Here is a 57,671-nt window from a genome sequence, read left to right as displayed (position 1 = left end):
AAGCTGGTGATCCAGGACGTCGGCGGGGTGAAGAGCGCCACCGACCAGGGTATTGCGCTGATCGAAGGCATGCTGCCCCAGGCCGATCAGGCTCGGCGCCAACCGGTGTCCGCCGAGCACTTGATGATTGGCATGCAGTGCGGCGGTTCTGATGGTTTCTCCGGCCTCTCGGCCAACCCGGCGCTGGGCGCGGCGGTAGACATCCTGGTGCGCCATGGTGGCACCGCGATCCTTTCGGAAACCTCAGAAATCTTCGGCGTCGAGCACACCTTGACCGCCCGCGCCGCCACCCCGGCGGTGGGCCGCAAGCTGATCGAGCGCATCGAGTGGTGGCTTGAGTACAACCGCGGCCGCGATAGTCAGATCAATGGCCGGGTCAGCCCAGGCAACAATACCGGTGGCCTGGCCAATGTCCTGGAAAAATCCCTGGGTGGCGCGAAGAAGGGCGGCAATGCGCCGCTCATGGACGTGTACGAGTATGCCCATCCGGTGAAGACCCACGGCCTGGTGTTCATGGACACCCCCGGCTACGACCCGGTCTCGGCCACCGGCCAGATCGCCGGCGGCGCCAACCTGATCGCCTTCACCACCGGCCGTGGCTCCTGCTTCGGCTCAGTGCCGGCGCCGACCTTCAAGCTGGCCAGCAACTCGCCCATGTACCAGCGCATGAGCGACGACATGGACATCAACTGCGGGCAGATCATTGACGGCGACAAGACCATTGCCCAGATGGGCCAGGCAATCTTCGAGCGCCTGCTCGCCCATGCCTCGGGGGAGGCGACCAAGAGCGAGCTCAACGGCCTGGGCGAGGATGAATTCTGCCCGTGGCAGATAGGCGTACTCGCCTGAACCGGCCCCTTCGCGGCTAAAGCCCCTCCCACAGGGTTGACCTTGATCTCAGGGACTGTGCAGTCCCTGTGGGAGCGGGCTTGCCCGCGAAGCGGCCCGCCCAGACAACACAACGATAGCGGCCTGCACTCCCGCCCGGCCGAATGGACCAGTCATGCACAAAAACAACAACATCCTGCCTGTTGCCTCACTGCTGTGCTTTACCCTCCCGGCCCACGCCGAAGGCTTTCTGCAAGACAGCCAGGCCTCTTTGAAGGCCCTGAACTTCTACCTCAACCGCGACTTCCGTGAAGGCACGGGCATCTCCAAGCGCGAGGAATGGGCCCAAGGCTTCATTCTCGATTTCCGCTCTGGCTACACCCCTGGCACCCTTGGCTTTGGCCTCGATGCCCTCGGCATGCTCGGCCTGAAACTCGACTCAGGCCCAGGCCGCAGTGGCACCGGCCTGCTGCCGGTAGGCGACGATGGCCGTGCCCCGGACCAGTACAGCAAATTCGGCCTCACCGCCAACGCACGCCTGTCGAAGACTGAGTTGAAGATCGGTACCCAGTTGCTCAAGTACCCGACCATCGCCTCCAGCACCGGTCGTATTCTACCGCAGACCTTCCAGGGCGGTGTGCTGACCTCCAAAGAGCTGGACAGCCTGACCTTCACCTACGCCCAGATCGACCGCACCACCAAGCGCGACTACTCGCACAGCGAGGCCATGAGCCTGGTCAACAAGAACGGCCGCTTCAGCGGCACCCCCGAGGCCGACGACTTTCGCATGGGCGGCGTGGACTACGTGGTCAACCCCAACCTGAGCCTTAGCTACCAGTACGGCGAGCTAGCCGAGGTTTACGGCCAGCACTATCTCGGCCTGCTTGGCAGTACCGCGCTTGGCCCCGGTAAGCTGGCTCTGGATGCGCGTTACTTCGTCAGCAACGACAAGGGCCAGGCCATGGCCGGTCGGGTCGACAACCGCACACTCAACGTGCTGCTCAGTTACAGCCAGGCCGGGCATACCTTCGGCGTCGCCTACCAAGGCATGTCCGGCTCCACGGCCATGCCTTACCTGATCGGCACCGACGCCTACCTGACCAACTACATGATGGCCGCCGACTTCATGGAAACCGGCGAGCGCACCTGGCAACTGCGCTACGCCTACGACTTCGTTGCCCTGGGCATCCCAGGGCTGACGTTCTCGACCCGATACAACCATGCCGATCATGCCAACCCGGTCACTTTCGCCGGGGAAGGGCGCGAGTGGGAGCGTGATACCGACCTGGGTTACACCATCCAGTCCGGGCCGCTGAAGAACGTCAACGTGCTGTGGCGCAACGCCGCGCTGCGTTCCAACTATCAACGCGATATCGATGAGGACCGGCTGATCGTGAGCTACACCTTGCCGCTGTTCTGATCGCGCAGGTCATGTACGAGGATTAATCGCCGGGTATTGGCGGTGAGGCCGGTAAAGACTTTTACCGGCTTTTTTTAACATCTCAGGTGCTGAGTGGAAATCTCGACCGGTTTACCCATTGGCCCCGAGGCAATCTCCTGATGGTTGGCCCCGGTCTTGAGGTAGACCGCTATCGGATCCGCGCTCCAGCGTCCCAGCCCGCGATAAGGGTCGCCGGTGACTTCCGGTGCGTAGCTGCCGAGCAGCTCGGCACCCTGCAGGTAATGACCGATGTCGCCACCGAGCAGGTTCTCCGGCGTATGGCAGGCTGCGCAATGATAGCGCCGTCCACCGGGTAACGCCGCGGTTCCATTGCGCGGTCTGATCGGGCTGCGGCACGAACGGGGTGTTGTCGAACAACAGCAGATTCCAGCTCAGCAGGGCCTGGCTAATGTTGAAGGGGAAACCTAGGGTGTTGGGTGTGGGCGCCTACTGGACCGTTAATTAGCGCATCCCAGCCATCAGGAGGGTTGCCGCGGCCCAGCATCTTCTCGAATACGGCGTAGGGGGCGGATTTGCTGCCTGCAGGCCGTAGGGTGTTTTCGGCATAGACCCATGTTGGATCTTGAGTTATAGCGAAAGAACAGCCGAAGGCGCCTCCCGATTTTTGCCCGCCGCCATTGCAATTTGAGTAGCTGTAAAGTCACTCCGTCATGGAACAACAGTGTCCAGCCATGTCTGGTTTTCTGCTGATCAAGCATAGGCGGGGAGGACGCTCAATAGCGCCGCAGGATGAGTTACACCACTTCCTGGGACACGATCCTAGGAGAAGGCAGAAATGATCAGCCAACAAGCATGCGCGAAGCCCTTAAAGACTGTCAGGGTCCCCGAAGAACATTTGGATTAGCCTCTAAAACGGTGTTTTCAGCTAAAAAAACTAGAAATATACCCGCAAAAATACCCTCGATACCCTCACATGGATCCGCGATCTAGAATGGCGATTTCTGACGGCTACCGAGATGGAACCAGATGGAGCTCAGTGTACCTCCGTGGCGAGGGCGGCGGAATCGAGATGGATCCTGTTCGTATGCGATCGCTTGGCGGGGGCAGGCTACCATCGCTGGTAAAGTGTTCCGTGCGGGGGACAGAAGCTGCCAACGGATGTGTGATGGTTTCTGGGTTCGAATCCCTACGCTTCCGCCACTAATTTTCATTAAAGCCCTGATTTTTCGGGGCTTTTTTGTGCCTGTAAGTTTTTGGTCCCCCATCTGGTCCCCCATTTTTAGCTCGGATTCCTTTGGCCTTCTAGGGACTCTGTTGGACCGTCTTGTGTTCATAATGACCATTGATGAAATTGTTTCTGCAGAGCAAAACCGCCAGAGGTAAGCCTGCGCCTCTCGGAGTAGAAGCAGCGCTATCGGCCTTGCTGACTCAGGGAGCTCTGCCGCTTAGGACAACTGGCGAAGTAGGTATCCGGATCGGCGTGCCTTCTTGTAGTCGACACCCCCCCTTGAAAGGGGCACGGGCCAAATTGGCTTCGGATCGTCCTCGGCCGCGCCTACGTCACGATCAGTGGGCGCAAGGCAGCAGCTACCCGATCATCTATCAGGACGTTCGGTTTGCCGTCACTACGGATTAAAGGATCATTGCAAGAGAATCTATCAAGCGGCAGAGCGTTGATCTCTTAACGATTGCCCCCAAGGATGACGTGGTAGTTGTACCGGCTGGTTGTGATTGGGTGATGGCATTCTGTTACTATCCTGCGCCGTGAAATTACGGATCACATGCTGCAGCGGGAGGCGCTTGTAAGGGTGATGGATAACACAGACTCAAATGCGGTTCATGAGGCGACGGCTGCCGCGTTGGGATTTTACTACCAGAGCCAGTTTGCGTTACTGACACTCCTCTCTCAGACGGGTGACGACGCTGCAGTGGCGGTGGAGAGGCTCGACGATGTGGAGCTGAAGGCGAATGGGCAGACGCTGCTCTACCAGCTGAAGCACTCTGTCCAGGCAAATCCGCCTCCTGTCACTCTGGCATCAGTCGCGCTTTGGAAGACGATTCGCGTTTGGATCGATGCCTTACGGTTAATTTCGCTTGCCGACACGACATTCCACCTCGTATCGGTGGGAAAGGTACCGAGCGACTGTCCTCTGACGGCACTTTGTGATTCAACGACCAATCGAAAGGCGTTGCTGAAAGCGATGACCGAGGAGGCCACTCGGGTTGTCAAAATGAGGGCAGAGGCAAAAGCCGCTGGTGGCAAGCTTCCTCACGCAACGCGTGCTGCGGGTTGCGAAGCCTTCCTTGCATTGGATGCCTCTACCAAGCTGAACTTGCTCAGGCGCATTCGTATTCAGCAGGACAGCGTCACCATCGATCAGATCCAGAATGAAGTCGCCAAAAGGCTGCATATTTTGCCAAAGCAACAGCGGGTTCAGGTTGCTGAGCGGCTGCTGGCATGGTGGGATCAGCAAGTCGTCTACACCATGTGTGACAGGCGCGACCGGGTCATCCAGTGCAGCGAGTTGCAGCACACCATCTCTGAGATTTCGGCACAACTGGAAGACGATCAACTCATTGCTGACTTCGATACGGTTTCCCATCCGGATGATTATCAAGCTGATGGCATGTTGTATCGCCAGATAGATCTGGTCGGTGGCAAACCCTTGGATGTGAGCAAAGCGATTCGCGAAGAATGGCGAGCGAAGATGCAGCGATCCAAGTGGATCGAGCGTAACCCCAGTATGCGCTCCAAGATTGCGGGTTACGACGCAAAGCTCACAGAGTTCTGGGAAGACCTGCATTCCGAGATTTTCGAGGATTGGGAAGATCTTGAGGCTGGAGAAGTGGAGGCAAAGGGTTTGGAGCTATTGCGCTGGACTCATAAGCATGCCCCGAACCAGGTCGAGCCCATCTCTAAAAGCTGGAATGGCCATTACTACGTCCGAGGCTCTTACCAAGTGCTGGCGATCGATCTCGAGGTGGGTTGGCACGCCAACTACCGCAAGCTGCTGGAGGACTAGGGCATGGCTATTGCGCATGACATTTTCGCCGAGACTAACCCTGCCTACTGTGCTGCACTCTTGGCAACGTTTGTTGGCGGCTACCGCAGTCGTAACGGCACGGATCCCGATATCTCGCTCTGCTATGCAGCGCTCCCTCTGGCGATCTCCGGAGACCTTGCATCGACGTTTGACCGCACCGACCGCCGGACGGGTCTTCTGGAGTGGCTACGCAGAAGCCCGGCCATTCAGATCCGACTTGCAGACCGTATAAACGGTTCGCTCGATATCGTGACCGAAGCGATCCGCTTTGCCTGCTTCAGCCATCTGCTGACGATCGATACAGAGGGGCGATTGGTTCCCGGTGCCGAAGCTGTGCCGAAACATCTCCCGAAGCAGTTCAGCGAGAACACTCAGCAAATTTTCAAGAACATTGACCGCCTGGGCTGCTGGATAGCTTCGGCAGGTTCTACAAGGACGGCATTCGACATGATGGGCCTGGAGCTATGAGCCGCTGGAACATTTCGGACATTTTCTTCATCGGCGAAGGCGGAAGGGTTCGCATACTCGACCTGAAACCGGGAGAGGTGAACATCATCACCGGTGCATCCGGTACGGGTAAGTCGACGTTGATCAAGGCGATTGACTACTGCCTTGGCTCGAGCAAGTGTGAGCTAGCCGCCCATGTCAAACGCCACAGTGTTGCGGTTGGCTTGAAGTGGGTGATGGGTGACGCACAGATGATCACTGCTCGTCTGATTCCACCTGTAGGGCAGACCACCAGTACTCGAATGTTTGTGAGCAATGGGCGAGATCTTCCCATTCCTTGCACTTTGGAAGAGTTGCAGGGCGCCACCACGATCGCTGCCGGTAAGGCGTTCATCGAGCGGGCATTCGGCATCGGGGGCTTGCCAGAGTCCTCAAATGATCCAACAGCCCGCAAATGGCGGCCCAGTGTGCGCCATGCGACGGCGTACATGTTTGTCCCTAAGGATGTCATCTACAACGAAACGGCACTCTTGCATGGGCTTGATCAAGCCGACGAGGCGCTGAACATTATTGAAACCATGCCCTACTTCTTGGGTGCGGTGAACGAAAACACCGTGCTGCAGGAGCGGCGGCTGCGTGATCTTCGTAAAAAGCTTGAGAGCGAGGAGCGCAAGCTCAAGAACCAGCGGGGTACCAGCAGCGACTACAAGAAGTTCGCCATGCGGTTGTTGCTGGATGCTCATCACTACGGGCTGTGTGATTCCCCATCGGACACTGCGACCGAGAGTGAGCTGGAAGCTGCCTTGATTCGTATCAAGAATGCAGAGCCCGGAGCGGGCAAAAACCCAGAAGAGACCGAGCTGAGCAGCCTTTATACGCAGCGCCGTAGCCTGCTTGGCGATATCGAAAACGTCCGGCGTAAGTCCCGGGCGACCCGCAAGACTTTGCAGGATATGGTTGAGTTTGAGGGCGCGGTACGCCGACAGTACGAGAAACTGAAGATTGCTGAACATCTTCAGCCAGTGGCTACTGCATGTCCTGTGTGCGATACGCCGAGTGAGCGCGGTGTAGCGATTGCTGAGGCCATCCAACGCTCCATGAACATCGTGCGTTCAGAAACCGTGGCCGTCGAGAATGTCCGTCCACGGTTTGTGGAGCATGAAGACTCGTTGCAGATGGAGCTCTCCCGACTGAATCTCACGCTCAACGGTGTCGATGAGCGTATCAAGACGTGGATCAGGCAGAGCGAGGAAGCCAAAAAGCTAGACAGTCTTGCTCAGTACTGCGTGCAGCTGACGGGTAGAATTCAGCAGTTCATGGAGATCTACCCTTCTACGCCGATGCCTGGCCCCGACCTTGAGGTTCTGCGTGAGCAGATTCAAGCGCTGGAAGGCCTCTTGGATGGTGATTCCAAGCAATTCCTGGTATCCCGCGCCGAGCGCAAGATCTCTCAATATCTGTCCGAAGCCTTCGCTGTGCTACCGACGGTGAAGCCTTGTATCGGTGCTGAGCTTGAGTTCTCGTCCAAGCCGCCGGATATCGCGATCATCGAGAAGGACTCCGGCGCTGTGTTGAGGCTGCCTGATGCCGGCTCCGATGAAAACTACTTGGCCATCCATATCGCGCTTTCCTTCGCCATCCAGAAATACCTTGGCCAGGTGAACGCCCCAGTGCCAGCATTCCTTGCCTTTGACCAAATCAGCCGACCTTACTATCCACAGCGCGGGGAAGACGAATCTGATATTGGTGAAAATGAGGAGGTCTCGGCCATGCGCAAGCACTTGGACTTCTTGTTTACTGCGACTGCTGAGCAGAAGGGACTGCAAGTATTGCTGATCGAGCATGCATTCTTCGGTGATGACGAGCGCTATGTCGCCGCTACTCGTAAACGTTGGAACAAGATTTCGGGGGATGCACTGATACCCTTCGACTGGCCGAAAAGAGCGGATTCGCAGTGATGCGGTCGCTCGCACTCGAATGGTTTGGGGGCGGCTGGGAGTGAGTACATAAGCCAGATCCATAATTGACCGTAACAGAAGTCAGGTTGAGTTCGTGACCTGACTTCTATTGCGGTCAGTGAGTTTACGGTGCAGGCGCTTCCCAGTAGCCTTTGCGGATGAGCAGCGAGCCTTCCCTGTTAGCAGGCCCCCCGTGAATGTAGGCGCGAGATAGCCCTTGATTGAAGGTTTCGCAGCCGATTTCAATCTGCACGCAGCCGCTGCAGGAGTTGCCGACGTCCGTGCACACGGGGTCGAAGGCGCAGTTAAAGGCAAACATGCTTGCGTCGTCAAACCAGGACTGTAGGTAGTGCTGGAACAGGGTCAGCAGCCCTCCCGCGGTGTAGTTTTGGACTGACGACACGTACAGGATGACCGACAAATCCATGGGGATCAGGTATTCCTGGATGCTCTTGGAGTCATACCCGGTATGGCGTCGCGCAGTCAGCATGAGCGCATGGCTGATCGAGTGCAGCAGGTTGAAGGGGGCGCCTTCTTCAGGGTTGCGTGCCGGGATTTCCCTGGCTGCCTTGCCTGGGTGCATGGCCAGGACGTGATAGTGGCTCAGCAGGTGGGCGTGACTGCGAGCTTTATCACCGAGTACGTCGTCGCCTGGTGATTCAAGATATGCCGAGTCGATACACCACCTGAGTACCTTGCGAGGATCCAGACGGATCCACAAGGCTTCAGTTTTTGCCGACATCGCGTAGATCGATGTTTTACCTTTCATGCCCTCATCGACCCGATCGGCAAAGGCGTTGAGCACCACAGGAGGTGCCTCAGGGTTGATCGTCGGCGTGCTTCGCTCCCGTGAGTACCCCAGTGTAGCCAAGACCACTCGAAGATCGGGAATGTGAGTGATCGAATCGATCCCATAGCGTTCTTGAACGCTTTGCCACTGGATTGCCAGCAAGTCCTTTTGTGCGATATCCGCGGTTTCTTGGATCTCCTGCTCGATCGTCTTGCCTTGAACGTCGTGAGGCAAGAAGACTGCTTCGAGTGTGCGCCGATTGCCGACCAACTCGATCAGTGTGGTGAGTTCCGGGATGAGGTCACGTACCGTTCGGAAGCATCCGGAAGATGCGGCGAGCTTGCCCTCTATCTCGGCCACTTCCTTCCGAGCGGAGTCCAGTACGATCGTCATGTCGTCGTCATCTGCCGCCATGACCTCGAACTTCGCGATGCTGAGCTTTTTTCGCTCCAGCAGCGAACGCAGGGCAGCCTGTTCATCTGCATCACCAACGTTGGTCGAGAGCAGCAGGTCAAGCTTCTGCTCAAGCTCACGACCAGACAGCCGTTTTAGCAGCGCGAGCGCCACGCCCTCGGAGACATCCTGGGCCAAGCCCTCTGCGCCCTCTGGCGCGTTTTGCAGGCATTGCAGGAGGCTTGCAATGAGCTTGCCCCTATCTTCGCTTAATGCGATGTACTGGGTGCTCTGGGCATAGAATGATTCACCACTGGTGAGAGGCGTGCCGCGCTTCTGAATCTCGGCGCCGAACAAAGCGGTGCAGGCAGGGCAATCGTCCTGGTATGACCCCGACAGTTTCTCTCCGGTCTCCACGTCGAAAAACGAAGAGTGGAAGAACGTGCCCGCATCCTTGTAACCGATGTTGCTGGATCGACGGGCAGGGTGCGGGATGTGGACGGGGCTTGCGTACCCGCAGCGATGCACTGAAACGTAAGGGAGCTGGATCATTTCTCCCGAACAACCGCTGCGTTTGCAGGGGATGAAGCTCCTGCCGTTGTGCTGTCTGATCCGGGACTGCATTTTGGAGAGCGTCCGGTCCTCTGGTTCACGAGCATCGTAGTAATCGAGCACCTTGCATCGTTTGCAGGTGAGGATCAGCGGTGCTGGCGAGACGAAGATTTCTGATGGAGATTGGATTTCAAGTCGTTTCTTTTCCGCGGCGGTCATGAAAGTTGGGTCGACTTCTCCACCGGCGCTCTCCCAGTCGTGCACGAATGTCAGAACAGCTTCGCGCAACTGCTCCTTATCAACGCCTTCCAGCGCCGTTCCGCTGTTGTTGAGGATGCCCATGACGCGTCCGTACGCCTGGTTTCGCAGGCGGGTGTAGGCCCCTGGGAGGAAGGCTTCCCTGAATAGGCGGCTGCGGCTTACATATTCCTTGTCCATGCTTCCTTCCTCACCTGGCCATAGCCATGAATACTTGATCAGCCGCACTGTTGACCGGCTTGATCACAATCTGGTTTTCGATATCGCGGAATGAGCGGAAGGGGGCGTACCCGAAGATGTCACCTAAGGCGTCGCTCAGCGTTTGCTCGGTCTTGCTGCCTGGCCACCGCTCCAGCTCGAAGAATGCATTGTCGACCCGACCAACCAGGGCGGCGTTGAAGCCGGTGATGACCCGCGAGTCGAACGTATCGACCAACCCTGCTGGAATGCGCAGTGCATTGATCACAATGTTCTTGATCTCTGAGGCCGCGGCCTTGCCTTTGTCGCTTCGCAGCAACGTAACGAGGTCTTTCACCCTGTGACTCAAGTCGCCTCCCCAGCGTTGCTGCGGGGCCCAATTGAGCAGCACCGCGGACATCACGCCGGGTAAAGTGCGGTCGATGATGTTGGGCGCGAAACGGTTGATCGGTACCGAGTCCACCAGGCGATCAAGGAACGTGTGGTAATCACCGAAGTTCATGAACACGCCCGACTCGAACAGCTGGTGAGATGACAGCACGCAGAGCACAATGCCAGGGTGCACACGTCCACTTCGTGCAGAAGCCTGGATGTACTCTGCTGTCGATTTCGGCCAGCCTGCGACGATCATGAAGTTCAGTTCCGCAATGTCGACACCGTGCGACACTACGCTGGTGGCAATGATGTGCCGACAAGTGTCATCTGCACCCTTGGTTTCGACATGGCGAATGGCGTCGAGGATCATGTCCAGGCGGGTCTCGCCATCTAGAAGCCGTGCCTTACGCTCAGCACCGGTCTTGCTGTTGACCTCCTCCATGTAGCGCATGATCTCGGTGATGCTGCGCTTGCTGTTGGCATACACCAGATCAGTGTTCAGGTTTTTCTCGATGTAGAGCAAGGCATCTTGGCTCTGGCCGCTGGTTAGACCAATCGCCTTAAGCAGTTTCGCGTCCGCATGTGCAAGCTTATCCCGCCAGTCGTCTACCTGATCCAAAAAGCGAGAGCTGGCTTCAGCCACGGCTTTCATGGCCACGCGGCCTCGACCGATGGGGAGAATCCCGGCAAACCAGCGTCGAATCAGGTGGGAGCCTGTTTCATCATCCTTCGCTTTGCGGGCATAGAAGGACTCGCCTTGATTGACGCCCGGGGCTGGGAAACGAACGGCATTGCGCAGGTACAGGTGGTGAATGTGGTCATCGAAGTCCTTGATGGTCGCTGTTGCTGAAAGCACTTTGGGCGCACGACCGCCATGGCTGATTTGCAGTGTGCTGAGTAAGGTCTCGTAGTGGGCGTCGAAGTTACCCAAGGACTCTCGAAGCAGGTGCAGCTCGTCCTGTACCAGCAAGGAGAAGCCCGGGTCTTTCATGGGGGCTGTGGGCACAACCCTGATCGTGCTCGTACGGGTATTGTTGCCGCAATCCAGGGCTTCCCATTTTTCAGCGCGGTGCTCGATTCGGCGGTGTTCGCATTTGGATCGCTGGGAGAATCCGTGCTCAGGGCAGAAGTAACGTGCACCGCCAAAAAAGTTCACGAAACGATGGTTGTGACCGATGACGGCGAGCTTGTCCACTGTACCGACCAGGACGGAAGGCAGGTACCGATAGCACTCTTCATCCGAGACGTAGATACCGATCTCACCCCGTATGCCCTCGCCATGTTCTCCCGGTTCGGCCTGGCAGTTCGACCAGCACTCGGGGTTGCTGCAGACATGCTTGATACGCGCGCGAGCCATGTCGGTGGCAATGCTGATGGAGTCCGCGATACCGCAGTATGGGCAATCAGTGATGAATTGGTAGGACTTGAGGCGCTCATCGCTGAACGATGGCAGGAAGGCCTTCTGCACGTCTTCGCCATACGTACTACTGACCCGGTTTGGGGTACCTTCACCGGTGTAGTAGCCAATGGTGAAAGGCCAGCCGTTCAATCGCTCGCGCTGGCGCAGAATATTGGTTTGGGCGAGGACGTAGGATAGCCGTTGGAACTGCTGAACGGACAGCATCCGTAACGGGAATCTGAGCCAGGCAGTGGTGCCGAAATCACGCCCCTTCAGTCGGCCATAAAGCAACGCCATGCTGATGATGCCGAGGTAGGCTTCTGTCTTGCCGCCCCCGGTGGCGAACCACAGCACGTCTGCTGTTTCCATGCTTCCACGAAGCTCATCCGGCGTGGCGTGCCGTTCGTAGATCGACCGTATCTGCGAGAGAATGAAGCCGAGCTGGAACAGGTGCCATCCCGTGAACCGTTTTCCTTGGATCATGATGGCTGCGCCCATGGCTTCGTTCATCCACTGGAAGCATTGGCGCAGGTCGTCATGTTTGCGCAGGAGCTCAACACCGTCTCGGATTCGACGGGTCTCCTCCTGAAAGGCATCACGGTCAGCGAGAGCCACTTCCTTGTCTGCCATCAGACTGGCTGACTCCAAATCGCTGATTCGGGTTGCCCACTCCCCAAGGTAGCGCTCTTGGGTTTTCAGGAAGCTGTCGCACACCTTGAGTGGATCACGTGCGAGCATTTCATAGCTCGGCGCATAGTCCATATCCACTTCTTCGGGTGATGGGGCATCAACACGGGGCTGCGCGGAAGTCGGCATCCCATCCGTCATGAACAGCTTTTTTTCCACCTCAACGACTGCGCAGCTAATGCCGTATCCTGGCAATCCATCATCATCGCGGTAACGGTACTCTTCCGGCTGCAGGCGGTGAGGCACCTTGTAATTCTCGCCGGCAACGAGCTTGGTGAGAAGGCGAGCATCGAGCAGATAGGGCGCGTCGACACCAAATGCCCGAGCGTGGTCAGTGGTCGTCTGGTTCTCCAGGAACACCTCAAGCAGGAAGCTGCCCTGTGCGTTCGCGCCGAATGCTGATGGAGTCGGACGCAGACGTGCGCGCAGGTTGATTGAGTAGTTGAGGATCGCATTGCGGTCTTCGGCGATCTGCTCGTGTACGGTGCGGTTCAAGCTCGTCTGATCGAGCAGAGCGGTGTCGCTCCAGTTGTAGCCAAACCTCGCGTTGCCATTCGAATTTGTGTGGCAACGCCGCATGACCCGCGGATCGCTAACCCATCGCTGTTGTTCCGCATTCAGCACGGCGTTGATTGCTGCTTTCCCTGATACCCACTCGTTGGGCCTGCCGGGATCAAGATCCAGCATGATTGATGAGAAGCTCACCGTGTAGCGCTTGAACGCCTGGGGTAAGGTTTGCCCCCTTCTTGGCGAGCCTGCATCGAGTACCAGGTTCTTTTCAACACTACGCAAGTCGGGAATGTAGCGGTGCACCACGTCGAATTGGCCGCTCAGTTCACACTTGATCCAGCCTTCCTTGTCGGGTGAGACCAAAAGCACAATGCCGATCGAGTTTGGTGGTTGCGGCCCGGTATAGGCCGGATCTGGAGCTGCACCCAGGCAACCAACCAAACTGACGCGGCTGGGTTCGATGCCGTCGTACAGCTTGCCGTCTTGGGGCAGGACATCGACGTCTTTGTCGCTCAGTCGCAGGCGCATCTCATCAAGAAAAGCAGCCGTCAGGCCCATTTTTTCCCGGTAATTGAGAGCCATGATTCATCCTTAAGATTGTGTGGTTTCCAGATGCTTGCCGGCGTGATGGATGACGAGAAGCTTGTCATCGGCATCCCAGTCGAAATGAATGCGCAACGTCCGTGAGGGATCGCGCGCTTTTCCAAGGCAGAAGTGCCTGTCCATGTTCGCGGGTTTGCCTTTGTACTGGCGGTTGTCCGCGTACATGCCCATCGTCACCGCGGACATTTTGGGTACAAAGTCGATGCTCTCTTGCTTGAAATGCTCAAGCACATCATGGAGGCGGCCCGTGTTCGTGCTGTAGTGGTCGTACAGCTTGGTGGCCATCAATGACAAGCAAGCCCGGAATTTCGGGTGGTCACGGTAAACCGAGTCCCGCAGGGATTTGATAGCCGGGTTGGTCATGTAGATTCGCCCAGGATGCGCGTCCGTAACCCCTGAGGCGATGTCGATCAAGTCTTCCTCTTTCGATGAAATGGCTTGGGTAGTCGCCACGCGAATCGACTTCACCACCGCAAGTTCGATCATGTCGTCGAAGGCCCGTCCATCCAGGGTCAGTTCGCCGATCTCGACCGTGGTTGCACCTGCACTTCGTTCCAGAATGGCCTTGCGCAACTGTTTCCCCACCTGCTGGTGAGCAGTGCGTACGTGCTCGATGGCGTTAGCTACCAAAAGTGCAGCGTTCTCTGGGTTCTTTGCGCCGGAAAGGCGGGCGAATACGGTAACTGCTGCTCGGTCGCGGGGCCCATAGACCTTGTGGCGATACCAGTTGCCTACTGTTGCGTCGCAGACCTTCACCTTGCCCTTGCGCAACTGGGCTTGTACCTGGACGACCGTCAGTCGCGCAGAGACCGTGTCGACCATGGTTCTCCACCGGTTGGCGGCCCTGAGGAACTGCTGCATACCCTCCGAAAGAGCCACCATATCGAATAGCTTTTCTTGGGTGGCAATGCGCTCATCAGTGTGCCGGAGCAAGATGATGTGATCACCCTCACTCAGCTCGTCCGCAGGCGTTGGATGGATTTCCTCATCCCGAAGCACAAGCACCGGTCGTGTTTTGCTCCAGGGCAACTCGCTCTGCGAGTTTTCGAGGGAGATCCAGACCAGGTCTGGAGTCAAGGCCTCGCCACTTTGCACTGGAGCCGTAGGCTCAGCGGGTTGTTCCATGAGCATGTCCAACCAATTGCTGTAGTCCATCTCCAGTGGGATGGAGGCTTCTCGCTCTCTGGACGGATAGTGGCTGCAATCTGTGGTGTCGGTCACGTCCAGCGACAGGGACGGTGGAAGCGTATCGATATCGCTGCATCGACGACTGCTCCAGCCGAGCAGCCAGTGAGTCAGCTTGTCGCCATCGAGACGGCTCTGAACGCCGTGTTTTGCCCACCACAATTGCAACATGCGCTCTACAAATGGCTTTTCATACTCGTAGGTGGGGATGGTCAACCGGCGACAGGGCGTTGCCAGCCAATGCTGTCGATTTGGCCAAAGCATCCCCGTGATGATCACTTCATCGACAGCCCCGGAGAACTGTCGATAGGCTTTCACTCCGTCCATTGCGGTTATCTGAACGGTCTCGCTCCAGCCTTCGTCGAGTTCAGTGTCGAGCCAGTTCTCCAAGGCTGCTACTTCATGGGGGCTGCCGCACAGCACCAACGTATAGGCCTTGTTTGTGCAGCAGACTTTGAGGTGCTTCAGCAGCCAGCTCGCTTTGCCTGTAATGGACTGCATGAGCAGTTGATGCAGGTTTCTCAGCTGCTGAATCAGACCGCGGGAGCCCATTTCGGACTCACCAAATAGACAGCTTCCCTTCTCGGTGATTTGTAGCCACCGTTCCAGGCAGCGAACAGGAAAAAGTCCCGGTCGGGTCGCTGCCTGTAAGGCTTGCTCAAGATAGGAAAGGGGGACGGGCAATTCGTTTAGGCTGCGAAAGACTTTCCCGATGATTGCCAGCCGCTCTTTCAGCACGGCGTCCTTGCGATCCAGGTCACGGCGCAAGCCAAAGAAGCGATCAGCAAGCTGCGAGAGCTCCGTGTTTGCTCGACGATCCTGGATCACGTTCAGCATGAACTGAGGGTCGGATCTGGCAGGGGATGTCAGAGCCACTTTATCTTCAAGCCGCATCACCCATAGATGACTGCGTGTTCCGTTCGAGCGCATCCTCTCCAAGGCGTCGCTGTCTCCGAGGGAGAGCAGCGTGATTCTGGGGACGTCAGGGAAGCTTTCCGAGAGTGCGCTGTCTACGGCAGCGCTGTTTTCATTGCCTCCCCGCGTCCCATCCACGACCAGGACGAAGGGTTTGCTTCCTTTACCAATCGCCTCGACCAGTTCCATCACGTCCGAGGAGCCGTCCACGACCAGGGTTTGGGACGCGGATGCCTTGTTGCGCTTGAGGTCGGAAGTACGCAGTACGCGAGCGCGTAAAGCCGCCACACGCGAAAGGTCGTGGAAGCCTATACGGGGTCGGGAAATGAATACGATGTCCGGACACTGCTCCATGTTGCCGGGGTTGAGCCAGGGCGAGCGTATGCCCCCCTGCAAGGAATCCAGGCGGATTCGATGCAGATAGACCATCAGCCGAGTGATGCCTTCCCCGCCCATCAGTGGCAGTGCAATTGCCACTGACTGACCGTATTTCAGGGCGCGCCCGACCACCGCGAAACTTGCACACTCGGCTTCATCAGGCGCCGGCAACTTGATTGATGACCACGCTTCTGAAGCAGGATGGAGCAGTTCACCGGCAGGAACGGCGCCCCAGGCTCCTCGCATCACCTGCACCCAGTCTGATTGACTTGTTGTTTGCTGGGTCATGATCAGGCCTTGGCTTCATGAGGGGTATTGATGAGCAGGGCGGCCTTGATGCTCTGAGGGATGCGGTAGAAGTTCTTTTTCTGAACGCGGCAAGGCTCAATCAGGCGCAGACGGGTCAGCCAGCGAAGCGCTTGCTGTGGATCGACATCCCCATAGTCGTCCATTAGTTGCAGCTCAATATCCTCTTCATCAAAGCGTTCCTGCTCACAGAGCGCGCTCAGCACATGCCGCCCCCAGCTCACTGCGGTTACGCCGGTTTTGCCGAGGAATTCCTCCATGCTCTTTGGCTTGGCACTGAGTACCGAGGTATAGGCCGCACCGAAGCCGCTCACCTTGACCACATCTTGCTTCTTCTTCTTGGCAGCCAGCAGCCTATCCAGAGAGAAGTACCAGCCCTGGCTGTAGCTTTCCAGGGTATTAGTCGACGTGGAGGTATTCTCAAGGTTGAGCTTGTTCAGCAGATGAGCCAGTGCGGTCTTCTTCCAGATATCCAGGGCAATGAAAGGCTGCATGGTCTCCCGACCCTGGGTAAGCTGAGGGTTCGACTCCCACTGCCACAGGGCGCGTGGCGACATCAGGAAGATGACACGTACACGGTTGCGCTTGGCATTGGTGCTCAATCGCGCTTCGTGCGCTACGTCCAGCAGATCCAACATCATGCTGATCGGCTGCTCGCCGGTGATCTCTACAAAGAACATGATGTTCTTGCGAAGCGCCTGAACACCGATGACGCTTTCGACCAGTTGCTTCTTGAACTCGCTGGCGGAGCCGAGATCGGTGTCTTTCTTATGGGCTGGGACGTAGCGACCAGAATTCTGGTTGGTAGTCAGAGCAGGCTCTTCTTCCCCGATCGCCAAGAGAGACTCAAGCATCCAGTGAGGATCCAGCCCCAAGGCCTCCGATCCGGTGATGATGCCCACGGAGTAGTTCGACGAGCGTGCCTCAATAGCGCCAAACGTAGGCTTTTCGCGCACCTCTTCGCTGATGAGCAGTTTCTCGTCTCGCAGCGTGAGCGGGGAGGGGCGTGGTGCGTTAATCGGGTAGGCATGGGCGGACAATGGATCGTTCTCATTGATCGCATCCACAGCAACCAGCAGCTTGTCTTCAATGTTCTGCTGGCCACCAACCAGGTTCATGATGTTGGCGTTGCGCAGCGCATACTCCTTGCCTCCCTCGGTACGTCGCATGTACTGCAGTACGCCAAGGCCGCACAGTTCATCCAGGAACGCCTCAAACTGCGCATCGGTCATCGGCTCGAAGATGTGTGGAGCCCACTCTTGAACAATAAGTTTTGCGCGGCTGGGAGAGAAGCTACTGGTGCTTTGCGAGATCAGGCTATAGGCGATCAGCTTGTAGCGCAGGTCAAGGTTCAGCGTAATGTCGAATCGGTCGCAGATGAGCTGTCGAATGTTCGGATCTTTGCGGATCTGTTCAATGTCATCAGCGGTGATCATGACCGAGCCAACGCGGCCCTTGTGCCTCGCGTTCAGGGTCTGAATCAGTTCATGACAGACAATGTGGATCAGGCCGGGATGGCGGTTTGTCTCGACAAGAATCCTGTTCATGAGTAAAGGATTTTCGAACTCGTAGCCCAAATGCCCCAGTGGCTCGCGAATGAGCTGAAGCGCCTCGGCAGGACTCATGATCGATACCTGGATAGCGCTGCCGAGCTGGTGCAGCGGGTAGTTCGGGGCGTCAGCGAACCGGCGCACGTTTTCCAGGCCCGCGATGACGACCTTGAATCGACCGTTGCTGTTGTTAACCAGGCCGCTGAGCTCACGGAAAATCCGGAATCCGTTGGCAGCATCGAGCCCCAGGATCGGGTCGATCTCGTCGAGACAAACCATGAGTGCGTCGGGGTTGTCCTTGGAGAAGTAATCCCGCAGCTCATCGACCATGCCGTCAGCGTCAGAGGGATACGAGTTCTTGATCAGGCCACTGGTCACTGCAGAGTGGTAGATCATCTGCCAGACACGGTTCCGGTGTTTTTCCAGCTCATTACCGGAGAGGTTGGCGCGATCTAGGTCTCCATCCATCTGGTACAAGAAAGCATGGTGACGCTGTTCAGGGTTGTGGAACCAGCGCTGTGTTTCATTGAGCAGCGTTGTCTTACCCAGCTGGCGTCCACCAAAAATCATGGCGGCGCCATTGCGCATGGTGGTAAGCGACTTGATGTCGTTTTGGCGACCATAACGCATCTCCGGTGGTGCCGGCTGCATCTGGTTGCCGGTGTACGGGTTGCTGAACGTCCAAGGCAGGCTGAGCTGCAAGAAGGTCTTGAGCCGCTGGTGGTCGGAAACACCAAGGCCGGCGAGCATCGTCATCAGAACAGGGTCAACATGGAGCAGCGCATGCTTGTTCTGTTTTGAGAACTTGGCGAGTTCATTACGCTCTTCGTTCGAAAGCTCCTTCGCCGAAATCAGCACCGTCCGGTCGTGCAGGAACTGAGTCTGCTCGGTCAGCAGCGTGCGAAGCTCGCCGATCGTCCACTCGCCGTTGGCGAGCAAGATGTTGATAGCTTGCTCTTCCGATTTCTGGCTGAAGAACACGATCCCACGTCCTGTATCGCGTCGCTTCACGTTCAGGGTCAGGTGGGTAATGTGGCTTCTCGAAGAGAAGGTTGTGCGCTGCGAGATCGCACTGCTAAAGGCGGGCGTGGTGGCCTCAAGCCCCAACGCATGCAGGATGCGCACAAGCTCATCGTAGGTCGCTTTGTCCAACGTTTTGACGCGACGACGTAGGCTGATCAGATCCTCGATTGCCAGCTTGAAGCAGGAAGGCAAGGCGTCCAAAGACAAGCCGTTCACGTTCGCGCTTGAAAGGTGACGGATCACCTCACGCGGGTTGCGATGCTGACTCAGCATCGCGTGGAGCTGAGGTTCGAGCAAAAGGAATCGTTTGAGCAGTTCAGTGCCGGAATCGGTGTCGCTATGCAGTGCCTCGCCTTTTTCCAGTGAGTGCTTGAGGTGCTCAAGCATCTCCTCGGCGACAGTCGTGTCGTGCGAGTTGAGTGCTGATCGGATCTGCTCCTGCCACGTTGTAGGTACCCACTCCGTTCCGCGCTCGACCAAGGCCTGGTTGACCAGTGCATCCAGGGAGGCTTCAAGTTCCTGCTTCTTGGCCGTGAACTTGGTCACGATGCTCGACTCAAGGGCGTCCAGGCTGCGGTGAATCTCGCCCAGGTCATCCAGCGCTCTGAGGCTCTTGAGCTGATCTTGAAGGTGCTCTAGTTCACCGCGCAGTTGATAGTGGCGCTCATCGTCGATCAGTGAAGCGATGTTGGCATTGTCCAACAGCCCCCTCATCTGGTCGCTCCGCAGGTTGCACTGGCGAACCTCTTCCGAAAACAGGCGCTTGATTGCTTCGATGTTCTCCGTCATCGAGCCCTTGTAGACATCTTCATGGTTGAGCGTCAGAAGCAGGGCGTGTCGGAAGTTCTTTCGATCCAGCGCTTGGTCGGCGAGATCCAGATCGCTCATGCCGTTTTCAAGCAGGTGGGTCAGGTGCGCCAGTTGGTGATGAGCATCATCATCTGTCGAGGCGGCCAGCCATTCCGATGGCCACTGAAGCCAACCATTGAGTCGAGGGATCTCCCAGATCGAATCCTCGTGACGTTCTGCCACACTGTTGATGCGTCGCAGCACACTGATGGCAAGCAGCAATCCGGCTTGCTGCTCAGGGTCTTCGGTCTTCTGGAAGCGTTGCTCCAGGTGCGCACAAGCCGTCGTGAGCATCGTGAGGAAGCGCGGAGCGAACTTACTGACTTCACTGGTGCGCTGGCCTAACAGACTGTGGCTTTCGACCCAGCGGTCGGCAACGTCTACGATCTCGTCGATTGAGCGCAGGAACCAGTTTTTGGCATTGCCTTCGATCTGCGAAGCGGCGTTGCTTTCGTTCATCATCTTGAGGATTTCAGCCGTCATCAACCGAGACTGCTCATCCTTGTCTCGATACTGATCGGCAAACGCACGCACCTCATCTATCCGCGAAGGATCATCTTTGGTGATGCTCTCATACGCGAGGGTAAAGTCCTCACGTGCCAGGCACTCCTTCATCGCCTTACGTGCCGGGGCCCAGCCAGTCTGCTTGTTAAGAATGCGGTCTTGCCATTCAACGAGGCGAGCCGCAAGTCTTTCGCGCGCTTCTTTGTCGTTCCTGGTTGGTTGCTCCCGCAAGGTATCTATATCCATGCGAGTATTGTGGCTGGAGAAGCTGACCACTTCCTCGATCAGTCTGGCGACTGGGCCATCGAAGTTGCTGATGACCGAGGAGAGTAGGCGCGGTGCGTTCGTCATCATGCCAAAGAACAACGTCGGCTGAAGCGTGGCGGCGAAGACTAGATAAGGGACAACCCGACCGCCTGGACGTCGGTAGATCCAGCTCTCGATGATCTCAGAGGACAGTTGGTGCAGGTTCTGCTGAACCCGGGTGACGGTTGCGGAATCACCACGCCAGACATGCATGCCGTGGTAGGCCGCCTGAACCAATGGTAGCGACAGCAGATCACCCGCAACGCCCATTCGACCGGCGATCTCAAGGGTCTTACTGGCCAGTGGGAGCTCCCCACGCTTGAGCCACAGCATTGCAATGTTTTCCACCGCAATGGCGGGGATAACATCCATGGTCTGCTGGCAATGCTCAAGCCGCTCGCGGGCTTCCTGTGGATTATTGAAGAAATGAGAGACGTTGACTTCGTCTTCCACCGGTTCGGGTGATGTTTGCTCCTGCGCGATGTCATCGTCTGCAGAGTTGTCAGCCGCACCTGTGGTCGTGGTTGGCTCCTCAATGTCGGCAACAGGGGGAAGCGCGGGCTCGTCCGCTACAACGATCTCAGGCTCATCTATCGGCTCGGGAGCAGGTTCAGGTGCAGCAGACTGTTGTGGCTCGTCAGAGACACCAGACGCTGGGTCATCTGGGGTCACTTCATCCGCAGTCTGTTCCGTTGGTGCAATCTCAGGTTGCTCATCAACAAGGGCTGCGCTTTCTGTATCGGAATGATCGAGGATGGGATCATTTACCCGGCCATCCGACAGTGAGTTTGACCATGCCTTGAGAGCCACCTTGGCTGAGGGGTGGAAGGCCTGCGATGTCAGTGCAAATTCTTCGTCGTCTGCTGAAAGCATTTCGAGCTGGTAACCAGGCGGCAACAGCAGATCCAAGCCCTCCTGTTCCACTTCTTGATGCTGCCTGTTGTTCTTGGCACGATACTCTTCTGCCTCGGTGATCTTGCTGCGCAGATCGCCTTTCTCGCGGAAATTGGCAGTCTTGAGTTTCTCTGTAAAGTCTGTCAGGTCGCTCTCGATTTGAGCACAGAGCGCTTCTGTCTCTGCGAGGCGAGCCTTGATCTCAACCGAGTCTGTCTCTTTCTCTTCGGTCAAATCAGCCAGGAAGGATTCAGGCACCTCATCCTTCAGACGTTCGTTGAAGTACTCCAACCAGGCCGCTTTGAAGGCCGACAAGAATTCGTCATCCTCGAAGTCTTGCAGTGACAGCTCGCGACCTATTTGGATCAGGACGTCGATGCACTCACCCAAAATCTTGCGAATGGTGTCCTCTGAGAGCGAGTACTCCTCCCTTAGGCGAGGAAGGTTTGAGGTGATCAGAGACTCAATCTGCTCGGCGTAACGGAGATTGCCGGCATCAGTTTTAGCCTGCTGGGCTAGCTGGAACAGTTCGGCGTAGAGGTCGTACAGGGAGAGTGGGGCGGACGAAGTTGCAGATGCCAACGATGGCTCGATGGTGCATTCGGCTTGATCTGCTTCATCTTCCGAAACCATCACGCCTTCCTGCCTGGCTTTTCTTTCGTCAGCCAACAGGGTGGTGTAGTGCTTCATGAGATCCGGTTGGCGCGTCACGAAAACGCCAAGGAGTTCGTTACCAAAGGGAGTGGCCACGGCATACGCGCCGTCAGCGAGTGCTTGTCTCTGATCACTGCTCAACTCATCCCAGTTGGCCAGTTGATCCAGCAGGATTCCCACTATGCCGCCCAACTGCTTCAGGTATGTACGACCCCTGATGAATTCTCGTAAATCGACATCCCAGCTCTTACCCTTCTCGACCCAATCGAGTCGGTGGTGGAGCATGGTGTCCAGCGTATCCTGGTCTTCTGGATCAAACTGATCGAAGCGCTGGGATACTTTGCCTGCTGGATCGTACCAGGCTGGATCGATGTCGTTAAAAATGACCCGTTCCCAGCTTCGGTAACCGTCGATTTTCTTAGTCTTGTTGAGCAAACGCTGCTGGGCGTTGTAGAGGTCTTTCACCAAGAGCTTCAGGCGCCCGCTGGAGGTCTTTTGAAAGTCCATCACCCGTGCACCTGGTTTCGCTTTCGCTTGCTCCTTTCGGCGAAGGTGCCGTGACATGCCAAGCATCTTGTCCAGCACGGACGGATCGGGTTTACCGTCAGAATTGAGCATGGTTTGATCTGGAAACCCGATGCCCTGGGCAGAAAACTGATCAACGAGAGTCAATTCAACTTCAGTAGTACAAATCAGATTTGGCATTTGATGTCCATATCAGATGAGGGTGATGGCTTGCCTGCTCGGCGCATTGAGATCACCTCTTGGCGCGGAACAGTGCAAACAACCTGAATAAGTCGATTACGAAATAGATACCGAGCGTAATGGCTGAAAGCTACTACAAGGGCGAGCGGTCTGCTAGACACGTCTGTCGTCACGTAGGAGTGCGAAGTGATAGTGAGGTCATGGAGTTGTAAAATTGCGTGTCAGGAGGGGAGCATTTATCGGCAATGCGTGTTATGGCCAAACGCTACAGCATCGGTATGACGCCCATATTTTTCCCCAAAGGCGCTCAAGGAAAGCCACCTCGGTGGGCAACCTCACTTGGCCGATGTACCGCGTCAGATCTCAGTCGCTCGGGGGACAACAAACGAAGATCCTCAGGGCATCGGAGGTCGCAGAGAAAGGAACGGGTTATCTGGAGGAGGCGGCAGACCAAGGAGATTCACGTCACGCAGGATGTAGCCGTTGAGGGATGTGGTTTTCCGCGGGCCTCGTACAGTGCAAGTCCAAATGTTCTGCCTATTAGGCTTTCTCAGATGAGCATCTAGCTTTTCAAAGTGATGTTGGATTCGTCGCCAGGCGTCGCTTTGAGAGTCTGCTTCGGCTGACTCGGGGTGTTCGGCGGCGTAGCGTTGGAAAATGCCTGGGGTGACTAGGAAAAAAGTGCCTTCTACGGTATGGACCTTGGCCTTGCTGTCGTTGATCACTAAGCGATGTTTGAGAACTCCTTCGCGGAGCCATTCGAGGAAGGCCAGCCCCTCGGGATCCTTGGGTGACGCAGTGGTGGATTGCAGGCTTCCCGCGCTTGGTCCAATTTCGACCTCGCTTGGTTCTTGCAACATGTCCATCAAATCGTCGAGATAGTCAAAATCCTGGTTCTGGTGCTCGGATACGGGCTGGTTTTTTTCCGGCGTTGGTTGCGATCGATCCAAAGTCGACTCGTAGGTTTCACCGGCCGGCAGAGGATGTTTCATCATCGGTTCAACCGTTCCTTTAAAGTAGTCTGGCCGGGGGGCATCGGCCCAGATCAGGCTCGGTTGCAGGCGGAGAAAAGTAAAGCGATGTTGCCAGTCATCGTCTGTTACGTTGGCATTCCATACCGCTTTGCCCTCAGGTGTCGCATCCACCAATCCATGCGACTGCAGTTCATCGAACAAGGCGATGTTGGAGGAGGGGATGCCATCCACGGTCTGAGCCAGCAGGTAGGCGCGCAGTTTGTCGGTGGCGGTTTTACTGACCAACCACAGATGGTCTTCGGTGAGCCAACCGGCTGCACCGGGCTGGTTGAATTTGAACTCGTTTTTAACCAGGTGACGCAGGCCCGTGAGCAGGTGATGCTGCAACGAGTGTTTAGGTGCCAGCAGGGCCTTAGTGGGGTTGGCGCCGATGTTCTGCGCGGTGGAGACCCGGTCCGCTTGCAGCACCAGTTCCCCGAGGGTACCGGCATTCTCGTAGTGGTTGGCCAGCAGAAACAGTAGGTGGCCCCACAGGAGTGGATAGCTGCTGAGCCAGTCGAGCTGGAGAGGCGTCAAAATCCGTGTGTACAGCAGCCCCGTGGCGGCGCTGTGCAGCTTGTAGTCGCGGCCGGCCAGGTAGCGAAAACGATAGGGCTGGGCCAGAGGACCGTGCCACGGGTGCCATACCTCACCATTCTGATACTCCACCTGCAGGTCGACGGCAATCTTGCCAATGTCATGGAGCAGGGCGCCGTAGGCAATCGCCGCGCTCCAGGCGTCGGCCTGCGCGGCCTGGTCTTCTGGCGCGGCGCCGCTGGGTAGCAGGTACGATTGGCGCAACTTCAGGCTGCAGGCCATCAGCTCTAGTCCATGGTCGAGCATGCCGCCCGGGTAGGCATGGTGGTGACTTTCGCTGGCAGGGAGTTGCTGTACATAGGCGGCGTAGCGGCGGATCGGGTCAAGGTAGAGCTGATTGAACTGCGGCTCGGAGAGCGCTGTGTATTGCCAGATGCGCTCCAGCAGCTTTTTCCGGTGGTCGGCACAGAGCAGGGATTCAGCGGGGAGCGGGAGGAGAAACCCCTCGGGCGCTGCAGCAAGCGTGGGCTCCGCGGCATTGCCTTTTTGATGTTTGAACCACCAGCGCTTCATCGCATTACCTGCTTTGCATTCAGAAGGTCCTTTTGCCTTTTCGGATAGAGCTCTTACCCTTGTGCCCCCTTCCATTGCTGCCGTTATCCTTTACCCTCTAGGCCCTTTTCGCGAACGCGTAAATTCGAAGCTTGGCGCATCGGGTTACGTGTGGTGCGGGAATGGCCTGTCCTTTTTTCGGGAGGTAGACTGTTCGGCACTATTTGGGGGAAGGTAGCCTGATGACGTTGAACGATGCCATTTTAATCGTGCTACTGGCCGACCGGATTCATGGGACCGATGCTGCCATTCGATCAGCAGCCAAGCGCTGTGCGAAACAGCTGCCACGCAGTCAGCGCGACATGTTGTTCAAGATCGGCAACAGTGCTGCACCTCGTGAACTAGTGGGCCACCTTTGCCAGTTTTTGCCGGACTGATTAGTCACATAGATATGTGAACATGGAAGGATGAAAAGTTAGCTGAAGAGCCAATTCACGCTCGGCTAGTACTTGTGCATCAGGTAATATCGGCTCACATGCCCCAACCCTAGGAAAGATTTCACATGTCCAAACTTGCCGAATTCAAAGCACTGGAAGCTCAACTGGCTGCTCAACTTCAACAGCTGGACGCGATGAAAAACGATTCCGGCCTGAAGCAGGAAATCGAGTTCGAACAAAAACTCAAGGCCTTGCTGGATCAGTACGGCATGAACCTGCGCCAGGTCATCACCATTCTTGACCCGTCCAAAGGCGTGAGCGTGACCACTTCCAGCGCCTCCACCGGCGCTCAGCGCAAGCCGCGTGAAGTTAAACGCTACAAGCATCCGCACAGCGGCGAGATCGTCGAAACCAAGGGCGGCAACCACAAGATCCTCAAGCAGTGGAAGCAAGAGCACGGCTCGGATGTCGTCGAGAGCTGGCTGCAGTAATCACTTGCTCAATTGCAGCGGCCGATGGTTGGCGTTGCAGGTAAAACAAAGGCCCCGGTTGGGGCCTTTCTATTGAAGGTGAAAAGTTATGCCGTGAGCCGTTCCGTTGCCTCGGTAGCCTGATCCGGCATCAGCGCCAACAGGTACTCGGATGCCTCTCGCGCCAAACCGCTGGCGCGGAAGATGGCCCGCTTATCTTCCTTGAGGATCTTCAACCAGGACGCCAGGTACTCCTCGTGGCGCAGCTCGCCCTGGGTGCCGGTGAGGGCGCAGAGAAATGCTGCACCCATCTCCGCGACCAATTCCTCGAAGGCGTAGGCTGCAGAGCCAAAGGCGTGACCGCCCGTGATGCCTTCCCGGTTGAGGCGGGAGTGGTGACCCGACCAATGCGTCAGCTCATGCAGCGCGGTCGCGTAGTAGCTGCCGACGTCCACGAACTGGGCCTTGGTGGGCAATTGAATGAGATCCCGGATCGGTAGATAATCGTCCACGAACTGGGCCTTGGTGGGCAATTGAATGAGATCCCGGATCGGTAGATAAAACGCGGAATCACCATACCGATGCTCGATGTGTGCGCCGCTGGCGTCCAACAGTCGCTCGGCAGGTGCATGATCGATGAACGCCATCGTATCTTCACCTTCGTCGTTCTGCTGTTCCTCGATGGGTAGTCCCTCGGTCTGCTCGATGTTGAACAGGCAATGCGTCCGCAGTAGCGCGAATTGCACCATCTTGACGTTGCCTTGCTCATCACGGACGACTTGATCGTCTTCGTCGTGTGCTTCCTTGCTCATGGGCTTGTACAGTACTGCGAGGGTCGATTGCTCGCCCTTGCGTACGTGGCCACCAGCTTTGCGGGCCTGGTTGTAGGTGAGCCAGCGATCCTGGCGGTACCCGCGCAGGCGGGCTTCGGCCCATAGCAGGGGAATGTTGATGCCGGCGTAGGGGCGCCGGGTGATCGCGTTGATCGGGAAAGGTGCGTCAGCACTTAAGCCAGAAGTGGTCCAGGGTTTGATCCAGGGGATGACCCCTTGGCTCAGGGCACTGACAATCTTGTTGGTGACGTCCAGGTAGATATCGGACATGACGTTCTCCAGTCAAAGAGGGGGAACGCTGCCCGGCCGGGAAGGGTTCCCGGTGGGGTAAGTGGACAGTGGTAATGCGGGTGTTCAGGCCGATGAGATGTCCACACCGATCTCATGTGGCAACCTGATGTGAAGAAAAACCGGGCCGGTTTCTGGCGTGATGTGAGTTACCTGAAAATGAGAGGCTGTCACCGAGGAGCGTGATTTGCGCTGGGAAGCTTGATCGAGTAGCAACTCGAGCGACTGGCGCAAGTGATGATCTACCGAAGCCAGAGCGATGCCCAGTACGGCTTGTAAGCGCTGTCCTGATTGCTCAACTGCGTCAGTAGCCGTTTCAACCTCGGCGATGAATTGCCATACCCCTGGGCTCAGGACAATGGCGGGTAAGGAGCGGGTTTTTCTGGACACTGGTGCCTCCCGGGAGCTGATCCTGCGATGGCCTCCAGGAGCATTCCGGGTTAGTTCCATCGCCACAACGCTCACTGAAAACTGTGCGTGTCCAGGCATTAAAACGCGCTTGCTTGTGGGGTCAATGCCTAATCCAGACTGGCTAGCAGGTCGAGTTTCCAGCCGCTTCCAGCGAAGGTTTTCCATCCCAAAATTTCAGATGAATGGCTCGCTGCTGTGGGCGTAGAGAGTGAAATGAGCGATATCCCAGAGAGGCACAAACTCGTGCTTCCCTGGAACATCGCATGTGTCTCCAGGGCAGTCAGGATTTCCCGGGCAGGGCAATCTCAGCAGCGATGTACAGGTGCGTGGATGTTGCCTCAATCACCAATGCCCCGCCGGTGCCGCGTAGGCTTTCCAGAACGGGATCATCAAGGTCGAAGTACTCGGCAAAATCGTCGCCACCGAATTCACTGTGTGCGCGACTCCACCAGGCGTCAAAGTCGTCGACGTCAGGGTTGCAGCCCATGGCGTAGGCAATGTGTTTGCGGCTACCTCCGTCGGGTTTGCTTTCGCCGAACTCGGACATGAGGTAGACACCGTGGTCTTTGACCAGGATGACTCGGCAGCCGATGACGGCCGCTTCGGTCAAGACAGCATGAAGTTCAGTTCCTGTGAAGCGCAACATGGTGAGATCCTCCAGGCAGTGCGGAGGAATGCCACCCATGCGGGAAGAATTCCCAGCACGGTGGAAAAGGAGCTTCAACGGAGCAGGGTTCAGTGAGGCCGATGTGAAAGAGCGCTCATCACCGCGGGAGCGGTAACCGGGCGAGCCACCGAACGCTAATCGCCCTTGGGACAACCGTCACGGGAGTGACGTGGCCTTGAAGGTTGAGGCCACCTGGGTGCTGGAATTCCAGCGCTTGCATGTCTGGTTTATCAAGCGAGTTGGCATAGCGTCAATGGTGCTTTTCAGCAGGGTGCACTGCGTCAATCCATGCAATGCCACTGACGATGACCAGCGTAAACCAAGTGATCAACGGTCATGGAAATCAGTGGGAGAGGAGTAAGCTAGAGCTTGGATCCAAACTGTCTGTAGCGGTTTGGCCGCAAGTGCGGTGAAGTAAACGGAGGTACGAAAATGACGGCCCAAGCTACTTCAAACTCCAGCCGTACTCCATTCGGCAGGTACTTGATTTGTGCCGCAGGTCGAGCGGGCCGATTGGTGAATCAGCTAGAAGCCAGCGTTATGCACTCAGCGATTTTGGCGAGCGTGCCGCTTGGGTATCGCCGGCTCGGTATGCAGACTGTTAAGTTGATTCTCTTGCTTGCTTTCGCATCAGTCGCATTCATCCTGGCTATCGGAATGGTTGCTCTGTGGGCCATCGCGGCGCTGCCTATCAGTACTGATAGGCAACCTCGGATACATGAAATGAGTCACCCTCGACATCATCTCAGATATCCAGAAATGTACGATGACGATGGCACCCCGAGGTAAGCAGTCATTTCGATTTGCGGGCTGCCGACATTAGTTGCGATGTCCCTTTTTCAGCCTGTGCCTGAGCCCCTTCCGTTGCGCGCGTCAAGAGAGTTTGGACGCCACTGCCCACGTTGTATCCAGCCCAGCTCATTACGCTGAGGAAAAACATCGGCAACACCACAAACATTACTCCCATCACATACTCGATGACTTGTGCAGTGACCGTCCCATCCATGAACCCTGCTGTTGGCAATGACATTAGCGCTTGGTCCGTGGCAGAGACCTGGTGGTACAGCGTGTCGAGCATGCTCGAGTCGATCCAGCGGGCCAGCTCCCACCAAAACGTCAGCATGTGCAGCGTGAACAGCGCGAATGTGATCGTCATCAACGCCTTTAGCTGGTAGGTGCTGATCAGCAGCACCAGCGGCAGGCAGATGATCGTACCCATGATCAGAAAGGCCTGCACCATCGGCAGTGCAGCGCGTAGCGCATTCATCGCCGGGAAATTGCTGAAGGAGCCCAGTGCTAGGCCGGTATTGGTAGCGAGGTTGTTGATCCCTTGCGTCAACGAGCCGCCTCGCGCACTACTGCCGTAGTCCTGGAACACCTGGCCAGGGGCCATGCTCAATGACTGCTGGCGCGGGCTCACCAATTCTCGCAGGGTGGCGTCTTCGATTTCGGCAGAGCTCCGACCGGTCAGCCAGCCACGCAACTGCGTGAGCAGATTAGGATCGACCTTGGCGACCAGGCGATCGCGCAAGCCGACTGTGGCATCACTCCACCATTGCTTGCAGGTCGGGTAACCTGCTCCGTTGTCCACCTGGGGCAGAGAGGTATCTCGCGTCTCGTTATATGGCCAATCAACCCGAGGCGTGCGCGAGCGATCCGTGTCGTAGTAACCCGGCGTGTCGAGTAGGTAAGTCGAGCCAATCCAGGACGCATCGTAGCTCTGCGATTCGTCCAGCTCGGGGCGGTTGGTAAATAGTCGCGAGCGCGAAAAGCCATAGCAGTCGCGAGTAAAGTCGGCGACCTCCTGCAGTAGTACCTGGTCATTGATCCGCGAGCTGTCAATCTCCATGCGCATTGCACGAATGTCGGGTGCGCAGGGAATCGACGCTGTGGCAGCGGCGGTGATGCCCTTGCTCATGGCATGCACCAGGTACCACCACACCGGCACGTTGGCGGATTTCTCGCCGATGGTATTGAAGGTGGTTCCCCAGGCCGTGTCGGCGGGCTTGGCCATCGACACGCCACAGCGCTGGCTCGCCGCATCGTCGAAGGTCACGGAGGACAGGTTGAGCGGGAAAAACGGCATGCAACCAAACAGGATGACGACGTAGCTCATCCACAGCCGGTTCTCGACGCGGGGGATCGACAGCAAGCCCTTGTTGCCCTCGTCGGCCCCCTGTTGGCGGGCGGATAACCACTCCTGCAGGATAATCGCCCCAAACGGCGCAGCGAACAGCCCGGTGTCCGCCAGCGTGTTCCAGATGCCGTTGTTGATGATCCACGCCAGCAGCGACAGGTAGTATTCGAGGTAGCTGTTGGTGCTCATGTTCATGGCTGCACCTCACACTCGCGACAGTTCGACCAGGATGATCGAGCTGAAGCCGATCAGACCCAAACGCAAGAGCCGTTGCTGGTCTTCCGAGGTTGGCCGCAAGCGGAGTGCTGCGGTCCAGCCGGCGAAAATCAGGGTGTACAGTAGGGCTCGCCAGTAGGCGAGATACGGCGTACCCCCCCGTGCCTCCTTGATCCATTCCAACTGGGGGCCGCTCAATTGCAGCGCCATCGAGGCCATCAGCAACATGACCATCACGACGCCGAGGATCAGCAGGCCCCGAACGACCGAGCTCCTCACAGAAAACGGCATCATGGCGTGCTCGTTCCCTGATCCGCTCGCTGCAGGCGGTCTGGGCGTGGATCGCGCTGGTCGATATTGCGTGAGGCATCAGCGCCACCGGCGTGGCGATCGAGGACCAGGCTGGCAGTGTTGGTGGCCAGCGCTTGGCGCACTTGCAACTCCGTTTGCAGCAGGCGGATCTCGCGCTCCAGCGTTTCGACGTTACTGTTGAGGGCGGTGGTGGCAGGCTGCGCCGACGCCACATTGGGCTCACGGCTACCGGCCAGCAACGTGCGCTGCAGCAGCATCGCCTTGTAGATCACGCTCGACAACGCGGTTTCGCTGGCCAGGCGCCGGGCCAGCAGGTTCTGGTCGGGGTCATCGCGCAGGCCCTCGATGACGCCACGTGAGACCTGCAGCAACGGGCTGGAGACTTTGCCTAGGTTCTCTGGCGTGGGCTCCTCAGTGCCCGACAACATGCGCTGCAAGCCCTCGAGGTGCTGGGTGTAGGTTTCCTGGATCAGTGGCGTGAGACCTGCACCCGCGCTAACGCGCAGCGTCTCGCAATCGTCACAGGTCTCCACCTCGGTTTCGCCGAGCACTCGAGTGGCCCATTCGGCAGCCTCCTCGGGGCTCGTCCAGGCCTGGCAGATCGCGCCATTCTGACAGCTTGAGCCGACAGCCGAGGTGTCTTCGACCGAGCGATTGTGCAGCAGGTTGTAACCCGCCTTGACCACGTCTGAGGTCACCCGGATCGGCGCCTGGCCATGGCCACCGGCCTTTTGCCCGCCGACCCAACTGACACCGTTGTTGCCGTTGTTCGATTCGGTGTCCTTCACCGCCGTAACGGCATCACCGTCGGATTGCTCCAGGTTGTGCTGCATTTCCTGGTTCTGTGCCAGTGCTCCCCAACCGGCCTGATCCACCTTGTCAGCCATTTTCGCCGCCATCGCCTGGCAGGTGAGCTTGGAGCGGTCGAAGTCGATGCGCCCCTGCAACACGCCGTTGCTCAGTAGCTCGTACAGCCCGGGGTTGGCGCGCTGGATGATCATTGCCGGCAGTGACATCACCGCCTGGGTGGCGTTCTGGATGACGTTGCCCATGATCTGCTGGAAACCCTGGGTGGCACCGTTGAGCTGGTTCTGCAGGGTGTTGGAGAGGTTCATGTTTCCGCACATCATGTTCGCCCGCCAGGACAGGCCGACGCCGAGTCCGCTGGGGCGGTAAAGCGAGGAGGGCGCGCCCGCCGCCGATCCGCCACCGATGGTGTACATCACACGGTCGTCCAATACTTGCGCTTGGTCGCCCAAGTGGTAGCCACTCTCGGCGGCGTTGCCGGTAACGCATACGAAGAGACATACCAACCCGAACGAGAGAGTGTTCATCACTGGCCTCCATCAAAGTCGATGCTGAACAGAAAGGTCTGGCCCATGCGTTGGCAGCACCTGTACGGGCGCCACAACGACCAGGCGTAGGCGCCATCGGCACTCTGGAGGGTGGCGCTAGGGAAGATGGCGCAGGTGCTTTGCAGCATCGGTGCGAGCAACTGCCAGCGGTGGTTGTTTATGTTGTTCTCTATCACCGGCTGCGGCGGCCAATAGCCGGGCGAAGGCATCGGTTGCAGCGGCAGATAGACGTGTGGTTGGCCAACGCGGGTGATGAAGTCGCTGGCGCGCTGCGCCATCACCGCGGCGGCCTTGAAGTCATCGGGTTGTACCAGGAATCCCTGGCGTGGGTAGACGTTGCCCCACATGTTGCCGAGGGCCTGGCTACCGATCTCGCGCATGCCCGGAGTCAGCGACTGCGGGTAAACGGACTCGGGGATGGCGTGGCGCCAGGCCAGTGGGTCGAGCGTGCTGAGGTAGTAGGGCGCAAGCGGTACCGCCCCGCTGGGACACGCATAGCCGAAGCTGTGCGCCAGGGCCGTCAGGGCCGCGCCGCCGGGGTGCCCGATGCCGTCGACATTCTTGAAGCGCGGCAGGTTGTTGCGCTGCGGCGAGGGCGTGATTAGGTTGCCGCCGCCTTGCGACAGGGTGGTCGGCGCCGACAAAGCAGACATCTCGCCCCACGGGTTACTGCCGGTGTCGGAATAGCTCGACACCACCAGCTCGGGAATGAAGTGACCTACCTTGGGCGAGGTTCGCACCGTGCAGCCGAAGGGCGTACACAGTAGCCAATAGCAGATCCCGACGACGCGGTACTCCAGACACTGCAGTGATGTGACGGAGGCAATGATCGCGGGGGTGGTCAGCGCCAGGCACTGCTCGGCAGCCATGAACAACGCGATCGCGACGAAGGCGCGACCTCGGCTAGGTTTGCTCGGCTGTGGCGTTCGGCATGGGACATTCAGGTTCATCGGCAGCGCTCGGCAAAGGGCAACGGTGTGCATCCATGCGCCGAGTTGCAGCATCGCGGATCAGGCTGAGGAGGGGGACGGACAAACCGAGACTCGTACGTTCGGTTTCTTCAGTCGCCAGGGGGAGGCTGCGGTTTGTCCAAAATAACCGCAGGAGTACAAATGTACTCATGTCGATTTTTATTGATCAGCGGGCACAGAGCATCGTGTGTTCCGAGGTTCAGGACATGCCGCGAAGGCGATCGATTTCCGTCGCAATCCGAAGCGCGGCCTCCAACTCGGACAGCTGATGCGCTTCCATCAACCGCCAGCGTTGAGCCTTTTCCTCGGGCTCGGTCATGGCCAGGGCGAGGTACAGGCTTGGTGGTACCGCGCGAAACAGCGTCTCCAACTGCTTCGACAAGACCACGCCCTCGGTGTACTTGCCCGAGGCCTTGCTCGCCGACAGCAGCAGGGTCTTTTGTGCTGGCGTCAGCTTCTTGAAGCGCGCGATCTCTTCGATTTCCGCCGGTGGCATGTTCAGGCAGATCCACCACTCGATCATGTTGAGCATGGTCTGCGCCGCATCGGGGAAGTCGGCCAGGTTCTGCGTCGCCAGCCAGAACCTGGCACCGAGCTTGCGCCACATCTTGGTGCCCTTGACCACAAAGGGCGCCAGCAGCGGGTTCTTGGTGATGATGTGACCTTCGTCAGTGACCATGATGATCGGACGACCGAGGTATTGGTCGCGTTCAGCAAGGTTGTTCACCGTGTTCATTAGGCTGATGTAGCTGATCGACATCTGCGCTTCATAGCCCTCGCGGGCATAGGTGGCGAGGTCGACGATCGTGACATCGCTTTCCGGCCAAGGGGTGCCTGGTCGGTCGAACAGCGCACCCTCGAAGCCCTGGCAGAACAGGTCGATGGACTCGGCCATTTCTTGGGCCCGCTCGCGACGCTTGTCGGGCAGATGGGCGTCGCTGGCCACCACTCGAAGGGCATCACGAACATGGCGCGTCATGACCTGCTGATCGCTGGCCGCACAGTGCCTGGCGGCGTCGAGGATGCACTCGCGAATCAGGCTGCGGTCAGCCCGGGTGAGGCGGGCCTCTTCCTTGGCTTCGCCCCCGGTGATCATCAGGCGAGCGGTAATCTCCAGTTCGCCCAGCACATCGCGTTGCTCGTCACTGCCCGAAGCGTCTTCATCCAGGTCTTCGGTCGACAGACTGGCGACCTGGTCGGGGCGCTCGATCAGCCGCCGGGCATCTGCAAAGGGAGCCAGGCTCAAGCCGCTGCCGGGCTTGAGCTGAACCTTATTGACGGTCAGGCCGAGGGTGGCGAAGTAGTCGCCCTGCAGGCCGAAGGAGTTGCCAGCTTCGACAATGAACAGCCGCGGCCGATACACCGCCATGACTTGCATCAGGATCGAGACCAAGGTGGCTGACTTGCCAGCGCCGGTCGGGCCGAACAACAGCAGGTGACCATTCATGGAGCGGTCGAAGCGGGATAGGGGATCGAACGACAGCGGCGCACCACCTCGGTTGAAGAAGGTGATCCCTGGGTTGCCGGTACCGATGCTACGCCCCCACAGCGGCAACAGGTTGGCGACATGCTGAGCGAACAACAGGCGGGTGTACCAGTTCCGTTTATCACGAGCGGGGTTGTAGACCATCGGCAGCCAGCGCAGGTAGCTGTTGCAGGCGGCCACTTCATCGCCCTCACGCACCGGTTGCAGGCCGGCGCCGAGCAGTACGTTGGCGGCCTGGATCGAGCGCTGGCGCAATTGCGGCTCATCGGCGCCACGCAGGTACAGTGCCAAGGTGCCGCGGTATAGCTTGTGCTGGCGGCCAATCAGCGCGCGGGCCTCTTCCACGTCCTGGCGGGTCTGGGTCGAGGCCAGGTTTTCGCCGATGGCTTTGCGCGCTAAGCGGTTGAGTTGCTCCTCGAGCACATCCTGAGGTGTGATGACCAAGGTCAAGCTCAGGACGGCCTGCTCGGGTAACTGGTCAAACAGAGCGTTGAGCGCTTCACCCTTGCGGGTCTCGCCGGTCAGCTGGCCGATGTGGGGTGGCCTGCGCAGTTTGTCGACCACCATCACCGCGTGCGGCTGTTGATCGAAATACCACAGCCCCTGCTCGCTGTCCGAGCGTGGCTCCTGAAAGAACAGTCGCTCGGCAAAGTCGTGGTCGAACGGTAGCGACAGCCCATCGCCGTCATCGATCTCCGGGTAGGGCACGCGTCGATAGAACGCCGCTGGTGATTCACCGGTGAGAGTCGGGGCCGGATTGAACCACGGCAGCAACCAGGCATAGAAATCCTGCCCCGTCAGCCGCCGAGGATTGACCCCGCAGGCCTGCAACGAGGCCATCAGGCGGTCACAGGTCCTTCTCAGCAATTGAGCGGGGTTTTGCCCTTCGTCGTCGGCCTGGTCACCGAGCCAGCGATAGACCACCAGCCGAATCCGTCGATTGCTGCCGCGCCAGGGCAGGTGCGACACGACATGGTCGTCGAACAAGCCGCCTGGCTTGGCAATGGCATCGAGGTGGTGTTGCATCGAGGTGAGGAAAGCTGCAGTGAAGGGGGTGCCTGTCGCCCGTGGTGCAACGTACTGTTCCAGGCGCTCCAGGTACGGGGAAAAATCACTGTCGTCCTGACAGAAGAACTGCACCACCCAAGGCGCCTGGTCGAGCTCGTCAAAGCTGTCCTGCAGCGCATCCTCCAACGCATCGCGCGCCGCCATCAGCCATTCGGGCTCACGGCCTTCGGTGCCGATCGGCTGCAACTCGAACACGGCGCCCACCGAGCGGTTGTCGTCGAGTAGAAAGCACTGCTCCTCCTCGAGGTATTCGACCCAGGGCAAGTGGTCGGTAAAGCTGGGGTTGTGCGCATACTGCGTAGCTTCGTCCGCACGCGTTGCGCGCCGACGCTGCGCGGCGCGCCAGGGCTGCCAGCGCTGCGATGTGCGATCTGCATCCTCGTCCATCACAGATCGTCCAGGCGTTCGCCGGGTAGTGCGTACTGGACCTTCTCGTACAACGGGAACACGGTCGAGTAGCCGGGCACCGGCGCCTGCTGGGTGCCGGCCAGGTGAGGATAGACGTACATCACCAGGTCAGGATTTGGCAGGCGCGGGAACTGAGCGCGAATCTCGTTGGCGGCCGTGCGGGTGTAGGCGCTCTGGTCCTTGATCAGGCGCTCAGGATCGAGCACCGGCCGACGCAGTTCGCCGCGAGCCTCCTGCAACTGCTGCTGCGTGCCGACCGCGCCACCGCTGTTCCAAATGTCCAGCATGGTGTGGTCGCCATGGGGCAGCATTTCGTCCTTGCTGGTGGTGCAGCCCGCCAAGTGCAGGCACAGCAGCAGGCTAATCCAGGTCCAGTACCGAAACGGATGTGCGTTCATGATTCACTCTCCGGCCTTTGGGTTCGTAGTCGATGCTGATTTCGTGATCTAAGTGCAAGGCCACCTTGGCCCCCGGCGGGACGTAGATCGCGGCAAAGGCTTCGCCGTAGAGCTTGTTGATCCAGTCACGAATGTCGCCGATGCCACCGCTGATGACCGAGTTCAGCGCGCTGTTGCCGCTGTTCTGCGACAGCCCCAGACTGCCGCTGGCCGAGTTGATGAACGAGGTGTTGGTTTGCTCGCTACCCAGCGCTGCCGCGAAGCCGGCGCCGGCCGCAGTGATCAGGCTCTGGCTGCCCAAGTACTGTTGGGCGTTGGAACGGCGCTCGCCGGCGATGCAGGGAATGCCGTAAGGGTCGGAGATGTAGCCCAAGCCCCCGCGGATCTTCTCGGTGTCCGAAGTCTGGGTACTGCTGCGGTTGCGGCTGACCACCTTCTGCGGCTGTGGCACCGTGCGAACGGTGCCGTCGCTGAAGACGAAGGTGATCGACTCGACCTGGCCGCGTACGCAGGACAAGGTCCAGTCACCGGCCGCAGTCCCGCTCATGACTGCACCGACCACGTCGGGCAGGTCGATGCCGTTGGCGGTGAGGTTGTCCGGCCCCACCAGGACCTTGAACGGGTAGGGATCGTTCACCGTGCCGTCCACCGGCACGCGGCCAATCAGGGCGGTCATGGCAATCGAACCCATCAGGGTCGAGTTCTCAGGGATGGTGTAGACCGGCTTGGCACCCTCAGTCCGGGCCTCAGTGTTTTCCAGGTCGCGCTCGCCCTTGGCCACGGCGCGCAGATGGTCCTGGCCCCGGTCGATCGCGTTGTTGTCCAGGCCATGCAGATCCTTGAACTTTGACGTCAGCGCCGACAACGGTCCCTCAGTTTTACTGGCTCCTTCCTGGCCAGCACGTGCATTGGATGGCTCGATCCACTGCACCGCATCCGCCGGCAGTTGTGCTCCGGAGAATTGTTGCTCGTCACCAGGTTCGAGTCCAAAGCCCACGGGTATATCGGACTTCGCGGTCGGCTTGTTGGTGAGTAGGTCCTTGAGCCGGGACAGCAAACCTTGGGTCTCGCGGTGCTGTTGCTCGGCCTTCTGCCGGGCATCGTTGGCCTGCTGGCGCTGCTCGGTAACTTGCTGGGTGACACTGCTCAGCGTGCTTTGAATGCGACTGTCGATATTGCCTTCGCGCGTGCGCAGCCGGTTGTTCTCGGTCTGCAGCGTCTCATTGCCTTTCTTGAGTGACAGCATCTCGCTGCGCATAGCCTTGACCTGGCCGATCAGCGTGGCCACGGTGTCGCGCGGTGTGTCGCCGGCAATGCCGAGTGCCTTGGCCTGTTCCGGACTGAGGGCAGTATTTTCGGGGTCATGGGCAGGTTGCGCGTCTGGCGCCGCCATCCAGGATTTGCCGATGATCAGCACAATCCCCAGCAGGACCGCCGGTACCAACCATTTCAGCAAGCCGTTAGCTTTCATGATCGGCGGCCTCCGGTGCAGGCGGTGGCAATAGCAGCGCGTGCTTCAGGTCGCCGCCGTGGGTGACGAGGTACACCACGGTAGTGTCTTCAGGTGTGCCGACGTGCCCCAGGTACTCGTGCTGGAAGGTGGCGGCATACAGCGTGGCCTGCAGGTGACGCGGGTCCAGCGTGACCTTGGCCGATCCACGGTTGACGATCTTCACCGCCGTCACCCAATAATCACCCAGCCGCCAGGCGGCGAGCCCCTTGATGGCCACGTGTTCGGTCGGCAGCAGTGTGCTGAAGCCAGAGGAATCGCCCAGCGGGACCCGGCGCACGCCGGGCAAGGGTGCCACGGTGCGCAGGGGCGCATACAGGTTCTGCGCCGCATAGCGAGTCAGCACAACCGGTACCGGCGTCGCAGCAGGTGCTGTGTCCTTCGCGGTGTCCACGTCCGGTACCTGCGCTTGGGCAACGATCTTGACCGGTTCCAGCGCCTCACCGCCCTCGAGTGCTTCGATGTCGATCAGGATGATGTCCCCCGACTTCACCGACTGCAGCTGCAGTCGAGTAGGGGGGATGACTTCCGACGCACGCAGGTACACCGTCCCACCCACCGACTGCACGCGCAGCTTGCTGGCGATCGCGCTGGGTAGCCCGATGCGGACATCTTCATCCAGTATCAGGACGCGTTCCTGGGCCACCTTCAGCGGTACGGCCAGTGGCAGGCGGTCCCAGTACTTTACCTCGACGGCACCAACAGCTGAACACCACCCGGCCACCGTCACCAGCATCAGGATCAAGACACGCATCATCACTCACCTCCAGGCAGCGTCAGCTTCTGCGGTGTGCCTTCGTAGCAGTCCAGGGCCAGGCCCCATTTGTTGTGCTCGGGGTCGACGTCGAAGCGCACCACGCGTAGCGGATAACGCACGACGACGCGCTTCACCGGCTCGGCTGCGTAGTACTCGTCAGCATTGAGGTCGAGCTTGACCAGCCAGCTGTGCTTATCGAGCTGCTTTACTCGCAGGTCGGGGGCATCGCTGTAGCCGCGGCCCAGTACTTCATACACACCGCGCACGCGACCGCGCAGTTCGCCGGCGGCCTTGCGGTACTCGAAGTCGCCGTCGAAGAAGGTCTTGCACGCCGGTGTCAGGTAGGGCTGAAGGGCGAAGATGGCGCGGTGGTAGTCGACCTCGCCATCGCTGGGCCAACGGTTGAGCTGGCCGAAGATATACAGGGCGAAGGCATAGATGTTCTCAGGCGGCACATCCCACCATTTGCGCGTGCTGCCGGAGCGCAGATCCGGCGGCACATGAATGGTCAGTTCGGAAGGTGCGGACTGCCAGCCGTACCAGAGTCCGGTGCACAGCAGCACCAGCACGGCCACGGCCAAGCGCAGGCTGAAAATGTGCGCCTGCTGCGCATCCACCTTATTGCGGAAGCGGCTCATGGAGTGGTCCTCGCAGGCCGGCGAGTGCGCCGAACAGTCCACGGGCCAGAATGCAGGATCAGGTATTGAGTGCCGATGCCCCAGTGCACCACCAGCTGCCACTGCAGGCGTCGATACAACCAGGTCTCGGGGCGGGCGCGTTTGGCCTGGCGCAGCAGCTTGCCACCGGCGAGCAATACCAGTGCCATGCTCAGGAACATGCAGGTGGGGAGGGTAGCGATAGAGGCGGTGGCCAACGCCAGCGGCGCACCGAGGACAACACCCAGTACTGCGCCGACAATCAGCGCGACCCACATCTCGTCATTGGTGAGGCCGCGAAGGACGGCTGGATCGCGGTTCAGGCGTTCCGGCAGGAAGGTCAGAGTGCCGTCGGGGAGGGTAGCAGGGGCGTCGGACATGGTGACCTCACAGAATCGTCGCGGCTTTGGTGAGGAACCACAGGATCACCACCACCAGTAGCGCGCCGACGCCGACCACGGCACCGAGGTCCTTCCAGGTCTTGCGCTGGTTCTGCACGTCGGCGTAGACCGTGAGTGAATGCCAGGCCACGCCGAGGAAGGCGAGGGTCGCGATCAGCAAACCGAGCAAAATGCCGCCGTCGTAGGCGTAGTTCTTGATGGTGTCGATCAACCCCGAGCCTTCGCCGCGGGACGGTGCTTCCATGGTGGGCAGATCAGCTCTGGCCAGCGTCGAGCTCAGCAGCACCAAACCGCCGAACAGGGCTTTTCCAAAGGTAGCCCGCAGCAGGAGCAGCGGAAGGAGGCGGCGACGGGAGAGTTTCATGGCAGGGTCTCCAGATTACGACAGCATGAAAAACATCAGCACGATCAGGGCTAGGGCCAGACGCAGCGTGCTGCCGCCGAGCGCACCGAAATTGAGATTGCCGGCCGCCCAACCGCGGTAGCCGGTCCACAGGGCCCAGGTGCACCAGAGCAACGCCAACACCAGCACCGAGGAGCGCCACAGCACCGAACTGAGCTGCGGGGCAAACCCGGCCACGGCCGAAAACGCGCTGAGTTGAGCGTCAGTCATGCTCATCGGAGGGGCTCGAGTGGGGTGCTTCAGCACGGTACTGACCGGCCAGCTCGACTAGGTCAGCCGGCTGTGCGCGGGAGGGCGATAAGTATTGTTGGATGCCTTCACGCACACGTTCTAGGTCTGCCGCAAACCTCGGATAGTCGAAGCGATAGCGCGTTCCAACTGCATCGTCTGAGCTGCTTTCCGCACGCTCGGCCAACTGGTCGATGGCAGTGAACTGGCGTTGCACGAGTCCCAGATCCGAGCGCTCGCGACTTTCTTGCGCAACTGCCGGAAGGGTTGCTAGACAAATCACAAGCAACGGGAAGGCATACGTCCTCATGGCAGGCTCCAGAATAATCACTGGTCGCCACCATTACCGAGCGGGCGAGTTGAGGCACGAGTTAAAAGGATTCTTGGCCTTTCGCTTTCTGGCGACGTTGGGCAGAAGTGAGGTGAGCCTGGAGAGAGGTATTGAGGGGCGATGCGGACTTGCCGGCGCTACTCGCTTATTCCTAACGCTGTATCGAGCACCTGAAAGGCTAGTCAGTCATCAGTCGGAGAATGACAGCTCCGTCTGAATTGCGCACAGAGCGCGCGGGGGCATCTTCGGTCGAGGATTGCGTGAACTGGTCGGCAACGGGGGCTCAGCTAAATTATCCCCCAGCGTGGCCTGTAGTCCTGGAATTCGACCCTCCGATTCAAGTTCTCGAATCTCGTTCCTGGTCCTGCCAAGCAACTCATTTGCCGTCTGCCCCGTATCCTCGCTCAGCGTCAACGCCAGCAGCGTCAAAGGGCTCAGTTCCAATCTCTCGCTAAGCTGCTCAAGTTTGTCCAGTGTGATGCTCGATCTACCAGTTTCGAGCTTGGACAAGTAGGTACGGCTGGTCGTGTCGGAAAATCCGCGCTGAGTGATGTTGCGCTGACTGCGTAGCACTCGAAGCACATTGGCAAACGATGACTTCAATGGCATGAAATTACCTGAGGAGTCGGGTATTTAGGTGCATTTGGCGGCGACTTTAGTTGGGGGGAACCCGCTCAGGCCACCGGATTTCATTCTACTATACACCCTCGAGCCAGACCCTTGGGGTGCTAGGGACAATCCTGCGGATGTCTGCATCTCGATGCTTTGTGTGTAAAAACGTGCAGACGGTGCGAACTGAGATACAACTGAGCAAGCCCTATGTGTCATCACGAATGCATAGGAAGGGTCAGCGAGTAAGGCGTCAGCTATGGGATGACTGCTGGCACTTCGTCCAAGGAGGACGTAAACCTCCACGAGCTGGAGCCTAGACTCGCCCAATGGGGATGGGTATTCTCAACTACAAACCTAGGGGGCGTGGCCCAATGCCATGTAACTGGTGCGTCTGTATTGTCAAGGGATGAATGCATGAAGCTCGTACGCGCAACTGTGGGACCTTTTCGTTCAATCAATGAGCCCCAGTCGGTGTCAATTGATCCTGATGTGACTGTGCTGGTCGGCATGAATGAAGCCGGAAAAACAGTGTTTCTTAAAGCGTTGCACAAGGCTAAAGATGCTTTGGGTAAAGAGTCTTTTAATATCACGGATGACTATCCAAGAAAGGATGTCACCGCCTATAGGCGGCGTCACGAAGAGGAACCGGATGTCGTAGTGAGATTGACGTACCGGCCTGATGCACGAGAGATTGAGAGGGTCAATAAGCTGGTCGGTATCGAATTAGCAGACGGCTTTGAATTTTCGGTTAATTATGATTATCAAAATCAGCGAATCAATTCAGTTAATGTCACTGATGAGGCCGTACTCAAGAAGTTGACCTTGAATACGGCTTTGAGCGAAGGGGTGAGAGGTATTCTCAAGGAGGCGACGACCATCAGATCTGCGTCCAACAAGCTCGCTGGATTTGAGTCTCCTAATGATGCGGATACGGCACTGATTGAGTCATTGAAAAAACGAGTAGCTGCCACAGATGGGGCAAAAGGCTGGGATCACATTTCCGCCTATGAGGTTTTGATAAACTTCATGCCATCGATACCTAGTTTTTTGTATTTTAGCGATTACGATTTACTCCCCGGAAAGCTGAATCTTCAGGATCTTAAGCAGCGAGTGAAGAATGCTGCGGCTGATCCTGCTAATGCGAGTAAACAGATCGAGCCAAAACACCAAGCGGTCCTTGCGCTGCTTCGGATGGCAGAGGTTGATTTGGAAGATTTCGACAACGGTAAATCCTATGAGGAGCTGAAATCGCAGATCGAAGCTGTTTCTATCAGTTTAACTGACCAGGTTCTAGAGTTCTGGAAGCAGAATGAAGATCTTGAAGTTGAAATAGATATCCGCCCAGACGCCTCCGAAGCCGCCCCATTCAATGTGGGTCCCAATATTTATCTACGGATCAGAAATCGCCGTCATCGTGGTGTTTCGACACCCTTTGACCAACGCAGCCGGGGATTCATTTGGTTCTTTAGCTTCCTTGTATGGTTTGACAGTGTTCAGCACCAGCTTGACGCGACTGGTAAGGCTAGTAATAAATCTTTGGTACTTCTGCTTGATGAGCCCGCACTGGCTCTCCACGCGCTCGCTCAGACAGATTTTCTGAGTTATATCGATCATCTCTCAGAGAGTAATCAGGTGATTTACACCACTCACTCACCATTCATGGTGCATTCTGACAGACTGCACCAGGTGCGTGTGGTGGAGGATAAGGTTAAGATTGGTACAACCGTTTCGGATAACCTTTCAGGTTCTGATCCTCGCACCATTTTTCCCCTCCAAGCAGCACTTGGTTGGAATTTGGCCCAAAACTTATTTGTCACAAAGTTCAACTTGTTAGTTGAGGGTATTTCGGAGTTGTCGATATTGCAGGCTATGTCCCATGTGGTCGAGACTGCTGGAGGGGTGGGGTTGATGAATAACGCCACTATCGTGCCGGTTGGTGGTTTAAGCAATGTTGCCACCTTTGTATCCTTACTTGGGGCTAATGGACTTAATCTTGCGGTGCTGCATGATTACAGCGGGAGGTCGGAACAAAAACTTGAGTCTTTAGTGTCGCAGAAGCTCCTCAAGAAAAAATCTGTATTCAATTTCTCGCAGTTTCGTGATCTTTCAAAGCTCGGTGAAGATAGTGTTGCAACGGATGTCGAGGACTTGCTTGATCCCGATAGATATATGGTGGTCTTTTCCAGTGTATTTCAGAAGGAGCTTGGTCATAAGACCATTGTTCAATCGGACCTTCCACCAGGGGACCGAATTGTCGGAAGAATTGAAAAATACCTCTTGGCCAATAGCATAAAAATCCGCCCTTCAGGAGGTTATAATCATTACGCTGTGGCTTCGGCTATGGTGGGAAATATTGCTGAAAATTGTACCGATGATACTGTTGCTCGATTTGCAGCATTGTTCAAAGATATCAACGCTGCCCTGAAGTAATCTGGAGGCCCAGCCGGGATACTCTCCCGGCTGAGGCCAAACAGTAGATGCAACCGTGTACACTCCTCGCTGATCGGCCAAGCTCAGAAACAACCGAAAAATCGCGTTGCTACATGTAATCTAGGCCTGCTAAACAGTCAGCACTCTTCAGATGTTACGTAGAAGCAGGATCATCAGGAAGTGGCGGGATTTTTACACAGCCTGGGTCGAATGCTGACATTCAAAGGTATTTCTTAAACGTTGTCGCGGTGATCGCCACCATGAAGCCCAGCAACGCAGCACATGGAAGTAAAACCCAGCTTGGATTCAGCGACCAAGGAAGCGACAGGTAGATTACCCAAGGGCTCACGATCAGCGGCAGCAACGTCCGCTTCGCTCGATGGTACACAAAGCTGCTCTCTCTGCCTGCGCCGAACTTGCGAAGGTCGCGGAGCGTCAACCCATCGATCATACCGGTCAATACTGTAAGCAAGAACAGCGGCGTGGCCAAAGTCAGAACGGTCAAGCGCACCACGAACGTGAACACCGTAAACAGCGCAGCCAGCAAGTAGTTCTGGCTAGCGACATATACTTGAGCAAGCTGTCCTTGCAATGACTCCTCTTGACTGAGCAGTTTCAGGTGGGTGTCGGACTGTACCCAGCCGGAGCGGACCACAACCCAGTCGTTGATGTGCTCAAGGATTTTCGTGGTCGCTTGCGCCGGCTCCTGTACCAGCAGCGAACTCCTGAAGTGATTGCTCAGCCATCCAAGCTCAGTCAGCCACATGGTATGGCTGTGATGCCAACCTTGTTCTGGCCAGAACCACAGCATGCCCACGAACTCCAGCACGATAGAGAACAGCAGAGAGGCGAACAGCAGGCCGAGCAATCGCAGGCACAGTTCAAACGTGCCGAAGATCAGCCCGGGGCGTCGTTGTGTCTGAGGCGGATTGGTTGGGGTAGTAGGCATAAAGCTCCCAGGTGTTCGCTGGCTGCTAGGGGCTCAGGGGGCGTGTTTACGCCCGGGTGGTGGCATCTCGGGATCGAAGTCGACCGTCGGCGCACCCCCGGCACTGCTCCACCAACTTCCCGCATTGGCGTTGTAGGACTCGCGCATGCGCGTAGCGAGGGCCTGCAGATCCGCCGGCATCTGATCATCGCTAGCCGGTTTCGGTAGTGGCATCCGAACCTTCCACAGCTGTCCGCCTTCCTGGAACGAGAACATCTGGCCCTTGGGGAGGGCGATGATGTGCGCGGGCTCGATAAGCGGCACGGCGTTGGTGGTAACCCGATCCTGCGAGGAGGAGGTGAAGTCGGTTCGGGCATCCGGATCTGCGGTGTCGGTCGCGCCGGAGACCAGCGTGCGCGTCTGCACGTTGACCTTGGGCAGCTGATTGGTCAGCAGTTCGGCGGTCGCGGTTTCTCGTACGCGCAGCATCTGCAGGGTGTTGAAGTTGCCGATGACCTGTCCGGCTTTGGCTCTGCTGCCGATGCGTGCCTCGATGTCACTCAAGGTCTGGGTATAGGCGGTGACCTGGATACCGGCACCGCCGCCTTTGTTGATCAGCGGGATGAACTCGTCGCCCATCAGTTCGTTGAACTCATCGGCGTGCAGGTTTATGGGCACCTTCTCGGACGCACTGGAGGAGTCCGGCAAGCCGTGATCGATGCCATGTTTATAGATGTGCCCGGCGACGGAGACCAGGTCGGCAAACATTGAGTTGCCGACCGCTGCGGCGACCTCGGCATCGGACAGCGCATCCAGGCCAACGTAGACGATGCCGCGCTTGCGGATGATTTGCAGCCAGTCGAAGATCGGCCGTGGATCGTCCAGGTCGGCATAGTTGGGGGCCAGCAACTGGGCCGTCTTGCCACTGGTGAGCTTTTCCAGCAACGGCAACAGCGAGGCGACGATTTTGTCGAAGTAGGTGCGGTCGTAGCGCACCGCCGAGCGCAGGCCATCCATGACCGGGTCGAAGAGGCGCTTGGCGGTCAGGTACTGTTCGATGGCGACCACGCGTTTCTCGCGGCCGACCATGTGCCTTGGCACGTTTTTTTCGTTGAGGCGAGCTTCAAGATCCACGATGGTCTCCCACGCCTGCGGATCATGTCGGGCGAAAAAGTGCTGGGCGTACTCGATGAACAGCGCATCGATGTTCACCACATGGCGCTGGATCTGTAGGTAATCAGGGCGTCGGCCCAGCTCGATCAGTGCCCGGGCGATGATGTTGACGAAGCGCCAGGCGAACTCGCGAAACGCCGCCGAGTTGCCTTCACCGCTCAGTTGCCCAGCGATACGGGTGGCAACCTCCGAGATGCGACCGAAGCGGCCTATGGCGTTGTAGCGCGCGGAAATCTCGGGCCAGCCCAAGTGGAAGACGTAGAACTCATGTTCACGACCGGCGCGTCGCGCTTCCACGTACATGCGCTTGAGCAGGTCGGCATCGCCTTTGGGATCGAAGACAATCACTACTTCCTGGCTCGGCCGGTGAATGTCCTGGGTGATGTAGACCTCGGCCAAGCGCGTCTTGCCGACCCGGGTGGTGCCCAGCACCAAGGTATGGCCCACGCGTTCGCTCAGTGGCAAGGAGGCCTCCTGCTCGTTGGGTTCGACGCCATGCAGCAGCGGTGAGCCACCCACGGGCGGCAGCGGTCGTATCGGGTTTAGCGGGCTGTCCCAGGCGGTCAGCCGTGGCAGGAGGGAGAGCCCTGGCGGCGCTTTTTCCAGGAAGTGCTCCAGACGCCGTGCCCACTGGTAGGCCGCTGACTGGTTGACGTAGCGGGCGAGTGCGGGATCCTGTGCTTCTAGCAAACGCTGGGTGTGCAGGCGGCTCCAGCGAAAACCTCGCCCCATGAACAGGCGTTTGCTGCTGACCGGGATCTGTCGGCTGGTCAGCGAATAGCGGGGCAGGCGGCGGATGTTGCGCCGATAACGTAGGACAATGCGGGCCTCATTGAGGCGCTTGAGGCCGAAGGCGGTGTAGGCCAGGGCGATGCCAGCACCGACCTCCGGCGACAGGGCTACCGCCCAGGGTGAATGCAGGCACAGCGCACCGGCACCGGCACAGATCCCCACGGTGTACAACTCCACCGCTGGGCGCAGCAAAGATTCCATCGCATGATCGCCCATGACGGTTCCTCACTGCTCCAGGCCGGTTGGTGTGATCAATACCGGGTAGTGTTCCAGCTCCAGCCGCTCGGCGATGTCGTCGCCACTGACCGGCCAGATGCTCAACGTAGGTGCTACCGCCTGGATACGCTGCAGCGCCGCCGCATCGGCGACCTCAACGGCCAGGCCGTTTGCGCCCAAGCGCTTCAGCGACGGCGCGTGCTGCGCCAGCCACGCCAATGAGGCGGCGTCCGCGCCCACCAGGAACAGCGGGACCATGCCTGGCAAATCCAGCGCTCTGCGTGGCACCTCACCCGGCGTGAGGCGCGCACTGTGCACCGGCAATACCCAGCTCAGTGTGCGTGGGTCGGCTCGTTCAACCGGCGCGACCGATTCGGCGGCCATGGCAGGGGGCGTTGGCACAAGCCATGCCCCGGTAGCCAACGACCCCAATAGCCCGCAGATCAGTGCGCCCCGGCGAACTTCAATCATGAACGTGGCCCTCCGCGGCTAGGTGTGGCGACTTCAAGGCGCTGCCAGTGCTGGTTGAACTGCATGCGGTAGCGCTCCGCCGGGGGCCCGCCCGCAGGCCGGTGGTAGCGGCCCGCGGCGATGACCCAGTCACCGACGTTGGCGTAGTGCGCGCGCAACAGGTCAGCGGTGACGGCGAGGTTTCTGCGCGGATCGAGGGCATCGCAGGCGGTGGGGTAACGCTCCGGGTGGTAGCCCAGGTTGGTTTGACCCAGGCCGACATCGATGCGCTTGGGATCATGCCGGGTGAGCGCCACGGTGAGTGCGCTACAGGCCTGGGCACGGGTGGCGAAGCGCTGCGGCGTGCCGGCCACATTCAAGGTCCACGGCCAGGGAACAAGCCGACCACGCAGCGGCGTGCCGCTCTCCTGCTGGGCAATGGCAAACAGCACCGAGGCCGGGATGCCGGCCTGGGCGGCGGCCAACTGGTACGCCGGTGGAGGGAGGCCGCCTGCTTGGGCGACAGTCACCCCCGTCAGGGCCAGGGCGAGGGTCAGTCGACGCGTTGCCATTTCCCTTCCACCTGTTGAAAGCGTGCGGGCAGGGGGCGGCTGACGCCGAGGGCGAACCAGCGGCCGCGGTCGTGATTGAGGGTGACCTGGCCGCTGCTGATCTGGGCTGGGGTAATGCCCACCTTGCGCGCCCATTGTCGAATCCGCGCATCGTCGCCCTGGCTGCCCACCAGGTAGACGTCCAGATGGGCGCCCGTGCTTAACCATTGGCGGACGCTGGCCTCACAGGTCGAGCACGGGTCCTCCACAAAAACGGCATAGCGCGGGTTGCTCGACGGGGAGACTGCATCGCTCATCCTCTGCACCGGCAGCAGTCCCGGGAACAGCCGCGCCCAAGCTGCGGTGTAGGCTTTTTCATAGGCCAGTTCGCGCTCGGCACGTTTGGCTTCTAGTCGCACCTGCAGCTCGGCGTAGCGCTGGCGCTCCTGGTCCGAATCGGCTTCCACGCCCAGGGTGGTCAGTGGGTCGAGCTGCGGTGACCAGTAGTGGCGGGGACCGCTCTGCAGGCGCTCGAACTTGGCCCATTCGTCATCGGTCAGGCCCCAGGCCTTGGCCTGTGCTGCGGATCGCTCTAGCAGCAGCGGGGCCTGCTCGCTGGACTGCTGCTCCGTTTCAACCGTGGCGGGTGCACTCCATCCCAATCCCGGTACCAGGTAGATGGTGAACAGGAGCAGCGAAAGAGTGATTAACCGGACCATATGCACCTCGTCACGGCAGGGGCAGCGAACGTTCGCCGAGGCCAGGCACTTGGAACACGGCCTGATTCCGGCGAATGGTCTTGAGCTGCCAGCCGTTCAAGCTGTCACCGGGCTGCAGCAGGTGGACGGTCGACAGGGCGTGCGCGCCGGCCGGTAGGGCCGAGACAAACCGGACGTCGCCCCGGGTCTCGACACCCAACAAGGTGAATGGCTGCGTCGGGTTTTGGGTTTTTGCGGCCGATTTGGCAGATGCTGCAGGCTGGGGTTGTGCGGATGGCGCAGTCGGTCGAGCCTCAAGGGCGTGGACGGCGGTTTCGGCGTTGCCCAATCGTTGTTCTAGCGTGGACAGATCGGCCTTGGTCGGACCCCGAGGTAGGGCTTCAATGGCCTTGAGCGAAGCACTCACCACATCCAGCTGTTTGCTCAGCGTCGCGAAGGTCGCATCCTGCTGGCGCTGGTGCTCGCCCAGCGCGTTCACTTGCGCTGGAAGTGCCGCGAGGGTCGTGCCGAGTGCATCAAGGTCCCGCCGCAGCGCCGGGACTGGGTCGGCTGGCGCACTATCAACGGCAACCAGGAGCGCGGTCAGTTTTTGCTGGTGGTTGTAGGTCACGGCGGCCAATACCGCGGCGCCCAGGCACAGGGCCCCGAGCACCAGGGCCTGAAAGTGATGGACCTTCATGGCGTGATCTCCAGAGGCGGGTGAGGTGGGGCGGGCACCGGTGCGCGAAGGGCGTAGCACGCGCTGCGTTCGACCGGGTCGATAACGAGCCGCCAGGCCGGGCCGCCGAGGATGGTCAAGGCATCCAGCAGCGCCACCGGCCCGAGTTGGTGCTGCACGGCCGGCAGGGGGCGGCTGAACAATCTCGTGACCTCGGCGCGGTTGGCGCAGAGCGAGTAGCCCGAGCGTTGCAACACGTGGCGCAGGGCATCACCGACCGTCGCGTGCAGCGCCGGCGCAATCTGCACGGTTATGAGTTGAAACAATGGCTGGCGTTGCTCCAGCGTCGGTCGCGTGCTGAGCAGGGTGTAGCGGTCCTGGCGGACCCACGCTGGTGACTCTGATAGCGGCTTGGACGGGGTGGCTGGAACTGGTTCGACTTTGGCTGGCGCCATCGGTGGGGTGACGGCAGGCGGCGTGTTGCAGCCCGCCAGCGCGAGCATCATGACAAGGTAAGAAAGTGCGGGCGTGTGCATGAGCAGGTCTCGACAGTAGGTGCCGACACCTTGGCAACGCGCGTGAGCTGCACCCACTGGAAAATTGAAGTTGCCCGGCCGGTTTATCGAGCCCAACACGTGGAAAAGGCGCCCCGCAGGGCGCCTTGGGTCAATCGTCAGCAAACACTGGCAGTCCTGCCAGCTGGGCTGCATCGGGATCGAACACCAGGAAGCGCGTGTCGGCTTGGCCGGCCAGCAACAACAGGGTCATCAACACCGGAGGCACCTGTTCATCCAACAGGCGAATGCAGACGTCCGCCGCTGAGCAGCCGAAGCCTTCTACATGGGCGCTGCGGTGCCAGGGCGTCGAGTACAGCTTGCAGCCGACGGAGCGGTTGCTGACCAACTGGAAGCATTCAAAGAAGCCGGCCGGTCGTTCGCTGCGGGCCAACTGCTCAAGGTAGGCGTACTCGTCGGCCGGTAGGTGGGAGGCGCTGATCTCCCAACTGCGGCTGTAGTGACCGGTGGTGAAGGACAGCTGCTGCATCAGGTGCTCCGCCGCTTCCAAGCTGGGAAGGTCGCCAATGTGTACCGAGCCACTCAGCCGTTCGGCGGTGACCTGGTACAGCACAGTGCTGACCACGTCGTCTGCGGGCAATTGCATGCGAAGGAAGCCAGAGACATCTTGGCCTTCCGTGATGACGGCACAGTCGTCATCGAACACGCACGCCTGGCAGTTGATGTGATCGTCGTCCAAGTCCAACTGGGCGGTGTGCAGAGGACGGTAGCAGGGCGGGCACTGGTCGTCGTAGTGGATTTGAACCACGCGCTCGCAGGAGAACGCATGGAAGCCGCGGGCAAAGGGGTTGGGGGTTGAGGTGAGCATGGTGGCGCTCCAGTTAAAAGAGAACGCCACCCCATGCAGGCGGTGGCGAGAGAGAGGGTTAGATCCAGCCGTATTCGGCCAGGGACAGGGGCTGACCTTCGCCAACGATGATGTGGTCCAGAACGCGGACCTCGACGAGCGCCAGCACTTCGATCAGACGTGTAGTCAGCACGCGGTCGGCGCCGCTGGGCTCAGGGCAGCCGGAAGGGTGATTGTGGCTGAGGATGACTGCGGCGGCGTTGTGTGCCAGCGCCTTGACCACCACTTCGCGGGGGTACACCGAGGCCCCATCGATGCTGCCGAAAAACAGCACCTCGAAGTCCAGCACGCGGTGCTGTGAGTCGAGATAGAGCAAGGCAAACACCTCGTGGTGATAAGGCGCTAGACGCAGCTTCAGGTAGGAGGTGGCGTCGGCAGGCGTGATGAGTACTTCGCCGCGCTGGAAATAGCGTTGGTCCAGCAGCTGCAGAGCTTCGTTGATCAACGCATCTTCGTGGGCGCGCTGGGTCAGGGCGGGGTCGAGGGGCTCGACCAGGGTCAATGGCGTGTTCATGAGCAGAGCCTCGTGTGCAGAAGCGCTCCGGGAGGAGGCCTCCGGTGTGTGGGATCAGGCGGTCACAGGCGGGTGAAACGATGCCGGGTGCCTTGCAACGGGGAATGGCAGGCTTCGCAGGGGCGAGTGGAGAAGGGGTCGATGCCGACGCCGGTGTGCGGATCGAAATCGGCGCTGAGCGGCATTAGCGCCTGCAGTTCGATACGCATCTGCGCAATTCGCTGGTCGACTTCGACCTCGCTGTAGTACAGCGACAGCACGCTGAAGTCGTCGTAGGCCACGGCATGCAGGCAATCCTCACAGAGCCAGTAACTCTCCATGGCAACCTCCGGGGATAAGAAAAGGCGCTCATGCGAGCGCCTCTGTGGTGGAGCATCCGTCTCAGGCAGGCTGCGAGGCCTGGTCCTGAGCCTGATCGGCACTGTGTGAAGGATTCGGCGCATGTTCTTTTGCCGCTTCGGACGGCGGTTCAGCCGAGGAAGCATCCTGCCGAGCTGGCGCTTTGTAGGTGAGCTGACCGTTGACCTTGATCCACTCGATGAAGATCAGCCGACCTTTGAGGCTGGCACCAGGTTGGCCTTTGCGCTCACCTTTCTCGTAGGTGAAGGCGTCGACCCAAAGGTCGCCAATGCGAAACGCGATCAGCACCTTGCGTTCGGCACGGACATCCTCGTGGTGTTCGCGGATCAGCCGTTCGGCTTCACCGCCAGCGACCTTGCAGTCGAAGCGGGTGTACTCGACGTCATCCGACGCACCGTGCAAGGCGGCAATGTCGCAGGCCATAAAGGGCTGGCCTCGCCGCACTGGCACCTCACGCACGCGGTTCAAGTAACCAATGCCTTGGGTGTGCAGGTTGAAGTAGGTACTGGGGGCAGCTGTGTTTGCCGTGGTCATGGTGAATCTCCTGTTTGCGAGAAACGCGGATATTCACCGGCCCTGGCGGGGGTGAGTCCGCAAGGGAAGGTCAGGTGCAACAGCAGTGGTGTAAGAGCGCTCATCATCGCGGGGAGCGATAACCGTGCGAGCCGCCGAACGCTAGTCGCACTTTGGGAGGAACCACTCTGGAGAGAGCGTAGCCTTGCAGGTTCCGGCTACCTGGTGCTGTCAACGACAGCGCGGTGCAGTTCATCTATAGAACGGTGCGCAGCGCCCGTCAACAGCGGTTTTGACTGGGTTCAGAGGTGTGGGCGTGGGTGGTACACAGTAGATTCAAGCGCGCGAAAAAATAGCCCAACGGTTGTCGGGCTAGGAACAGAAAGGCCACCCTTGATCCGGTCCATTGACAGCGAAGTCGTCGCTTCACTTCAGCTGTCGCGTCACCCTGATCAACCGACCCTTGTCGTGGCCTGGGTCGGGATAACTGGCACGCATCCGCGCACAAACGGCGCCCGTTCTTTCGCCGGCGGGCACCGGCACTGAGCATCGTCGCCGAGGCGGATGACCCCTGCAGCCTGCAGCAGGTCGCACGGGTCATCCGTCTCGAGAACCTTGGACATCTGGAACAGCGATACAGCGCGGTGAAAGAGGCTCCGAACTCAACGAGTCTGGCCGAGCTGCCCGGAGCGAATCGGCCTGGGGTCGCCAAACGGCGAGGGGCCTGTTCACTACATCAGGGACGGCCCCCAGCGTCAAGCAGTCAGGAACGCTTCGGTTTGGCGGGCGCCGCGCTGGCCTTCAACGGCTTGGTACCCTTGCAGTCGGGGTAGCGCACACAGGACCAGAAGTTGCCGGTGCGGCCTTTGCGCTGGCGCATAGGGCTTCGGCACACGGGGCAGGCTGGACCTTTCGAACGGGGTAGCTGCAGGTCCAACGAGGCCTGGCTGCGCACCACCTGGGTGAGCCAGGCCGATTGCTTGGCGAGAAACGCCTCGACACTCAGCTGACCGGTCTCGATCCGTGCCAGCGCCTGTTCCCATACCGCAGTCATCACCGGATCAGCCACCTCACGCGGAACGGCCTCGATCAACGTGTGGGCGGCCGCAGAGGCCGCTAGGCTGCGCTTTTTCTTGGTCAAGTAGCCGTGATCGATCAGGCCCTGGATGATCGCGGCGCGGGTGGCCTCGGTGCCGATGCCAATGCTGTCTTTCAACGTTTGCTTGAGGCGCACGTCGGCCACCTGGTTGGCGATGGTTTTCATCGCCTTGACCAGTGTGCCCTCGGTGTAGGGTTTGGGCGGCTGGGTGCGCTGCGTGTTGACCTTGGCGTCTCGCACACCAACCGACGCACCTTCCTGCAAGGTGGGGAGCCGCTGCGTTTGCTCGGTCGGTTCGCTGGCGTCGGCTTCGTCGATCACGGCCTTCCAGCCACGTACCTGGATCTGCTTGCCGCGGGCCAGCAACTGATCGGCCTGGCTGCGCAACTGCACCTGGGTCTTCAGGTATTCGTGGTGGGGCAGAAACTGCGCCAGGTAGCGGGCGCGGATCAGGGTGTATACGGCGCGCTCCCGCTCGGACAACTGATCCAGCGGGATCACCGCGGCAGTGGGGATGATGCCGTGGTGGGCGGTGACCTTGCTGCCGTTCCAGGCGCGGGACCGCCGTGTCGGATCGAGTTCCTTGAAGCGCTGGCCAAGCATCGGGTCGGCTGCGGCCAAGGCCTTTAGTACACGCGGTACCTCGTCCAGCATGCTCTCGGGTAGGTAGCCACAGTCGCTGCGAGGGTAGGTGGTGACTTTGTGGGTTTCGTACAGTGCCTGCGCCACACTGAGGGTTTCCTGCGCGCCCAGGCCGAGTTTGGCCGAGCAGATCTCCTGCAGCGTGCCCAGGTCGAACGGCAAGGGCGGCCCCTCCGTCACGCGTTCAACGTCGACCCGCTCGACTTGTGCTGAACGCGCAGCTGCCAGGCGGCGGGCAACCTGCTCGGCCGCCGCTTGATCAACGCAGCGACCGGTATCATCGCAGTGTGCAGCGGGTGGCTGCCAGCGCGCCTCAAACTCGTCCCCGTCATCCTGCAGCACAACGTCCACGGCCCAGAACGGCCGGGCTACAAAGCTGGCGATGGCGCGGTCACGCTCAACCACCAGGCGCAGGGTCGGTGTCTGTACGCGACCTACAGGCAGCTTGCCGTCGAAGCCGGCGCGGCGACCGAGCAGGGTAAACAGGCGACTGAGGTTGATGCCAACCAGCCAATCGGCCCGGGACCGGGCGAGGGCACAGTGGTACAGCGGCAGGGTTTGCTCCCCCGGGCGCAGCGCCTCCAGGGCCCGGCGGATCGAGGCGTCATCCAGGGCGGACAGCCACAGGCGAAGGATCGGCCCCTGATACTGGCAGCGCTCAAGGATCTCCCGGGCAATCATTTCGCCCTCGCGGTCCGCGTCGGTGGCAATCACCACCTCGGCGCAGGTTTGCAGCAGCCGGCTGATGGCCTTCAACTGCGCGGCGACCTTGGGTTTTACCACCAGTTGCCAGTGTTGCGGGATGATCGGCAGGTGCTCTAGCGACCAACGCTTGTACTGTTGGCCATAGGTTTCCGGTGGTGCGGTCTCCAGCAAGTGCCCCACGCACCAGGTCACTGTTATCCCGGCGCCCTGCAGGCATCCATCGCCGCGACGATGGGCCTGCAGGACCCGAGCGATGTCACGGGCTTGAGACGGTTTTTCGCAAATGTAGAGGCGCATGGCGTGGCCCTCTCGGTCAGGTACCGACAGGGTGGTCGCGTCACAGGGGAGCGCTAGGGAAAAGCTGAACTGGTCGAGATCATATCGGTGTAGCCGCCAGCGGAGAGCGACTTACCGTTGCGCGAGGTGCGCGGTCACGGTCTGCAGAAGGTCCAAGGCAAATTGCTTGTCCGTCTCGCCAAGGTCCTTGATCAGTGAGGCAATCTTTTGCCCCTGGTCCTGTGGCCGAGGACTGATGGCCAGCAGCAGCTCATCGGCCGGGCAGCCATACATATCCGCCAACTGCAGCAGCTTGGGCACGGTCAGTTCAACCTTGCCACGCTCCATGCGCGACACCGCTTCGGTGCCGATCTCCAGGCGTTCACCGACTTGCGCCTGGGTAAAGCCCTGGGCACGGCGGTACTTGGCCAACTGGCGGCCGATGTGTTGTGGGCTAGGCTCTTTGACTGGCAACGGGGTGGCTCTCCAATTCAACCCGTATGGTTGACCAGCCACCCGAAGATATGAACGCCCTGAAAGGTTGACTGACAACTCAATGGGGCGTATCACCAGATGAGAATACCGTGACCTGCCCGTCACGCGGAGGAAGTGACTTGGACGAATTTGAACAGCATGAAGTGGATGCACTAGCGGTCAAGGCTTGTGAGTTGTTCATGGCCACTCACCTGGAGCCGGACAATCAGGCGGCGCGCGACAGGCTGATGGAGTGGGTCAAGGAAGCACCGGCGCACTGGCGGGCGTTCCTTGCCCTGGACCAGTATCTGCTGGAGGTCAAAGGATTGATCGAGGGGGACTTGCGTAGCGTCGCCCGCGGCGTGGGGCCCAATAGCTGAGCGGTAGCGCGCTGAAGAACCTGATTCCACTAACGTCCACCCACTCAGGTGGCTTTGCGGGTATTTTTCTTGCCGGCCCGCTTGCGGCTACTGCCACCATGTTCACTGGCCTTCTCGCGCATGGATACGCCGGCCAGGCGATGGGGCAGGATGCCGATGTGCCGCGCCTCGACCTTGAATGTCACCCGGGCATTGTCCTCGCTGTCTTCCCACTCATCCTTGACCGTTCGGCCCATGACCAAGACGCGCATGCCTTTCTGGTACAAGGTGCTCCAGTGCTCGGCATCGCGGTGCCAGAGCTCGACCGGGGCCCAGTAGCCGCCGCGATCTTCGTAGCCGCCCTCGCGCGGTACTGGGTTGTCGAAATAGACATTCAGCCGCAGCAACCGCTTTGGCTCGTCCGGGTTGCTGTTGAACTCCTGAAACTCAGGAGGACTGCCGATGTTGCCTTCGCCAACAAAGAACGTGCTCATGGGTGTTTCTCCTCGGTGGTGAAATCGGAAAGGACGTCGTCGGCATAGCCGAGCTTGATGGCGCCGATGAATACCTGGCGATAGAGCGAGTTCAGGCTGCTCATCTGCAGGTTTAGGACGATCCGGTTGGCCTCCAGCTGGTACAGCGCCTGGCGCAACTCCGGCTGAAGCAACGGATGCTCCATCGCCGCTTCCCAGACCTCCACGCCCATGCGCTTGAAGTCCGGGCTGCGCCAGCGGAGGAAGCAGGCGCCCTGGGAGCTGTGCTGGACGCTCAGTCGCAACTCGAGCAACGAGAAGGGTGGCTGCGCCATGATCGCCAGCATCGCGGCCATCAGCGTCTCGAGTTCGCCGCGCAGCTGTTTGATTGTCTCGGCGAACTGGAACAGCTCCCCCTTACCCTTAAAAGGCTTTAAAAGGCCTTTTAGAGAGGCACTTTGTTCAAGCTCGCGATAGGCTTCTGATGACAAGCAATGGGCGATCGCTTCGGCCAGGGTCATGCTTCACCGCCTTCGGCGGGGGCGCCGGGCGAAGGTTCCACGTCTTCATCAAGTTGATCGGTCTCAGTGGGCAGTGCGGGCTTGGCGGTGCGCACGATGGGTGGCGCGAATTGCGAGCGCCGTGTGCCTTCCAGAACGTCGTGGGGTGGGATGCCGAACTTGTCGATTGCTTCGCGGGCGCGGGCGTTGTTGGCGGCCATGTCATCCCGGCTGACCCCGGCCAGCCGGTACAGCTGCGCCATGCTGAACAGGCTGCGCAGCAGGTGAGCGCCACGATCGATCCAGTGCTCCATGTCGACCCGGCCGATCAGCGCGGTGTGGTGGGCCAGCAGGACGCGACGTACCAGGGCGTCGTAGTCGGTCAGGAGGTAGACGGCGAGAAACCCCAACTGGCTGCCGATGAACAGGGGCAGGGTGACAGGGTGAATGTTCAGGTTGTCGCCGATGCTGACCTGGGAGGGCAGGTCGCGCTCGACCAGTTTGACTTGTTCGGTCAACGCCAGCAGCTCTGCCTTGGCCTGCAGAAGCTTGTCTTCCAGCTGCAGCATGAACCAGTCGGCGAAGGGATCATCCTGACTGCTCGCCTGCTTGAGCAGGTTGGTGACGCTGATGTAGCCCGCCATGCCCATGATGCCGAACACGCCTTCGCGTGCGGTACGGCCTTGCCACAGTCGTGCTGCGTGATGGGTATGCAGGGTGAGGGTGATGCTGCTGCGCAGTGAGCCCAGGTTGAGCTGGTAGTGGTCGACCATCGCCAGATCCTCGCCGTCGGAATGACGCCGACGATCTGCGCTCTCGGGCAACCTGGCAGTGATCAATGTGAACGCGATGGGCTCACATTGCCCCTACTCTCGAAGGTCCTCACATTGATGCCACTGTGATCAAATCCGCTGAGTGCCAACGCAGCTAACTATTTCATCTTGGCATTGGTCAAAGCTGTGACCTGGCAGCCAACACGCAGATCACACTCCTCGAGCGATTGTGTCTGGCTAGAAGACGTCACTGGAGTGATGCCACTGTGATCAAATCCATTGCGGTCCGCTGAACGTTGGAGACCTGGAAGACTCAGCGCGCTGTTAGGTTGCCCCGTTGACGACACCGCAGCGAAGCTTGAGCTGCTCCAGATACGCCTTGGCCAGCGGTGAGGCCACACGGCTTCCGGACTCCCGTGAGCGCTCATCAGCTGGCTCTGGTTGGCGAGTGCGCTTGCGTGGTGCTGGTGGTAC

Annotated in this window: 48 protein-coding genes and 1 pseudogene (2 of these 49 cut by a window edge); 9 read left to right on the top strand and 40 right to left on the bottom strand. The window is 59.2% G+C overall.

The features are described from left to right. Positions 1 to 849, top strand: the 3' portion of a protein-coding gene (locus E8E68_RS08400; RefSeq protein WP_280340649.1) for an altronate dehydratase family protein. It extends 684 nt beyond the left edge of the window; the window shows 849 of its 1,533 coding nt (coding positions 685-1,533); its start codon lies off the left edge, out of view; the stop codon is at positions 847 to 849. 154 nt (positions 850 to 1,003) lie between these two features. Then, entirely contained in the window at positions 1,004 to 2,248 is a 1,245-nt protein-coding gene (locus tag E8E68_RS08395; RefSeq protein WP_280340647.1) for an OprD family porin, read from the top strand. Between the two features lie 427 nt (positions 2,249 to 2,675). Here the strand turns inward: E8E68_RS08395 and E8E68_RS08390 are convergent. Further along, positions 2,676 to 2,988, bottom strand: a pseudogene (locus tag E8E68_RS08390) (type II toxin-antitoxin system YhaV family toxin). A 1,053-nt stretch (positions 2,989 to 4,041) separates the two neighbouring features. Here E8E68_RS08390 and E8E68_RS08385 point away from each other — a divergent pair. From E8E68_RS08385 to E8E68_RS08375, 3 genes are read left to right on the top strand one after another with little or no spacing between them, the layout of a single operon-like run. Further along, positions 4,042 to 5,253 (top strand): ABC-three component system protein, encoded by a 1,212-nt coding sequence (locus tag E8E68_RS08385; RefSeq protein WP_159266491.1) that lies wholly within the window; start codon positions 4,042 to 4,044, stop codon positions 5,251 to 5,253. A 3-nt stretch (positions 5,254 to 5,256) separates the two neighbouring features. Continuing rightward, on the top strand, positions 5,257 to 5,742 hold the full coding sequence (locus tag E8E68_RS08380; protein WP_280340645.1) for a three component ABC system middle component: 486 nt from the start codon (positions 5,257 to 5,259) through the stop codon (positions 5,740 to 5,742). Beyond that, positions 5,739 to 7,679, top strand: a complete 1,941-nt coding sequence (locus E8E68_RS08375) for a DUF3732 domain-containing protein (protein WP_159266731.1) — start codon at positions 5,739 to 5,741, stop codon at positions 7,677 to 7,679. The genes E8E68_RS08380 and E8E68_RS08375 overlap by 4 nt, the downstream gene beginning before the upstream one ends. A 124-nt stretch (positions 7,680 to 7,803) precedes the next feature. On the opposite strand, the gene E8E68_RS08370 is transcribed toward E8E68_RS08375, so the two are convergent. The 5 genes from E8E68_RS08370 to mobH form a co-directional block, all read right to left on the bottom strand. Then, entirely contained in the window at positions 7,804 to 9,852 is a 2,049-nt protein-coding gene (locus tag E8E68_RS08370) for a hypothetical protein (protein WP_159266490.1), read from the bottom strand. A gap of 10 nt (positions 9,853 to 9,862) precedes the next feature. Continuing rightward, positions 9,863 to 13,423: a helicase-related protein gene (locus tag E8E68_RS08365; protein WP_280340643.1), complete on the bottom strand. Its 3,561-nt coding sequence runs from the start codon at positions 13,421 to 13,423 to the stop codon at positions 9,863 to 9,865. Between the two features lie 9 nt (positions 13,424 to 13,432). After that, positions 13,433 to 16,210: a hypothetical protein gene (locus E8E68_RS08360; RefSeq protein WP_280340641.1), complete on the bottom strand. Its 2,778-nt coding sequence runs from the start codon at positions 16,208 to 16,210 to the stop codon at positions 13,433 to 13,435. A gap of 2 nt (positions 16,211 to 16,212) precedes the next feature. Next, positions 16,213 to 22,713, bottom strand: coding sequence for a procyclic acidic repetitive family protein (locus E8E68_RS08355; protein WP_280340639.1), 6,501 nt, complete (start codon positions 22,711 to 22,713; stop codon positions 16,213 to 16,215). 395 nt (positions 22,714 to 23,108) lie between these two features. Further along, the gene (gene mobH / locus E8E68_RS08350; protein ID WP_280340637.1) at positions 23,109 to 24,836 is read right to left on the bottom strand and encodes a MobH family relaxase; all 1,728 of its coding nucleotides are present in this window, start codon (positions 24,834 to 24,836) and stop codon (positions 23,109 to 23,111) included. Positions 24,837 to 25,057: 221 nt separating this feature from the next. On the opposite strand from mobH, the gene E8E68_RS08345 reads away from it, so the two are divergent. Next, positions 25,058 to 25,252: a hypothetical protein gene (locus tag E8E68_RS08345; protein WP_013972276.1), complete on the top strand. Its 195-nt coding sequence runs from the start codon at positions 25,058 to 25,060 to the stop codon at positions 25,250 to 25,252. 125 nt (positions 25,253 to 25,377) lie between these two features. Next, complete coding sequence (locus E8E68_RS08340; protein WP_013972277.1) at positions 25,378 to 25,743, top strand: histone-like nucleoid-structuring protein, MvaT/MvaU family; 366 nt, start codon at positions 25,378 to 25,380, stop codon at positions 25,741 to 25,743. Between the two features lie 86 nt (positions 25,744 to 25,829). Here E8E68_RS08340 and E8E68_RS08335 read toward each other — a convergent pair whose 3' ends face one another. The 17 genes from E8E68_RS08335 to E8E68_RS08255 form a co-directional block, all read right to left on the bottom strand. Then, complete coding sequence (locus E8E68_RS08335) at positions 25,830 to 26,825, bottom strand: zincin-like metallopeptidase domain-containing protein (protein ID WP_280340634.1); 996 nt, start codon at positions 26,823 to 26,825, stop codon at positions 25,830 to 25,832. A gap of 84 nt (positions 26,826 to 26,909) precedes the next feature. Further along, positions 26,910 to 27,233, bottom strand: coding sequence for a hypothetical protein (locus E8E68_RS08330; protein ID WP_159266486.1), 324 nt, complete (start codon positions 27,231 to 27,233; stop codon positions 26,910 to 26,912). Positions 27,234 to 27,534: 301 nt separating this feature from the next. Continuing rightward, complete coding sequence (locus E8E68_RS08325) at positions 27,535 to 27,900, bottom strand: DUF3085 domain-containing protein (RefSeq protein ID WP_280340632.1); 366 nt, start codon at positions 27,898 to 27,900, stop codon at positions 27,535 to 27,537. An 814-nt stretch (positions 27,901 to 28,714) separates the two neighbouring features. Further along, complete coding sequence (locus tag E8E68_RS08320; RefSeq protein WP_280340630.1) at positions 28,715 to 30,253, bottom strand: conjugal transfer protein TraG N-terminal domain-containing protein; 1,539 nt, start codon at positions 30,251 to 30,253, stop codon at positions 28,715 to 28,717. Between the two features lie 9 nt (positions 30,254 to 30,262). Further along, positions 30,263 to 30,568 (bottom strand): hypothetical protein, encoded by a 306-nt coding sequence (locus E8E68_RS08315; protein WP_159266483.1) that lies wholly within the window; start codon positions 30,566 to 30,568, stop codon positions 30,263 to 30,265. Then, positions 30,565 to 31,920: an integrating conjugative element protein gene (locus tag E8E68_RS08310; protein WP_280340627.1), complete on the bottom strand. Its 1,356-nt coding sequence runs from the start codon at positions 31,918 to 31,920 to the stop codon at positions 30,565 to 30,567. Before E8E68_RS08310 ends, E8E68_RS08315 begins: the two co-directional genes overlap by 4 nt. After that, the gene (locus E8E68_RS08305) at positions 31,920 to 32,891 is read right to left on the bottom strand and encodes a TIGR03756 family integrating conjugative element protein (protein ID WP_280340626.1); all 972 of its coding nucleotides are present in this window, start codon (positions 32,889 to 32,891) and stop codon (positions 31,920 to 31,922) included. The genes E8E68_RS08310 and E8E68_RS08305 overlap by 1 nt, the downstream gene beginning before the upstream one ends. Before the next feature lie 220 nt (positions 32,892 to 33,111). Then, positions 33,112 to 35,853, bottom strand: a complete 2,742-nt coding sequence (locus E8E68_RS08300) for a conjugative transfer ATPase (RefSeq protein ID WP_280340624.1) — start codon at positions 35,851 to 35,853, stop codon at positions 33,112 to 33,114. Then, complete coding sequence (locus tag E8E68_RS08295) at positions 35,853 to 36,272, bottom strand: TIGR03751 family conjugal transfer lipoprotein (RefSeq protein WP_013972285.1); 420 nt, start codon at positions 36,270 to 36,272, stop codon at positions 35,853 to 35,855. The genes E8E68_RS08300 and E8E68_RS08295 overlap by 1 nt, the downstream gene beginning before the upstream one ends. Beyond that, positions 36,235 to 37,743, bottom strand: coding sequence for a TIGR03752 family integrating conjugative element protein (locus E8E68_RS08290; protein WP_280340621.1), 1,509 nt, complete (start codon positions 37,741 to 37,743; stop codon positions 36,235 to 36,237). Before E8E68_RS08290 ends, E8E68_RS08295 begins: the two co-directional genes overlap by 38 nt. Beyond that, positions 37,733 to 38,539: a TIGR03749 family integrating conjugative element protein gene (locus E8E68_RS08285; protein ID WP_280340619.1), complete on the bottom strand. Its 807-nt coding sequence runs from the start codon at positions 38,537 to 38,539 to the stop codon at positions 37,733 to 37,735. The genes E8E68_RS08290 and E8E68_RS08285 overlap by 11 nt, the downstream gene beginning before the upstream one ends. Further along, entirely contained in the window at positions 38,539 to 39,177 is a 639-nt protein-coding gene (locus tag E8E68_RS08280) for a PFL_4703 family integrating conjugative element protein (protein WP_280340617.1), read from the bottom strand. The genes E8E68_RS08285 and E8E68_RS08280 overlap by 1 nt, the downstream gene beginning before the upstream one ends. Next, complete coding sequence (locus E8E68_RS08275) at positions 39,174 to 39,575, bottom strand: TIGR03750 family conjugal transfer protein (RefSeq protein ID WP_280340615.1); 402 nt, start codon at positions 39,573 to 39,575, stop codon at positions 39,174 to 39,176. Before E8E68_RS08275 ends, E8E68_RS08280 begins: the two co-directional genes overlap by 4 nt. A 7-nt stretch (positions 39,576 to 39,582) precedes the next feature. Continuing rightward, positions 39,583 to 39,960 (bottom strand): TIGR03745 family integrating conjugative element membrane protein, encoded by a 378-nt coding sequence (locus tag E8E68_RS08270; protein WP_280340613.1) that lies wholly within the window; start codon positions 39,958 to 39,960, stop codon positions 39,583 to 39,585. Positions 39,961 to 39,975: 15 nt separating this feature from the next. Beyond that, entirely contained in the window at positions 39,976 to 40,215 is a 240-nt protein-coding gene (locus E8E68_RS08265; RefSeq protein WP_016488085.1) for a TIGR03758 family integrating conjugative element protein, read from the bottom strand. Then, a complete protein-coding gene (locus tag E8E68_RS08260; protein ID WP_152953910.1) occupies positions 40,202 to 40,537 on the bottom strand; it encodes an RAQPRD family integrative conjugative element protein in 336 nt (111 codons plus the stop codon). The genes E8E68_RS08265 and E8E68_RS08260 overlap by 14 nt, the downstream gene beginning before the upstream one ends. A 210-nt stretch (positions 40,538 to 40,747) precedes the next feature. Next, entirely contained in the window at positions 40,748 to 41,167 is a 420-nt protein-coding gene (locus E8E68_RS08255) for a helix-turn-helix transcriptional regulator (RefSeq protein WP_280340609.1), read from the bottom strand. Between the two features lie 417 nt (positions 41,168 to 41,584). Here E8E68_RS08255 and E8E68_RS08250 point away from each other — a divergent pair, with 417 nt between their 5' ends. Beyond that, complete coding sequence (locus E8E68_RS08250) at positions 41,585 to 43,600, top strand: AAA family ATPase (RefSeq protein WP_280340608.1); 2,016 nt, start codon at positions 41,585 to 41,587, stop codon at positions 43,598 to 43,600. 220 nt (positions 43,601 to 43,820) lie between these two features. Here the strand turns inward: E8E68_RS08250 and E8E68_RS08245 are convergent, their stop codons facing one another. The 13 genes from E8E68_RS08245 to E8E68_RS08185 form a co-directional block, all read right to left on the bottom strand. After that, positions 43,821 to 44,549: a TIGR03747 family integrating conjugative element membrane protein gene (locus E8E68_RS08245; RefSeq protein WP_280340606.1), complete on the bottom strand. Its 729-nt coding sequence runs from the start codon at positions 44,547 to 44,549 to the stop codon at positions 43,821 to 43,823. A 33-nt stretch (positions 44,550 to 44,582) separates the two neighbouring features. Further along, positions 44,583 to 46,709 carry a type IV conjugative transfer system coupling protein TraD gene (gene traD / locus E8E68_RS08240; RefSeq protein ID WP_280340605.1) on the bottom strand — a complete coding sequence of 709 codons (2,127 nt, stop codon included), beginning with the start codon at positions 46,707 to 46,709 and terminating at the stop codon, positions 44,583 to 44,585. 9 nt (positions 46,710 to 46,718) lie between these two features. Next, entirely contained in the window at positions 46,719 to 47,180 is a 462-nt protein-coding gene (locus E8E68_RS08235; protein ID WP_280340603.1) for an integrating conjugative element protein, read from the bottom strand. After that, entirely contained in the window at positions 47,177 to 47,731 is a 555-nt protein-coding gene (locus E8E68_RS08230; protein ID WP_280340601.1) for a transglycosylase, read from the bottom strand. The genes E8E68_RS08235 and E8E68_RS08230 overlap by 4 nt, the downstream gene beginning before the upstream one ends. After that, entirely contained in the window at positions 47,713 to 48,429 is a 717-nt protein-coding gene (locus E8E68_RS08225) for a TIGR03759 family integrating conjugative element protein (protein ID WP_280340600.1), read from the bottom strand. The genes E8E68_RS08230 and E8E68_RS08225 overlap by 19 nt, the downstream gene beginning before the upstream one ends. 10 nt (positions 48,430 to 48,439) lie before the next feature. Continuing rightward, positions 48,440 to 49,108, bottom strand: coding sequence for a hypothetical protein (locus tag E8E68_RS08220; protein WP_280340598.1), 669 nt, complete (start codon positions 49,106 to 49,108; stop codon positions 48,440 to 48,442). Further along, positions 49,105 to 49,623 carry a PilL N-terminal domain-containing protein gene (locus E8E68_RS08215; protein ID WP_280340596.1) on the bottom strand — a complete coding sequence of 173 codons (519 nt, stop codon included), beginning with the start codon at positions 49,621 to 49,623 and terminating at the stop codon, positions 49,105 to 49,107. Before E8E68_RS08215 ends, E8E68_RS08220 begins: the two co-directional genes overlap by 4 nt. A gap of 130 nt (positions 49,624 to 49,753) precedes the next feature. Next, positions 49,754 to 50,470 carry a hypothetical protein gene (locus tag E8E68_RS08210; protein ID WP_280340594.1) on the bottom strand — a complete coding sequence of 239 codons (717 nt, stop codon included), beginning with the start codon at positions 50,468 to 50,470 and terminating at the stop codon, positions 49,754 to 49,756. Positions 50,471 to 50,528: 58 nt separating this feature from the next. Further along, positions 50,529 to 51,023: a JAB domain-containing protein gene (locus E8E68_RS08205; RefSeq protein ID WP_280340592.1), complete on the bottom strand. Its 495-nt coding sequence runs from the start codon at positions 51,021 to 51,023 to the stop codon at positions 50,529 to 50,531. A 62-nt stretch (positions 51,024 to 51,085) separates the two neighbouring features. Further along, on the bottom strand, positions 51,086 to 51,343 hold the full coding sequence (locus E8E68_RS08200) for a hypothetical protein (protein WP_280340590.1): 258 nt from the start codon (positions 51,341 to 51,343) through the stop codon (positions 51,086 to 51,088). Positions 51,344 to 51,404: 61 nt separating this feature from the next. After that, positions 51,405 to 51,917 carry an STY4534 family ICE replication protein gene (locus E8E68_RS08195; protein ID WP_280340588.1) on the bottom strand — a complete coding sequence of 171 codons (513 nt, stop codon included), beginning with the start codon at positions 51,915 to 51,917 and terminating at the stop codon, positions 51,405 to 51,407. A gap of 742 nt (positions 51,918 to 52,659) precedes the next feature. Beyond that, entirely contained in the window at positions 52,660 to 54,639 is a 1,980-nt protein-coding gene (locus E8E68_RS08190) for a DNA topoisomerase III (RefSeq protein WP_280340587.1), read from the bottom strand. Positions 54,640 to 54,750: 111 nt separating this feature from the next. Beyond that, positions 54,751 to 55,092, bottom strand: a complete 342-nt coding sequence (locus E8E68_RS08185; RefSeq protein WP_070095595.1) for a helix-turn-helix transcriptional regulator — start codon at positions 55,090 to 55,092, stop codon at positions 54,751 to 54,753. Between the two features lie 140 nt (positions 55,093 to 55,232). Here E8E68_RS08185 and E8E68_RS08180 point away from each other — a divergent pair, with 140 nt between their 5' ends. Continuing rightward, a complete protein-coding gene (locus E8E68_RS08180; RefSeq protein WP_280340584.1) occupies positions 55,233 to 55,472 on the top strand; it encodes a hypothetical protein in 240 nt (79 codons plus the stop codon). A gap of 44 nt (positions 55,473 to 55,516) precedes the next feature. On the opposite strand, the gene E8E68_RS08175 is transcribed toward E8E68_RS08180, so the two are convergent. From E8E68_RS08175 to E8E68_RS08160, 4 genes are all read right to left on the bottom strand, one after another. After that, the gene (locus E8E68_RS08175) at positions 55,517 to 55,945 is read right to left on the bottom strand and encodes a single-stranded DNA-binding protein (RefSeq protein WP_280340582.1); all 429 of its coding nucleotides are present in this window, start codon (positions 55,943 to 55,945) and stop codon (positions 55,517 to 55,519) included. After that, entirely contained in the window at positions 55,942 to 56,445 is a 504-nt protein-coding gene (locus tag E8E68_RS08170; RefSeq protein WP_280340580.1) for a DUF3158 family protein, read from the bottom strand. The genes E8E68_RS08175 and E8E68_RS08170 overlap by 4 nt, the downstream gene beginning before the upstream one ends. Then, positions 56,442 to 57,197, bottom strand: coding sequence for a PFL_4669 family integrating conjugative element protein (locus tag E8E68_RS08165; RefSeq protein ID WP_280340578.1), 756 nt, complete (start codon positions 57,195 to 57,197; stop codon positions 56,442 to 56,444). The genes E8E68_RS08170 and E8E68_RS08165 overlap by 4 nt, the downstream gene beginning before the upstream one ends. A 324-nt stretch (positions 57,198 to 57,521) precedes the next feature. After that, positions 57,522 to 57,671, bottom strand: partial view of an STY4528 family pathogenicity island replication protein gene (locus E8E68_RS08160; RefSeq protein ID WP_280340576.1) — the 3' portion only. 1,044 nt of this gene lie beyond the right edge of the window; only the last 150 of its 1,194 coding nucleotides appear in the window; its start codon lies beyond the right edge, outside the window; its stop codon occupies positions 57,522 to 57,524.

Source organism: Pseudomonas sp. BN607 (assembly GCF_029871175.1).
GTDB lineage: Bacteria > Pseudomonadota > Gammaproteobacteria > Pseudomonadales > Pseudomonadaceae > Aquipseudomonas.
This window is presented reverse-complemented; position numbering and strand designations above follow the sequence as displayed.

Coding starts and splice junctions, on each gene's coding strand:
- traD (WP_280340605.1), bottom strand. CDS start 46,709: ATGGGCGATCATGCGATGGAATCTTTGCTGCGCCCAGCGGTGGAGTTG.
- E8E68_RS08280 (WP_280340617.1), bottom strand. CDS start 39,177: ATGAGCCGCTTCCGCAATAAGGTGGATGCGCAGCAGGCGCACATTTTC.
- E8E68_RS08290 (WP_280340621.1), bottom strand. CDS start 37,743: ATGAAAGCTAACGGCTTGCTGAAATGGTTGGTACCGGCGGTCCTGCTG.
- E8E68_RS08365 (WP_280340643.1), bottom strand. CDS start 13,423: ATGGCTCTCAATTACCGGGAAAAAATGGGCCTGACGGCTGCTTTTCTT.
- E8E68_RS08215 (WP_280340596.1), bottom strand. CDS start 49,623: ATGCACACGCCCGCACTTTCTTACCTTGTCATGATGCTCGCGCTGGCG.
- E8E68_RS08385 (WP_159266491.1), top strand. CDS start 4,042: ATGGATAACACAGACTCAAATGCGGTTCATGAGGCGACGGCTGCCGCG.
- E8E68_RS08360 (WP_280340641.1), bottom strand. CDS start 16,210: ATGACCCAGCAAACAACAAGTCAATCAGACTGGGTGCAGGTGATGCGA.
- E8E68_RS08195 (WP_280340588.1), bottom strand. CDS start 51,917: ATGACCACGGCAAACACAGCTGCCCCCAGTACCTACTTCAACCTGCAC.
- E8E68_RS08205 (WP_280340592.1), bottom strand. CDS start 51,023: ATGAACACGCCATTGACCCTGGTCGAGCCCCTCGACCCCGCCCTGACC.
- E8E68_RS08270 (WP_280340613.1), bottom strand. CDS start 39,960: ATGAAACTCTCCCGTCGCCGCCTCCTTCCGCTGCTCCTGCTGCGGGCT.
- mobH (WP_280340637.1), bottom strand. CDS start 24,836: ATGAAGCGCTGGTGGTTCAAACATCAAAAAGGCAATGCCGCGGAGCCC.
- E8E68_RS08370 (WP_159266490.1), bottom strand. CDS start 9,852: ATGGACAAGGAATATGTAAGCCGCAGCCGCCTATTCAGGGAAGCCTTC.
- E8E68_RS08325 (WP_280340632.1), bottom strand. CDS start 27,900: ATGTTGCGCTTCACAGGAACTGAACTTCATGCTGTCTTGACCGAAGCG.
- E8E68_RS08230 (WP_280340601.1), bottom strand. CDS start 47,731: ATGGCAACGCGTCGACTGACCCTCGCCCTGGCCCTGACGGGGGTGACT.
- E8E68_RS08200 (WP_280340590.1), bottom strand. CDS start 51,343: ATGGAGAGTTACTGGCTCTGTGAGGATTGCCTGCATGCCGTGGCCTAC.
- E8E68_RS08310 (WP_280340627.1), bottom strand. CDS start 31,920: ATGAACACTCTCTCGTTCGGGTTGGTATGTCTCTTCGTATGCGTTACC.
- E8E68_RS08255 (WP_280340609.1), bottom strand. CDS start 41,167: ATGCCATTGAAGTCATCGTTTGCCAATGTGCTTCGAGTGCTACGCAGT.
- E8E68_RS08175 (WP_280340582.1), bottom strand. CDS start 55,945: ATGAGCACGTTCTTTGTTGGCGAAGGCAACATCGGCAGTCCTCCTGAG.
- E8E68_RS08170 (WP_280340580.1), bottom strand. CDS start 56,445: ATGACCCTGGCCGAAGCGATCGCCCATTGCTTGTCATCAGAAGCCTAT.
- E8E68_RS08165 (WP_280340578.1), bottom strand. CDS start 57,197: ATGGTCGACCACTACCAGCTCAACCTGGGCTCACTGCGCAGCAGCATC.
- E8E68_RS08305 (WP_280340626.1), bottom strand. CDS start 32,891: ATGAACCTGAATGTCCCATGCCGAACGCCACAGCCGAGCAAACCTAGC.
- E8E68_RS08225 (WP_280340600.1), bottom strand. CDS start 48,429: ATGGTCCGGTTAATCACTCTTTCGCTGCTCCTGTTCACCATCTACCTG.
- E8E68_RS08235 (WP_280340603.1), bottom strand. CDS start 47,180: ATGATTGAAGTTCGCCGGGGCGCACTGATCTGCGGGCTATTGGGGTCG.
- E8E68_RS08210 (WP_280340594.1), bottom strand. CDS start 50,470: ATGCTCACCTCAACCCCCAACCCCTTTGCCCGCGGCTTCCATGCGTTC.
- E8E68_RS08220 (WP_280340598.1), bottom strand. CDS start 49,108: ATGAAGGTCCATCACTTTCAGGCCCTGGTGCTCGGGGCCCTGTGCCTG.
- E8E68_RS08275 (WP_280340615.1), bottom strand. CDS start 39,575: ATGTCCGACGCCCCTGCTACCCTCCCCGACGGCACTCTGACCTTCCTG.
- E8E68_RS08190 (WP_280340587.1), bottom strand. CDS start 54,639: ATGCGCCTCTACATTTGCGAAAAACCGTCTCAAGCCCGTGACATCGCT.
- E8E68_RS08285 (WP_280340619.1), bottom strand. CDS start 38,539: ATGATGCGTGTCTTGATCCTGATGCTGGTGACGGTGGCCGGGTGGTGT.
- E8E68_RS08245 (WP_280340606.1), bottom strand. CDS start 44,549: ATGCCTACTACCCCAACCAATCCGCCTCAGACACAACGACGCCCCGGG.
- E8E68_RS08335 (WP_280340634.1), bottom strand. CDS start 26,825: ATGTCCGATATCTACCTGGACGTCACCAACAAGATTGTCAGTGCCCTG.
- E8E68_RS08315 (WP_159266483.1), bottom strand. CDS start 30,568: ATGATGCCGTTTTCTGTGAGGAGCTCGGTCGTTCGGGGCCTGCTGATC.
- E8E68_RS08320 (WP_280340630.1), bottom strand. CDS start 30,253: ATGAACATGAGCACCAACAGCTACCTCGAATACTACCTGTCGCTGCTG.
- E8E68_RS08355 (WP_280340639.1), bottom strand. CDS start 22,713: ATGCCAAATCTGATTTGTACTACTGAAGTTGAATTGACTCTCGTTGAT.
- E8E68_RS08340 (WP_013972277.1), top strand. CDS start 25,378: ATGTCCAAACTTGCCGAATTCAAAGCACTGGAAGCTCAACTGGCTGCT.
- E8E68_RS08250 (WP_280340608.1), top strand. CDS start 41,585: ATGAAGCTCGTACGCGCAACTGTGGGACCTTTTCGTTCAATCAATGAG.
- E8E68_RS08375 (WP_159266731.1), top strand. CDS start 5,739: ATGAGCCGCTGGAACATTTCGGACATTTTCTTCATCGGCGAAGGCGGA.
- E8E68_RS08345 (WP_013972276.1), top strand. CDS start 25,058: ATGACGTTGAACGATGCCATTTTAATCGTGCTACTGGCCGACCGGATT.
- E8E68_RS08265 (WP_016488085.1), bottom strand. CDS start 40,215: ATGAGCATGACTGACGCTCAACTCAGCGCGTTTTCGGCCGTGGCCGGG.
- E8E68_RS08295 (WP_013972285.1), bottom strand. CDS start 36,272: ATGAACGCACATCCGTTTCGGTACTGGACCTGGATTAGCCTGCTGCTG.
- E8E68_RS08260 (WP_152953910.1), bottom strand. CDS start 40,537: ATGAGGACGTATGCCTTCCCGTTGCTTGTGATTTGTCTAGCAACCCTT.
- E8E68_RS08380 (WP_280340645.1), top strand. CDS start 5,257: ATGGCTATTGCGCATGACATTTTCGCCGAGACTAACCCTGCCTACTGT.
- E8E68_RS08395 (WP_280340647.1), top strand. CDS start 1,004: ATGCACAAAAACAACAACATCCTGCCTGTTGCCTCACTGCTGTGCTTT.
- E8E68_RS08300 (WP_280340624.1), bottom strand. CDS start 35,853: ATGGACGAGGATGCAGATCGCACATCGCAGCGCTGGCAGCCCTGGCGC.